We start from the raw sequence: 57,671 nt of genomic DNA, 5'->3' as shown, positions 1-57,671 counted from the left end.
TCAGAATATCCGAAAAACGTGCCTCCATGCTCTCATCGTATTTTTCCGGTGAGTTAAGATTCTCCTCAAAGGCGTAGCAAACCGTACTTCCAAGCATCCACCGCCCGTCTTGTTCCTTGAGTTTACCTTCCAGTCTTTCCACCGGAAAACAAATCCCCAATTCAACCTGCTTCCTATCATCCTTGCTCATACGCTCATAAATTCCGGTCAGCCAGCCTTCCCTATTGCTGTAGGGAAGCTCCAGACTTTCTGCAATAGCCGGAAGCATAATATTACATAGCCATAATATCCTCATCTTTATATTCATGCTCCTTTCCCGCATACCGCCATCGATGGCACAAAATTTCTTTTCACACTTATCCTCATGTCTGCGGCGGATTTCGCATAAAGCTTTATCATGCACCGGTTGTTCCTATCGCTTGTATACAAGCGCTTTTAACTTGTTATATATATGAGCCGTCACTTTATTTCGGGAAATCCACGTTCTAAGTGAAGCGAGAGATAGTATCATTAAGGTGCGGTATTTTAGTATCTGCCCATCCGACATATATTTTTTTACAATTTCCCTATGCTCTATCTCGGATCTCTTTCTATTTTCCTTCGTCTCGGAAAAGCCGCCGCCCTCATAATCAGCAATCAATATCGGCATATATACCGTATCGGCTTTCCCTTCAAAAAAGCACCAGAGGAAATGCTCATAATCCGCCCTTACAAGATATTTTAAATCAAATCCCTTTTGTCTCATAAGCTCCGCCGAATAGAAACAGGCTTGATGGCAGGGCACATTTCTATAACACCCGAAGGCGTTCATACAGGGGTTGGAACTTACCCTTTCTCCGGTTATCTTTTCCTTGATATCACCATAAAAAATGACATTTTTCCGTCCTTGATATTCTTCTATTTGCTCTGCAACTTTTCGAAGCACATCCTCGCTGTAAAAAGAGTCTCCGCAATTTAAAAAATAAACATAATCTCCCTTTACTTCCTCTATTGCCTGGTTCATCGCATCGTATATCCCCGTATCCCTCCGGCGATACACCCTTATCCTCTCATCCGCAGGAAGCGCCTCTACCGAACCGTCATTAGAAAGTCCGTCCTTTATGATTATTTCATAGCCGCCGTATGTTTGCTGCTGAATATTTTCAATTGCCGCTTTCAGCCTTTCGCCTTCGTTCAGGCAGACCACTACGATGCTGAACTTTATCTGTCCCATAAACTCTCCTTTAATTCATATCCGATAGAATCGGCACCATATCGTGAAACATAAACGTCTGGTACGGCAGCACCCGGATGCCGTCATTCCCCGCCCTCATCAAATAAATCGCAAAGTATCCCACCGCTGCCAACACAATCGCCGCAGTAAAAAATTGCTTCTGCCTCTTATCCGGTATCCTGCTCACAATGGCAGGAAGGAAGAGAATCTGTGTTATGTTCAGATAATATCCGATTCTCGTTATAATAGGCAGGAAGGAGCAACACACATACAATACCAAAGCTCCCAGATTACAATAGAAATAAAAACGGTTCCGTTTGCTGTCTTTTACCGCATCCTTATAATACAGCAAAGCTAAGACGAGCACTCCTGTACATCGGAGTATATTAAACCAGCTTACACCGCCCTCCAAATATTCCGTATCCTCATAAGAAGGATAGAGAAATACCACCGCCTTTAAATAAAAATCCTGCAGGAAGAAAAAGGTGCTGCAAAACACCGCCATTAACGCAAGCTGCCACTTTTTCCAAGGAAGTGTGGCAAGAAAATATAAAGGTATGATTACCAGTAAAGATTTATGGAAGGTTGCTCCTAAAAGAACAAGCAGAATAAACTTTCCCCATTCCTTTTTCAGTACATACTTTATGGAATACAAGGCCAGAGCAAGCGCAAAATAATAGCGCACCGTATTAAACGTATGAAAATAAAAGCCGAATGCCATGAATAAAAAAAAGCTGAAGCCGAAGCTGTCGCTTTGCTCGTACATGGCCTTCAGAAAGAAAAGAATCGTAAAAAATGCGAATACGGCAAATACCAATAGGAAATTCTCATAACCTGAAACAGCGTACAGCACCGTTACCAATGCGTTAAATCCCGCCTCCGTAGGTACATAATCATATGCCCCTACTGCAATCAGATGCATGAACTCCACATACTTAGCGTAATCGTTGCCTACATTCAACCTGCATGCGGACACTCCAAATAAGATGATAAAAATAGAAAACAGGCACAGCCCGTTCAAAGCCTGCTGCCTGCTCCATTTTTTGTTCGAGAGATTATAAGGTGAATTTCCCAAACAATGATTTATGCCATTTGGCATGATCCGCACCGCTCCTGCAAGCAGTATGGTAACCGCCGTAATCACTATATATAAAATCATAATCCGCGAACCCCTTCCCGCATCCACTTATACGCCTGCTTCCAGCCAATTTCCTTACACATTTCCTTTTTATGCGCCAGAAGAAACCGCAGTGAAAAAGGAATTGCCACCCTCCCGTATAAATAGCGGTATAATACGCCTCTATCCTTAAAAAACTTCTCGTTATAGCCATAAAACCACGTGGACTTTCTCTCTATCTCTTCTCCTATCACTACAGGAGAGGCATAGATGCGAAGTCCGGCCTTTAAGCAATCCCTTAGAAAAAGGCTGTCTTCTCCGTTACTGTATATGGCTCCCCCTCCGAAGAGAAGAGAAAAGCTCACATTCGCACTATGGAGCGCAGAGCGCCTCGCTGCAATGCTGTATGCCGGATATCTTCCATAATTATACCAGCGGATCCTTTTCTCCTTTTCATTCCAATAGGTTCTCCTCGCCGGAGCCACCTTTACATTGAACAAAATAAGATCTGCGTCCTTCCTCTCCTGGAATTCTTTTTCTACTTTTTTCGCATATCCTGTATCGTATACAATATCTTCATCTGCAAAAATGCAAATATCTCCGTCAGCACGCATAAGAGCCGTGTTTCTGCTTAGCCCTACCCCTCTTTCCTTCAAGCTGTAGCAGCGCACCCGATGCCCCTTATGCCGGTATTCGTCATAGGAGAAGCTTTCGCACTGATTGATGACGACAGCCTCCGTTTCTATATTCATTTTCTCTGCCAGTGTCAGGACTTCCTGATTCACTGCGGAAACCAACATCTGCAATTCCATCTCCGGCTCCAGTCTATTTCCTATTTTTGCTCCCATTTGCCCGCTTTAGCGGGCGTACAAATCAAGGAGGGTGAAAGTGCATTTCTTTTAACCTTATACCTCTTGCACATATAATACCTTTTCAAAAAACGAACGTCTGCTTCTACAATCAATATACCAATAACCCTGCAATCCTGTTTTTCCAGATTATTCAATGCCCGTTCTACTAACTTCCCGTTTCCTCTGCCATAGCGTACCGTCAGAAGAACTCCGTCTGTATTTCTGATTTCCTCATACACCTTAGGCGATTCCTCTGCAAGCTCTACCGGAATAATCTCGTAGCTCTCCTCCAGCTTCTCCGTGCTAAAGAGCTTCTCCATGGTAAACGCCGCATTCCTGGCATCCTCGCCGTTGTCCGCGCTCATAAGGGATACCTTCTTTAATTTCCTGCACAAATAACTGAAGTTAGACAAAAATTCGCTTCCATAGCTTTGAAAGGTACCGGATTCGCCGGATGTAAAGATGCCGACTGCGGGTATTCCAAACCGCTTCTTTGCATCCGCCTCCACATAAACGGAATCATCCAATATATAATATAAGGCCATGGACAGCAAAACAACGATGAGCATAAGTACGGCTCCCATCACCGCCGCATTTACCGTGCGATCGTCCCATACGATCTGCTCGGGCTCTCCTGTGCTGTAAATCTCTATGCGTTGAAACAGCTCGTCCGTTTCTCCAAGATGCACAAGCGCAATCTGCATAGCCTCCATAATCTGAGCCGCAAGCTCCGGCTGCTTTGCGGTCACCGTTACCGTAAGCAGGCGGATATCCGAAAGAATCTCCGCTTTGGTCGCAGCCGTCACTTCCTCTCTGCTTATCTGTGCCGGCAGTTCGGCCATCGCATAGTCTAAGATGGGATCCGTATCCAGTAAGTCGTTCCAAGTATAGCCGTTATAGGAAAGCTCATTAAAGTCCTCGGGCTCACAGTTGAAATGCAAGTATATCTTAGACACTGACTGATATTCCTTCTCCGACGCAAATATAAGGTGCGCAGCGAGATAAATTCCTACTCCCAGGACAGCTCCCAAAACGACTGCCGCCACAGCCAGCCACAACTTATTCATAAACAGCAGAAACACTCTTTTCAAGTCCATTTCTGCCCGCATATACCTTTCATTTTCCATCCTGCCAATCATATTCCCTTCTCAATTTCACCGTTCTATTTCTTATTTATCCTCTTCCTGCCTAAGCGCTGTTATCTGCTTACTGTCCACCCCTTCTGTGCTTTCTGCACGGAACAGGATCTTCAGGGTCAGCAGCATCAGTTTCATATCCAACCATACGGTATAATTTTCAATATAAGCCAAATCCAGCTTCAGTTTATCGTAGGGAGTCGTGTTGTATTTGCCATAAACCTGCGCATAGCCCGCCAGTCCTGCTTTGACCTTCATCCGGTAAAGAAATTCCGGCATTTCCTCTACATACTGAGCGATAATTTCAGGACGTTCCGGCCTCGGGCCTATAAAGGACATCTCACCCTTTAATATATTGAACAGTTGTGGAAGCTCGTCAATACGTACTGCCCTGATAAATTTTCCTATCGGCGTAATCCTCGAATCGTTCTTTGCCGCCAATCTGGCCACGCCGTCCTTTTCCGCATCCACCCGCATACTTCTGAACTTCATGATATAAAACTCCTCCTGATCTCTCGTACAGCGGACTTGCTTGTACAAAACGGGACCGTTGTCATACAGTTTTATGATGAGTGCAGCGACAAGCATAATCGGAGAAGTAATTATAATCAAAAGCAAGGAGCATACAATATCTATCAATCTCTTTACCGCCCTCTGCTCCACCGTCAGGGAATATTCCTTTGTAAGGAAAATGGGAGTATCGAAAAAATGAAGCTGTTCCGAGCCTTGAATCAGCACATCCGTAATCTTAGGCATCATATATACGCGGATGGATCTGCCGTAGAAAAATTTAAGAAGCTTGTTTCTTTCCTGGGTGGAAATATCCCAAAGAACAACTGCATCATAGCGCTTCACCGCTTCTTCTTCGATTGCTGTTACACCTTCACTGATGTTCATACACTTCACGATATTGAATTTATCTTTTCTAGTGGCGAACTTGCTCATAATATCGTCGATAGACCGCTCTCCATATACTAACAGCATTTCCCGCGGCGGAAATACGCTACGGTAAAAAGTATTGCAAAAATACGTCCACACTCCGGATATTACGAACTGTATGGCCGTTACCTGCAGCATAGGCCCTATCGGAGCCAACCAGTTTCTCATAAGGGAAATTTGAAAATAAGATATTACGTTTACAGCCAAAAAAGAAAATATCTGCGAGAAAAAGACTTCGGAATGCTTCAAATATCCAATCTTCAGTCCCCCGTAGGTATTTGTGAAAAAGAACAAAAGAACAAAGTAAATACCAATAATTAGAATATGTCCATTAATATAAAATTTCAGCTTCAACAATACGAGAGGATAATAGCTTTCAAACCAAAAATAAGCATAAACAGCCGTTTGCAGGCAAAGACCCAGCAGCGAAAGCTGTAATATGATAATTCTTTTCATAGATTCCAAACGTTTCACAAATGCACCTCGTCCCTTATGTTTATATCCGCCTCAATACCGCTCCAAATGCCCATAAGACGAAATTGTATATGCTATAGGGTAAAGACAGCTTCTCTTCCCTTCTGTACAGGTTCCAGATTCTCTTTATTGCCGCAAGCTTGTTGGAAGAAAGGGATTTTCCCGGTCTTCTGTAGATTACGAGCACCTCGTTAAGCCCATAAGCAGTATGTCCATTTCTTAGGATTTTCCACCAAGTCGCCATATCCTCGCTCTTCACATCGGGCATTTCTATCAGCAGTCTATCGATTTTTTCCGTATCGAACAACACCGTGGAAGTAAAGATTACAGTCCTCGAAAGAGCCTCCTTATAGGTAAGAGCCTCCGGCACCGTCACTATCTTGCCGGTTCCCTTCGCCTGCTCATCTCCGAATTCATAGCCGGTAAAAACAAAAGCCGCCTCTTTCTCCTCCATAAACCGAAGTTCCTTTTCCAATTTCGCAGGAAGCCACACATCATCGGCGTCCAAAAAGGCGATAAAGCGTCCTTTTGCACTGGAAATCCCTGTATTGCGCGCCTTTGCCGCCCCTTCATTTTTCTCCTTCGCAATCAGGTGAATTCTCTCATCCCTGCGGCAAAAGGCCTCTATTTTCTTCCTGCCATCGTCCGCAGAGCAGTCATCCACCAGCAAAAGCTCCCAATGCCCATAGGTCTGACGGCATACCATTTCAATCGTATCTTCTATATATGCTCCGGCGTTATATACCGGCACAATAATGCTGACCAGCTTGTCCATCAGACTTCCCTCTAAAAATAATTGCTATAACATGTTGCCTATATTTCTTCCTTAACAAGATAAATCGGCCTTTTTTTTACTTCCATGTACGTCTTAGACAAATACTGTCCGACGATTCCGAGGCAAAAAAGCTGTACGCCGCTCACCAGGGATATGATACATACCAGAGAAGGCCAGCCTGAGGTAGGATCACCGAATATCATCTTACGCACAATGATTACAATGATAAATAAAAAAGCGAAGCCACAGAACAACACTCCCATAATCGACGCGATGGCAAGAGGCACCGTGGAAAAGGCGGTAACTCCGTCGAGGGAATATATAAACAGCTTCCAGAATGACCACTTCGTCTCACCCTTTTTGCGCTCGATATTTTCATATTCCAACCACTTCGTCTCATAGCCTACCCAGCCGAAGATACCTTTCGTAAAGCGGTTATACTCCGTCATGGAAAGAATGGCGTCCACCACATTCCTTTTCATTAACCGATAATCTCTCGCTCCATCCACGATTTCCGTACGGGAAATGCGGTTCATTATTTTATAAAACAATCTGGCAAACCAAGAGCGGATGACGGGCTCGCCTTTTCTTGTCACCCTTCGCGTTGCCACCGAGTCATAGCCTTCGTCGATATATTGAAACATCTCCGGTAAAAGCGAAGGCGGATCCTGCAAATCCGCATCCATCATCACCGCATAGTCTCCCCGCGCTTTCTTAAGTCCGGCATAAATAGCCGCTTCTTTTCCGAAATTTCTGGAAAAAGACAAAAGATGCGCCCGCGGGTCTTTGGTGTTCAATTCCTTTACCTTGTCCGCCGTTTTATCCTTAGAGCCGTCGTCGATATAAAGAATCTCTATATCCAGACCCCTATTCTCCAAAAACTGCTCGTTCTTCATCAATTCATTGTAAAAATCAAAAATATTTTCCTCTTCGTTATAGCAGGGAACAATTACGCTAAGCAACTCCATTTCATACCTCTTTTTGTCCGCGTTTTTCATGCCGTTACTGTTCACTCCGTTCTCAGCAACGCATGATTTCTACATGTAAATTCGCTCCGCGAAGCAGAAATCATCTCTCGAATCACGTTCTTACATAGCTTAACAGCAAGTGTTAAGCTACTGTGTGAACAGTAACTTCATGCCGCTTATATACGGTACCATTCTATCATATATTTCCAAAAATCACAAGAAAGTGTAAAAGGAGTTACTAAAAGGATGACCGAAGCCATCCTTTTGCTTTTTGTTTTATAGTTCACCATTTTCCATATCCAGATTTATTTTATCTGCAATCTGAGCGATATATTCGCTGTTGGTAGGCCTGGTCTGGCCCGTCAATATCGAATAACCGAATAATTCCTCAAAGGTTTCGGGATTTCCTCGCATCCAAGATACCTCGATGGCATTACGAATAGCTCGCTCCACCTTCTGGTCCGTCGTCTTGAACTGCTTTGCAATCTCCGGATATAAAAGCTTCGTCACACTTCCTACCACTTCCATATCCTTTTTCGCTATAATAATTGCCGCACGCAGGTAATGGTATCCCTTTAAATGTGCAGGCACTCCCATATCGAGCATTATTTTGGTTACGTGTTTTATCAATTCTGCATCTCTTAATCCGTCAATATCCACGATAAAATTCCCCACATATTATATATACAATTTCTTATATTGTTACCGAAGCCCGCTTATTCCGGCAATTTCCTGCAAAATTCATCATACCATATGCCGGTTTTTCTGTAAACCTTAAAGCGTCGCGTGGCTCCCCAAACGCTATACTTACAAGTATTCCGTCTTGCCCTGCTCTTCCAGAATCTCCACTATTTTCTTCACATCCTGCGCTTTATTTTTGTCGCAGACCAACAACGCATCCTCTGTCTCCACAATAATGATATTGTCCAATCCGATAGTGGCAATCAGCTTATTCCTTCCATAGGCAATGCAATTTTTGGAACCGATATGGATCTGTTCCCCGTAGACTACATTATTATTTTCGTCCGCATCATACAGTGTATCCAGAGCGTCCCAGCTTCCAACGTCACTCCAGCCGAAGTCCCCCTCCAGCATAATTACATTATCCGCCCTCTCCATAATTCCATAATCCACAGAAATCTTCGGAATGGTCGGGTATACTCTGTCGATAGTTTCCTTCTCCTTATCCGTGCCGATAGCTTCTTCAATTTCTAAAAGACATTCGTATACGTCGGGCAGAAGTTCTTCGAAATATTTTAGTATAACAGAGGTTTTCCATACGAACATTCCGCTGTTCCAAAGATAACAGCCCTGCTCCAAGTAGGACTTTGCCGTAGAAAGGCTGGGCTTTTCCACGAAATCGGCTACCGGATACGCCGTTATGCGCTTGCCGCTCTCTTTGCTTATCGCATGGCCAACTTCCTTCATCTTTTTGTTGTACTTAATATAGCCGTAGCCAGTAGCCGGATTCGTAGGCTTGATTCCTATTGTCACCAGCCTGTCCGTCTTTTCCGCCAGCTCCATTGCATAATCCATAACCTCTGCATATGCGGTGCCGTTTTTGATGTAATGGTCCGATGCCAGCACACACATCACTCCATCTCCGTACTTTTTACGGATTTCCACCGCAGCATAGCCGATGCACGCCGCCGTATTTCTGGCCGTAGGCTCAGACAGAATATGCTTTGCCTCAAGCCTTCCCTCCGTCACCTTCTCCATTAAATCTGCCTGCACTGCGTTCGTAACGATGTAGATGTTCTCCCCCCGGACGCTTTTTTTAATCCTGTCGATAGTTTCATTTACCATCGTATCCTTACCCGTGAGATTTAACAATTGCTTCGGTACTTCCCTGCGGCTTAAGGGCCAGAATCTGGTTCCGCCTCCGCCCGCCATAATTATGCCGTATCTTTCCATGTCGTCGTTTCCTTCCGTTATTTATCTTCCATCCATTCTTGCGCTGTCTATGTTTTCCTTAAACCACTCGTACGCCAGCCTTACGCCTTCCTCTAAATCCACCTTGTGATTCCAGCCCATAGCATGGAGTTTATCCACATTAGTGAGCTTTCTGGGCGTGCCGTCCGGCATGTCCTTGTTCCATACGATTTCCCCTTCGAATCCTACCGCACGGCAAACAGTCTCTGCCAGCTCCCTGATGCTGACTTCCTTTCCTGTTCCTATATTCACATGCTGCTCGCCGCTGTAGTTTTCCAATAAAAATACACAGGCATCCGCCATATCATCCACATATAAGAACTCCCTTAACGGACTTCCCGTTCCCCACAGCTCCACGGAAGAAATGCCGTTTACCTTAGCCTCATGAAACTTGCGGATCATGGCAGGCAATACGTGAGAATCTTTCAAATCGTAATTATCGTGAGGGCCGTACAGGTTCGTCGGCATGCAGCTGATAAAATCATCTCCATACTGAATCTTAAAATACTTGCACATTTCCAGACCTGCTATCTTCGCAATCGCATAAGCTTCATTCGTCTCTTCGAGAGGTCCTGTCAAAAGTGCGTCCTCCGGTATAGGCTGGGGCGCCATTCGGGGATAAATGCAGGTACTTCCCAAAAATAACAGCTTCTTTACTTTATAGTCATGACAACACTTGATAACGTTACACTGTACCTGCATATTCTCATATGCAAATTCTGCAGGCTTCGTATTGTTGGCATTGATTCCCCCTACCTTAGCCGCCGCAAGCACGACCACATCCGGTCTTTCCTCTTCAAAAAAAGCGATAACATCCGCCTGAATCGTCAAATCCAACTCCTTATGCGTTCTTCCTACGATATTCGTATAGCCCTTGGATTGCAGGTTCCTTACGATTGCACTGCCTACCAGTCCTCTGTGTCCTGCCACATAAATTTTATCCGTCTTATTCATTATCTTCTCCATTTCTTTCTTATATTAATTATTATTAATCGCTTATCTTTTTATAACGAAAGCCTTCTCTTATATTCGTTCCCCGTAATGCCATCTCCGCCTTCGCAGGAGAAGAAGGGAACACAGCATAACCTGCCCGATCACCCTCCGAAGGATAGAAAAAGATCAATCCGTCTATTTCATAAGCGGTCATTTCAAAATTCTCATAGTCTTTCTGACTGATCATATAATTACCATCATAAGCCAAGGCAACTTCTTGTCCAAAGGCGTATACTTTATAGCAAGCGGCAAGTCCCAGAACTATATAAACTGCTCTCCAAATATTTTTCCTCTTTATTACATACAGCATCAGCCCTCCAAAGGTCAGCGCTGAGGCAAGCCATACATAGACACATCCATAGCGGATGAGAGGCGCAGAGAAAAGCCAGAATAAAAAGGACAGATTCACCGTCGCCGCCACAAGCAGGAAGTCATACATTTCTTTTTTTCTTTTTATCCATATGACAAGCGTTGCTGCCGCTAAAGCAGGAACCGACAGAACAGCCCCGAAAACAGAGAGCTTATCCACTGCTCCGAGTCCTCTTATCCACTCCGGAAACCATAAGCTTATAGACTCTCCATATTTTGCCGCATCATAAATTCCACGCCCCCATGCCTGTATTTCCTTGGCGTCATAATCAGCAATTCCCTTCGGTATCTTCCAATCCACGGAGAATACATCCAGCGCAGTAAAAGGATAGACCAGCCAGCCGGATATTATCACATTTCGAATGAAATAAGGTGTGATAATAATGACCCCCAGCCCTATAAAAGAAAAGATTCCCTGAAAATTTCTGCTTTTTATGAGCATAGCCGCCGGCTTTACCACCAACAGCAAAATGAGCGCTGCCGAAAGCTTCAGGCTCATGGCATAGACCGCCGTAAGGCTCAAAAGCCCATATGGAATCCATGATTCCACTTTTTCCTCCGATAAATCCAAAAAACGGATGACAATATAGAAAACAGTGAGTACCATAAAATAATCCGAGGCCGGAGATATCATTTCGTCGAAGATAATGAGCAGGTAATAAATACAAGTTATCCGCACAAAGTCAGAAAGAATCAGCCGCCTCCGCCGGAAGGCCTCTGCGATTTCTCCGCATATCTTTGCTAACATAAGTGCAAAAAATCCTGCCATGCAGTGGTAGGATTGTATTCCTAAAAAGGAAACGCTAAAAAGAGCCGATAAGCTGAACGCCGAACTGTTATAAGCCAGTCTGCAGTGCAAGTTTCCCAGTCCCTTAACTATGCCGTATTCCTCTATCCAGCGAATGCTTTGAGCATGGTAAAGTCCCGTATCATAATGGATAATGCCTCGCGAGGTCCCATAGGCGAACAGCAGGAACAAAAACAGACACCCCGCCGCCTTTTTCCATGTAACAGTCTGCTTAGCCTTAAGAAGCTCCTTAAAAAGCTCCTTTCGAAAAATTGCAGATGTAATAACGCATAAAAGGAGAAGAAAGAGGTTCGCCGCAAGACCAATTTTATAAAATAAGCTGAAGAACTGAGCGTACACCGTAAGCGCCACAAGTCCGGCCATACAATAGTCGGGTATTTTCAGCATGTGCCAAAATGCCTCCGATGCTTCCATTCCATTTCTGCCCGTACAAAACCGCCCGATACCCTTCAGTACCAAAAAACCCGTCAAATACGCCGTCAGAAATACATACAAGAAGATCAGACAAACCGAAAGCATATATCATACCTCACATTGTGTTATTTTGCTATTCCATTAGCGAGTATACTATTGTATAATGCAAGTGGCAACCTACAATATTGCGTCAAAATGGTAAAATATTGCTGCCGCTATATTGGGGTTTCATCCATGCCTTGAGAAACACTAAAAACCGAGAAAGGAAAGCGACTTATGGCCAAATCCACTTCTGACCGTATCATTTCGACACCCACCGCCTACGCCAAAGAGCATTATCTTCATGTGCAGGAGGTGGGCACACTGCAAAGTCTGGAGCCCCATATCAGCAAGCGGCAGAATCTTAACTCCTATCTGTTCTTTGTGGTACTGGACGGATGCGGAGAGGTTTCCTATGAAAATAAAAAATATCCTATTTCTGCCGGAAACTGCGTCTGGATCGACTGTACGCGCCCTTATTCACATGAAAGCAGCGCTAAGGACCCCTGGAGCCTGATGTGGGTTCATTTTAACGGTGCGGAGGCAAGAGCACATTACGATAATTTTATCCGTCATGGCAATTCCTTTCTGTTTCGCCCCAGAAACCTCGTAGACTTTACCGACGCTCTCACGTTGCTTTATCGGACACAGCAGACAAAGTCTGTGTTCATGGAAATCACTTCCAACAAATACCTTACTGATATTATCACCCTCTGCTTCACGGAAAGCAGGCAGGAACACGACGGAGAGTATTCCATTCCCGAAAAGCTCATGCAGGTACATTCCTATTTGGAACAGCATTATAACGAAAAGGTCACTTTGGAAAAACTATCCGAACATTTTTTCATCAGCAAGTTCCATCTCTCTAGAGAGTATAAAAAAATATACGGGATCACACTGTTCCATGACCTCACCGCCAAGCGCATCTCCCATGCGAAATCCATGCTGCGCTTCAGCGACGATTCCGTAGAATCCATTGCCGCAGCCACAGGCTTTCAAGACGCCGGATACTTTATAAAGGTATTTCGCCAATCGGAAAATATGACACCGCTGGAATACCGTAAAAAATGGTAATCTAACAAAGAATCCTTCGCCGATTACCATTATCTTTCCTTATAAATACATCAATACGGCAATTCCTACGCCAAGCAGTGCCCCCATTAATACCTGCAAAGGAGTATGTCCCACGAATTCTTTAAGCTTGTCTTCCACACTCATCTCCTTGCCCATATGTATGAACATCTCCATCATTTCGTTGAGAACCTTAGCCTGTATGCCGGTTTCTCTTCTGACGCCCATGGCATCGTACATGACAATGATGGCAAATATTGCTGCCATGGCAAACTGGAAGCTCCCTCCTCCATATTCAAAGCCTGCTGCCGTCACGAGGGCACACACCGTCGCAGAATGAGAACTGGGCATACCGCCGCTTCCTATCAGGCGTTCTGCCACGAACTTACGGTTAAACCACATATGTATGACCGTTTTCAGCACCTGCGCCACAAGCCAGCCGGTTACTGCGGCCATAAAAACGCGATTATAAAATAAATCTTCTAAAAATTCCATTTTTTGTAACCATAGTCCTTTCAAAGTCCAAAGACTTCGGGCTTATGCCCGAAGCTCTGACCGAAATTTTTTATTTAGAGACTTTGCATATACCTCTCAATTGCATCGTGCCAATCGGCAAACCGGAAATCGGAGGTAAGCCTGAACATATAATTCTCCAGAATAGAATATGACGGCCTCGGTGCAGAGGCAGGATTCGCCGTCTGATACTCCTGCGTCGAAATTTCCTCCACTGCGGTCTTCTTACCCGCAAGCCTGAATATTTCCTTGGCGAAATCGGCCCAATGGCAGTAGCCCTCGCAGGTGCCATGGAACAGACCGTAATTTTCACTGGGAACCAAATAACAAATCGCTTTTGCCAGTTCCTCCGCGCTTGTAGGAGTACCGAACTGATCGCCCACCACCGTAACCTTATCGGTCTTCTCCGATAATTGCAGCATGGTCTTCACAAAATTCTTCCCTTCCCCATATAACCATGCGGTACGGAGAATAAAGTAATCCTTCGCAAATTCCTTTACGAAATTCTCCCCCGCCAGTTTAGAAGCACCGTACACTCCCTGTGGTCCCGTAATGTCGAACTCAGTGTAAGGCTTGTCTGCTTTTCCCGAGAAAACATAATCCGTAGATACCTGAACGAGCTTCGCTCCTGCTTCTGTGGCCGCAACGCTCAAGTTGCGGGGACCGATGGCATTAATGCGATACGCGTTATCCACATCAGTCTCACAGGCATTTACGTTCGTATACGCCGCACAGTTGATAATCGCATAAGGCTTAACCTCTTTTACCAGTTTCATCACTTCATCTATATTCGTTATATCGAGCTGTGCAACGTCCGTATTAATAAGCTCGATTCCTGTATTTCCTTCGTATTGCTTATTGATGGCAATTCCCAATTGCCCGTTGCAGCCGGTCACTATTATTTTTTTCATATTCAGAACAATTCTCCTTTCTAATCCGGTGGCTTTGCGCTAATCCGGACATTATCATAATACAACCCGCAATTCAAATATGCAAGTAAAGTTTCTTGTTCGTTAATAGGAAAGTGCCCCCATTAACGAAAAGTAGACGCGCAGCTGCGCGCGGAACAAAAGCTGTGCTGCCGAAGTACAACAGTCCCTTTTAAACAGCGAAGTAAATATATGTTACATTTCTGTAATAAATTCTTAAGATTTTTGTATATATTTTTCACTTCTCCCTAGTGACTCCGTCAATATAATATGCTATAATTTGCCTTGTGGTGCTTCTGGTGGGATTTGTGCGCGTTATTTTCCGATTCTAAGCCCCATTTTATTTATGAAAGCGAGGATTATACATGAAACGATTACAAGTACTTCTTCTTGTCGCTTTATCCTCCACTCTCTTATTAACTGGTTGTGGTAAAAAAGAAGAAGTTGAAGAGCCTGTCGTTGCACAGGTCATTGAACCCCAACCTGAATTAGAGACGGATGAGACAGGTGCCAAGGAAGAAACAGCTACCGATGATGATGTGCCCCCTGAAGAAGGCATGGTCAGAAGTACACTTACCAACGAATGGATAGATGGAGATTTAGAGGATGCACGTCCCATTTCCATTATGGTTCCCAATGATTCATCAGCACTTCCGCATTATAATCTTTCCAAAGCGGACATCCTTTATGAATGTCCCGTAGAAGGAAGCATAACGAGAAGCATGGCTGTCATTAAGGATTGGGAAGGATTGGACCGTATCGGCAATGTTAGAAGCTGCCGCGACTATTTTGTATATTGGTCTTTTGAATGGGATTCCATTTACCTCCATTTCGGCGGTCCATTCTACATCAATGATATTGTAGAGAAGGCTGATACGGATCATATTACAGGATGCTCCTACGGCGACAAGAGAACCGATGCAATGTTCGAAGGCGCTTTTTACCGTGCTACCGACAAAAAGGCTCCTCAGAACGCATACGCCAGCGCAGATGGAATCAACAAGGGTATCAGTAAATTCGGATATTCCAAGACATACCGCGACGGTTACTACAATGCAGATCACTTTAAGTTCGCTTCTTCAAAAGCACCGAATACTTTGGAAACATATAGCGATGCAGTTACAGCAAAGGAAATCAATATGAAGCCTGCGTATCCGGTAACCAAGACTTCCTTTACTTACAATGAAGAAGATGGTTTGTACTACCGCTCCATGTACGGCAAGCCGGATGTAGATGCTGCTAACAATGAAGTACAGCTTTCCTTTAAGAATGTACTGGTTCAGTTCACATATCATGAGGTAAGGGACGAGAAAGGCTATCTGGCATTTCAGGTACACGATACCACCAGAGATGGCTACTACTTTACAAATGGAAAAGGTATCCATGTAACGTGGAAAAAGACTGCCGACTATGAACCTACCAAATATTATGACGATAAAGGAAACGAAATCCAGATTAATACCGGAAAAACAATGATTTGTATTGTAGAGGAAGGCGACTCGTTCGATGTTGACGGAGCTTCCCTTCAGTCTGACGCAAAATAAAATACTTATTCTATTCCATATAAAAAGGCTTGCAGATTTACGCAAGCCTTTTTTATATCTTATATCTTGATTTATGTTTCAAATCCCAAAACTTTTACTTATTTTTTTCCGCCTATTCCCAGGCGGTTTACCGCCGAGAAAATAGCCCTTACGGATGCCCTTGTAATATTGGAGCTTACACCGACGCCATAGGTAACCATTCCGGTATCGGAATCCAGCAGATGGATATAGGCTGCTGCCTGGGAATTGGACCCACTTTGCAGCGCATGCTCTTCATAATCCAATATCTTCATCTCTTCCCCAATAACCTCCTGGAGACCGCGTTTTACTGCATCGATGGGGCCATTTCCTACCGCTTCAAAGGACTTTTCCACCCCATGATCGGTATAGATGACCATAACTCTTGTATCGAATTCGGAAGTAGTTTCTCCGCTCAAGTCGTCCACCTTCAGTCTCCTGAAATGAATCGGCTCCTTCCTTTCCAGATATTCCTGTCTGAACTGCTCCATAATCTGGTCTGGAGATACCTCTCCCTGCTTCTCTGAAATTGCCTGAATGGTCTTGGCAAACTCCTTATGCATTCCCTTCGGCAGCTTGAAGCCAAAATACGTATCCATAACGAAGGCGACACCCCCCTTGCCTGACTGGGAATTAATTCTTACGATCGGCTCGTACTCTCTTCCGATATCGGCCGGATCGATGGGCAGATAAGGCACCTGCCATATCTCGCTGTTTCTTTCCTTCATCGCCTTTACACCTTTGTTGATGGCATCCTGATGTGAGCCGGAGAAGGCAGTAAATACAAGCTTTCCTGCATATGGGTGTCTTGGATGAACCGGAATCTTGCAGCATCTTTCATACAATTCTATCGTCTCACCTATTTTATCCACGTTCAGTTCAGGATCAATTCCCTGCGAAAACATATTATAAGCTATATTCAATACGTCCACATTACCAGTCCGCTCGCCATTTCCGAACAGAGTGCCTTCCACGCGCTCTGCGCCCGCTAATAGTGCCAACTCCGTGCTTGCCACTCCCGTTCCCCTGTCGTTGTGCGGATGAACGCTCAGAATAATGCTTTCTCTATTCTTAAAATGACTGTCCATCCACTCAATGCGATCAGCATATACATTGGGGGTAGTCATCTCCACAGTAGACGGCAGATTAATAATAATCGGCTCTTCCTTGGTCGCTCCCCACGTCTTCTGAACTGCCGTGCATATATCCAATGCGAAATCCAGCTCCGTACCGGTAAAGCTTTCCGGAGAATATTCCAGAATAATTTTTCCCGGGAAAGTCTTCGCCCTTTCTTTTACCCACTTCGTTCCCTGAACCGCAATCTCTATGATCTGCGCCCTTTCCATTCCAAATACCACATCCCTTTGCAGCGTGGAAGTGGAATTATAAATGTGTACGATTGCCTGTTTGCAGCCTGCAATCGCTTCGAAAGTCCTCTCGATCTGCTCCTCCCTGCACTGTGTGAGCACCTGTACCCTCACGTCGTCGGGTATCATCTTTCGATCTACGAGCTGACGCAAAAAATCATACTCTATCTGACTGGCCGCCGGAAACCCAATTTCAATATCACGAAACCCAAGCTTGATTAAATATTGGAACATCTCTATTTTTTCTTCCACTACCATCGGATCAATCAATGCCTGATTGCCGTCTCGCAAATCCACACTGCACCAGTGGGGCGCTCTTTGAATTTCTTTATTCGGCCACTTCCTTTCCGAATAATCCATGACTGGATTGCGCTGATATCTTTTATAATTTAACATAGCCATACCTCCCTCTATATTTATAACACACTTTGATTATCTTTTATGTAATAGGAACACTGCACAGCTTTTGTTCCGCGCGCGCAGCTGCGCATCGTTGGCCCGAAGGGCTTTTTATATCATAGGAAGCAATACTTTCAAACATTAAAGCAACAAGGTCTTTCCTATGATATAAAAAAACCGGCTCGAAGAGCCGGCTATTTTTCAGCTATGTAGATTTATTCCCCAAGACCGCTTTCAATAGCATGAACCAAAGACTTAAGTGCCACTTCCTCATCTTCGCCCTCGCAAACAAACTCTATCTCATCGCCACACTTTACACATGCTCCGAGTACGCTGAGTACGCTCTTCGCATTTGCCGTATTCTCTCTGAATGTGAATGTAATTAATGATTTAAACTGCATTGCCTCTTTGCATAGGATGCCTGCCGGTCTTAGATGTAGCCCTGTGGGGTTTTTAATAACTACCTTTTGGCTTACCATACCTTTTTTCCTCCAATTTCATATGCTATTTAACGAATGGCATACTTTCCACATACATACTATATCATCTTTCCCTGCACTTCTCAAGTATCTTCTTCGCTTTTGTGCTATGTTATGTTACTATCCGTTACTGTCCACTCCGCTCTCAGCAACGCATGAATTCTGCGTGTAAATTCGCTCTGCGAAGCAGAAACCATCTCTTAAATCACGTTCTTACGCAGCTTAACAGCAAGTGTTAAGCTACTGTGTGAACAGTACTACTATCATCCTTCCATCCCGCAGAGCCAAAATTACTCTCTATGCAATTTTGCGAGGGCTGCAAGCACCAAAATGCAGTTTTACAGCATGATATTCTGAATCAACTCTGCGAGCTTTTTCGCTTCCTTATCGATTTGCTCCTTGTTCTTTCCTTCAATCATAACACGAACCATAGGCTCCGTACCGGAAGGCCTGATAAGTACCCGTCCCTCGCCGGCAAACTTCTTATTCAGTTCATCGATGGCATCAGCTATCTCCGGATAATCCATATAATTTTCTTTTTTATGATTCGGCACCTTTGCGTTAATAAGCGCCTGAGGCATAACCTCCATTACTTTCGAAAGTTCAGACAGCGGCTTTCCCGTCTCCACCATAACTTCCAGCAGATGAAGCGCGCTCAATAGTCCGTCCCCCGTCGTATTTTCATCCAGGAAAATAATATGTCCCGACTGCTCTCCCCCGAGGCTGGCACCGATTTCCTTCATACGCTCTAACACATAACGATCGCCTACCTTTGTCTGTTCTATCTTGATCTTATTCTCCTCACCCATGAGGAAAAATCCTAAATTACTCATAATGGTAGCTACGATAATGTTTTTCTTCAGCTTACCTTTATTTTTCATATGGCTTCCGATAATTGCCATAATCTGGTCTCCGTCGATCATATTTCCCAGTTCATCCACGGCCATCAGTCTGTCCGCATCCCCGTCAAAAGCGAGGCCTACATTAGCTTTTTCATATACGACACGGGCTTGAAGTTCTTCCATATGAGTGGATCCGCAGTTGGCATTGATATTGGTTCCATCGGGATTGTTATGAATAGCTACGACCTCTCCACCCAATTCTTTAAGAGCTTCAATAGAGGTATAATAGGATGCACCCTCCGCGCAGTCCGCGACGATCTTAAGTCCACGAAAGTCCACACCTACGGCCTTCATGGAATGATTGATATATTCCTCCCTCGCATCCGTACGGTATTTGATCTTACCTACGCTACTGCCGGTAGGAAATTTCACATCTTTCATCCCCCCCCCTATCATCTCTTCGATTTCATCCTCCAGAGAATCCGGGAGCTTATAGCCATTGCCATCAAAAAATTTAATTCCGTTAAATTCCACAGGATTATGAGATGCGGATATTACTACACCTGCATCCACCTTGTATTTCCTCGTAAGATATGCTATCGCCGGCGTAGGGAGGATTCCTACGTACACGCAATTCGCCCCTACGGAGCAGGCTCCTGCCATTAGCGCATTCGCCAGCATATCTCCGGACATACGCGTATCACAGCCTACCATTATTGTCGGTTTATGCTCGTTTTCTTTTGTAAGGACATATGCGCCTGCCTGCCCGAGCTGCATCGCCAAAAGCGGTGTCAATTCCTCGTTAGCAACTCCTCTTACACCATCCGTACCAAATAATCTGCCCATGTAAAGCCTCCTGTCGAATACTTATTCTTTTTCTCTTATATTTAATCTTACCGTAACGTTTTCCCTCAGACCTACATTTTCAGGAAGATTAAAGGATAGAGGTACATCCCAGTAACCCTCTTCCACTTCCTCGATAATTCCTCTTTCCCGCAAATCGGCGATGTCTACAGTTCCTCTTATTTCGTCACCGTTTATGCTATTTACATCGGCGGAAAGCCCAATGACCTGAATGGGGAATTCATTTTCAAAGGTCGACACCTCACCCTCATAGCCCTCCGGCATGTTCAAAATCGAAATATAATCTTTAGAAACGATGAAGTTTCTGGCAATTACCGGTTCGATATAGACCGTTACCGCCACGTTTCCGTCAAATTTCTTATCGCCCAGCTCCACATTGCCCGGCAGATATTCTCCCACATTTATAGTCGTTACCAGATTTTCGGTAAGTCCCGCAATATCCAGAGAAGTATCAGGAATATCCAGCGAAGAAATATTTTTCAGCATACTGCCTTTTCCTGCCAAAACGACGGATGCAGGCGTGCTGCTCACTACACCGGTCGCCCGGTATCCGTCAGCCGGTGTTCCCATTACGGAGAAGTTCAACGGAACTTCCTTGGTTGCCAGTATCTCCACATTAACACGCACTGTACTTATATTAAGAGTAAGATTCGTCTTAGGTATTTCCACGTCATTGGCATCATACAGCTTGATTTCCTCCACCGTACCGATATCGCTTGTAAAACCGGTTACCGCCACGCTTACCTCAGCCTTATTGATTCTGGATACGATAGACTCCGCTCCCGATACCCTCACAAGGTTCTGCTCCGTCGTAACGTCACCAACCATATATCCGTCTCCCACGCTTCCAGTATAAGTCGCTCTCAGCGCCAGACTAATGCTTTGCTTATCTTCGATGTTCAATTTTACACTATCGATATTTCCTGTTATGCTGTCTAATCTGTCATTATATTTATTGGTTGACAACCTGATGCTTATCGTATTAAGGCTCGTCAAGTCATTCATATCAGCCACCGCAACAACATTTTCCTTGCTGATCGTATCAATAATTGATCTGGGAGCCACTACGGTCACCGAATCTATGATGTCGGTCTCGTCCAATATTTCGTATACCTTTCCCTGACTGGTAATCGCATCTGCATTCTGGATAACTACGGGAATATTGGAGAACTTTGACGACGTTGCCGGATCGTTTATGTTGGTTACAAGGAGCCACAGAATAGCTGCGAAAAGGACCGAGCCGATTTTCAGGACAAGATTGCCCGTCAACTTATTTTTCATTCTTTGCCCTTCCCTTCCAAAGCTTTCGCTTCTTTTCGTCTAATGGCTTATTCTGGACAATGTGCAGTTTTTCCTTCAATGAGTCTCCATCCAGACTGCGGTATAGACTGCCCTCATATGCCACACTGATTTTTCCGGTTTCCTCCGAAACGATAACCGTCATGGAATCCGTAGCCTCCGAAATTCCTATTGCCGCCCTATGCCTCGTTCCCAGCTCCTTGCTAAGTTCCATATTATCGGATAATGGAAGGTAGCATGTAGCCGAAACCACTCGATTTCCGCGTACAATAACTGCACCGTCATGAAGCGGTGTATTATGCTCGAATATATTCACTAATAATTGGCTCGAAACGATGCCGTCCACTGCTATGCCGGTTCTCTCATATTCCGCAAGGGACTGTGTCTGTTCCATTACAATGAGCGCTCCTGTCTTCACCTTCGCCATCTCTACACACGCCTTGACAATCTCATTGACCGTACGGTCAGAGAACAATCCCTCCTCCGGCTTGCTTGGTTCAAAAGGAAAAATAGAAGAAATAATGTTCTTTCGCCCTAATTCCTCCAGCGCCTTCCGAAGCTCGGGCTGCAATATGACGATAATTGCCGTTGCCGCTATTCCCACCACATTTTGTGCAATCCACAAAATCGTATTCATATTGAACACTGCGGCTAAAAATAAAAATACAGCAATTACCACAACGCCCTTTAAAAGAGACCAAGCTTTCGTGTTTTTTATCCATACCAAAATATGGTACACCAAAAAGGAGATAATAATTATCTCCACGACATCAGTCCACCTGATACTGGGCATGCGCTTGAAATAGGTATCTACGATCTGTGTAATCTGCTGCATCTTAATCATTCCAGTCTTTTATAATATCCACAATCCACATCTTCCATTCACTATCTTTTGGCAGAACTTCTTCCCTCCACCATTCTAGCTCCCTGTGACGGCCTCGTTCTCTTCTGCGAATTGATTTGTTTCACCTTACGCTCAGGCGTTGCTACGGTGACCTTAGGCACCGCTTTTACATAATAATAATATTCGTCGTCCTCGAACTGCACTTTCTCCGTCCGGCTATAATCCACGTTGAATTCGAAGAACTGGATTACCACCGCGATAAGAGCCGAGACAATCGTTCCCACAATGATTCCGCCAATCGATACATTAGTCTCGAACATCAAATCGCCTACTAATAGAATCATTACATTCACCAAAGCACCGGCAATGATAGCGATCGTCCACGAATGGTCCATGGAAAGCCTTCGAATCAAATATACGAGAATAATTGTTGCCGTAAAGGCTGCAAGGGTTACGATCATCCCTTTATTGTTTAAAATTCCGTCGATTAAATACCGAAACTTTGCTGTAATCTCTTCCGTCTCCATAGATGCCAGTGCGGTATCGCTTTGTCTTATGTATGCAATTAAATAATATACAATCACACCGCATGCCGCCGACACTGCGGAAGCCGGTGTGCTAAGCAGTCCCATGGCGATAGGAATCACATAAGGTATTTTCAGTGAAAAGCAGATGGGAGTAAGAACTACCACCAGCATATCCTTAGGCGAGAACCTGAAATACAACAAAAACATAAGCAGAAAAAGCGCCAGAGCCACTACTGCACACTCCAGGGAAAGTGCATATAAATGTCCGATTACCAACGCTGCCGCCGCTATAATGACGAAATTAGCTGGCATGAAAGAACACATAAGTGCCAATACCAATACTATTGCTATATTATCAATTTTATTCATGTATCCAAGATTGGCGTTTACTAACAAAAAACAAACAAAAGAAATCAAAAACTTAAACAGTGGTATCAGGTATACTTCATATCTTCCATAAATTCTTTTTAAATATTGCTTTGCTACAAGTAATGATGTCATAATAATTTCCTTTCAAGGCCGCATAAGCCCCGTACTACGTCTTATCATACATACCGGTCAGCCTGTTAAGGTTGCTCATATACAGCTTCATTTTCTTTTGGGCTTTTGCGTACCGATAGGAATATACCGCGTATGAAATAATGGCGTATATTCCTATTACAAACAGATATTTAACCAAAATCGATTTCCCGAACTGGAACAAATCCATCTTGTAAATATCCGTCATAAAAATTTCAAAATCATAAAAAATATACATCCCGAACATGATTCCAAAAGCTATCGTTCCATAGATTGTGGACTTCAGTACTTGAAACCAAACATAGTCTCCACGAAAATAGTTCATGACGGAAGCATTCTTCTTCCCTTCATGCTCTTCGTAGGATGCCATCTTCGTCATCAGGATGACCCTTTCTTTATTCAGCATAATTTTCTCCTAGCGATCCAAATATCGCATTCCGGCCTTTTCTTCCTTTTCCTTCTTCTCCGGCTTTAGTTCAGGTTCTTTCTTATATGCGGTCTGCAAATGATTTACCATTCCAGCCTTGCACTTCTCACAAAAACGTCCGCTGCGTATTATCGTACCGCAGTTCTCGCATTCCAGGCCTGTTGGGGAATCCGACGAAAATTCCAGCCTCTCATCCCTAAGCCATTGCTTAATCTGCTGGGGCGTCACGTCACACTCTTCCGAAACCTCTGCGATTCCGCATCCTTTGTGCTCAGATATATATTTTTTCACTTCCTGAAACTTCACTTCCAGTGCTTCTCTGCACTGCGGACAGATAATCGGCCCCATGGCATAGTTAAAAAGCCTCCCGCATCTTCTGCAATTGCGTACATCCATTTATTCTTCCTCCCAATCATAACCCCTTACCGATAGCTAATGACGCATAGTAAATATTTGCAATCCCTTTTTTTTGCAATTCATATGCGACTGCATCGATTGTACTCCCGGTTGTATAAATATCATCAATAATTACAATCGTATTTAATTTTACATCATTTCTACAGATTTTAAAAGCCTTTTTCAAATTATTTTGCCGTTCACCATCGCTCAGATTCTTTTGCGGAGCCGTTTTTTTGCACCTCTTTATCAAATCTGACCTCGTAGGAATACCGGTTTCCCTGCTAAGCCGCTTTGCCAGCACCTCTGCCTGATTATATCCCCGCGCCCGCATTCTCGAAGAATGAATCGGCACCGGAACAAAGGCTTCCGGCTTCCATATGCGAAGATTGTCTTCCAAATGCTCTGCCAGCCTCTTAGCAAAAAAATCCGCATATCCCTGCCGTCCTTTGTATTTGAAACGGTAAATGGCAGCAGACATGCTCTTATACTCAAACAGTGCCGTGCCGCTCTTATAATAATGCTGTTTTCGCGCACAGTCATAGCAATACTCTTCTTCCTCCGCCAAGGGCTTGCCGCACTTGGCACAGACGTCCCCTCCGATATACCTGACCTTCCCGCAGCAGCTTTCACAAATAAGCTCATGGGAATATCCGGTTAAGCCGTCACAGACCGGACAATGTCTCGGATAAATAACATCCATCAGTCTGTCCATAAAATAATTCATCTTTGCAGAATCGTTCTTGTGAGCAAAGTTATCCTTGTTTCCACTCATATATACTCCCTTCGCATTCTCCGGGCAAGGGATCATTTTGGCATTTACAGCGAGGATAATTCCTCAAGCCTCTCACATAGGCTGGTATATCTTTTGTTCTGATTCTCATTTGCGATCATTTCATTTACCGTCTGTCTGCTTCCCAGGATTGTCACACAGTTCTTGGCGCGGGTAACTCCGGTATACAGCAGATTCCGATTAAAGAGCATCTTAGGACCTGTAAGTAAGGGCATAATTATGGCTGGATATTCGCTTCCCTGGGATTTATGTATCGTTACGGCATAAGCCAGTTCGATTTCATCCAACTGATGAAAAGGGTATATCACCCTTTTATGCTCATCGTATTCCACTACCATCTCCTGCGCATAATCGTTTATTTCTTTTATGATGCCTATATCCCCGTTAAACACTCCCATACCTTTATCGATGGGAATTTGGTATTTGCTTAAAATCTCCCATTCAAGCTGGTAGTTGTTTTTAATTTGCATCACCTTGTCCCCTACCCGATATACTCCTTCGCCAGCCTCATATTCCTCCTTTGATTTGTCCGGGGGATTTAGATATTCCTGAAGAATGTCGTTTAAGACTTCTACTCCGAGACTGCCTTTTCTCATTGGTGTGAGCACTTGTATGTCATAAGCGCTGGCGCCTACATATGGCGGCAGCTTTTCGCATATAAGCTGAACCATGTGTTTATAAATTACATTTATATCGTTTCTTTCGAGAAAGAAAAAGTCCTTGCTCTTGTTATTTAGCTCTATCCGTTCTCCCTTGTTGATAGCATGGGCATTGACCACAATATCACTCTCCTCTGCCTGCCTGAATATCTTCTGCAGCATGACTACCGGTATGCAGTGACTATCGATTAAGTCTTTCAATATCTGTCCAGGCCCTACCGATGGAAGCTGATTGATATCCCCCGCCATAATCAGCCGGGTGCCCGGCATAATCGCCTTAAGCAACGACTGGAATAAATGAATATCCACCATCGACATCTCATCCACAATAATAACATCGGCCTCCAGAGGATTTTCTTCATTTTTCTCGAATTTAGCCCTTTTATTCTCTTCTAAAACCGCTCCGCTAAGTTCCAGCAACCGGTGTATGGTCCTCGCTTCATATCCTGTAGTTTCCGTCATACGCTTTGCTGCTCTACCTGTAGGAGCCGCAAGGAAAATATCCATATTTTCTCCGGCATAATATCTTATGATTGTATTGATTGTTGTGGTTTTTCCCGTTCCGGGACCTCCGGTCAGAATGAGCAAGCCGTTTTTCACACTCTCCATCACTGCCTTTCTTTGCAGTTCATCCAGTTCGATTCCTTGTGCCTTCTCTATTTCCTTAATGCGGCGATTGATATTGGCTTCCTCCGCAGGAAGAAGCCCCTCTTCCGGCAAGACGGATGAATTCAAATCATGAAGCATCTTAGCACAATTCAGTTCTTCATAGTAATAAGAAGCAGCATATATTTTCTTCCCCTCCTCCTTCGCCTCAGGCAGCGGCATCTTTATCACGACCTTTTTATCCATCGCCAGATTGGCTATCTGAGGTTCTATGGCAGACTCCTCAACCTCCAAAAGCTCGCCGGCCCGCCTTAAGAGGATATTCTCCGGCAAATATACATGCCCTTCCATCGACGCCTGAAGCAGCACATAGAGGACAGCACTCCTTATACGGTAATCGGAATCTGTGTGTATACCTATCTTATTCGCGATTTCATCTGCAATTTTAAATCCTACTCCCGAGATATCCTCCGCCAGCTTATAAGGATTTTCCCGAAGTACTCCGTAAACGCCCATTCCGTACGTATTATATATCTTCATAGCAAGGGCTCCCGAAATACCGTATTTCTGCAAAAAAACCATAGCCTCCCGCATATCCTTTTTTTCTTCCATCTGGACTGCGATTTCCCGCGCTTTTCTATCGCTTATGCCCTTAATCTCTGCCAGACGCTCGGGTTCCTCTTCAATAATGCGAAAAGTATCCTCACCGAACCTTTTTATAATTCGCGCTGCCAACGCTTCTCCGATTCCTTTAATCGCACCTGAGCTGAGATATCTCTCCATGCTGATGACATCATCAGGTGCTGTAATCTGATAACTTTCTACCTTGAGCTGTCTGCCGTAGACGGGATGCTCCACATAGTTTCCATCTATTTGAAGCGTCTCCCCTTGATCTATGGTTCTGAACATGCCCACACAGATGATCTCCTCCTGCCCGCTCACCATATTCATAACCGTGTAGCCGTTCTCGTTGTTCCGGTATATGATATGTTCCACATACCCCTTTACGTTTTCCATATATCCAACCTCTCCTTTTTAACCAAAAGTGTGTTTCGCTCAATTATCCGTATACAGTATAAAAATACGCAAAAAGGCTGCTTAAATAAGCAGCCTCATCATTCAATAATCATATACATTACAAGCCGTAATTCCGTTTCATCTGCTCGAAGAGCGTCTGTGCAAGACCGAGCCCTTCTTTTTCCGTAGATGTGCTCGCCAATTCCTGCAAAGTACTGTCTTTGAAATAGCCTACCAACGAGTCGTTAGGCGTTGAATCCTCATCCTTAAATACATCTACCGTCTTCTGCATTTCTTTAAAAATCTGCTCCAGAAAGTAAGATTCGAATTCTTTACATGCCGACAAGAGTTCTTCATCGGAAGACTGGGAATAATCCTTCGTCTTGATATGAGTGTCCAGCTTACTGGACGCCTGAGAAGACAAATAACTCGTATATGCAGAAGAAACACCGCTTCCTATATCCATTATGTACCCCTTTCACCTTATTAACGCTTCAGATTGTTCGCCTGCTGGAGCATCTCATCCGAGGTAGTAATCGCTTTGGAATTCATCTCGTAAGCTCTCTGTGCAACGATAAGGTTTACCATCTCGTCCGCCACCTTAACATTGGAACCTTCCAAGTAGCCCTGAACGACCTTGCTCTTAGTCACATCTTCGTTCGTTGATTCATTAATCGCCGCTCCGCTGGCAGCAGTAGCCGCCCAAAGGGAGTCGCCTTGTCGCTCTAAGCCTCCGGGATTACGGAACTGATAAATTCCTATTGTATGATCTAAAGCTACAAGATTATTGTTTTCATCAGGATACATAAGCGTTCCGTCCGAAGATATAGTTATTTTATTTGCAACATAGGTACCATTCAGTAAAATGCTGTTCCCTTTATTATCTAATACTACATTTCCATCCGTAGTTGTCAGCATGGGCGCTTTTCCCGGTGATATACCCCAGATAAAATCACCATTTCTCGTATAGTTAATCTCACCATTCCCATTTTTGACCGCAAAAAAACCGTCACCTTCAATAGCAAATGAGGTACCGCTTTCAGAAGCAATCAGGCTTCCCTGCGTAAATATCTGATTGATTGAAGAATTTCGCACACCCAAACCTACCTGAGAGGTAACCGGCTTCGCAGCCCCCTCTGCCGTAGTAGTCTTTGTCTGCAATGTCTGATATAATAAACTTTTAAATTGAGACACTTGCGATTTGTATCCTACTGTATTTACATTGGCAAGATTATTTGCAATCGTGTCTACATTTGTCTGTTGTGCATTCATTCCGGTGGCCGCTGACCATAAACTTCTAATCATTCTTTATCCTCCTACAGCTTTCCAAGCTGATTTACAGCTATTTCCAAGCTGCTGTCGTAAGTCTGAATCACCTTTTGATTCGTTTCATAAGCTCTCGATACGTTTATCATATTCGTCATCTCTGTTACCACCGAAATATTGGAGGTTTCCAGATAACCCTGATTCACCTTCGCCGTAGCGTCCTGAAATCGGGAGCCGTCTACCGGCTGGAAATAATTCTCACCAAACTTCTCCAAATAATCATAGTCCACAAAATCACGTATTCTTAAAGTTGCCACAGAAGAATTATCATCCCCCTGCATGATGTTGCCCGAAGTATCTACCCTGAAATCAAGAAGGGGATCAAGCTTAATCCGCCCACCCGTCATACCCAAAACATAATCTCCGTCATGAGTAACCAGAAAACCTTGAGAATTCATGGTAAAACTTCCATCACGGGTATATTTTACTGAGGTGTCACCCTCACTATCGGTATGCTGCACTGTAAAAAAGCCTTCACCCGACAATGCTAAGTCGAATGGATTTTCTGTTCCCTTCACCGGTCCCTGGGAATAATCCGTATAGCCCTCGCCTATCTTAACTCCCAGATTATTTATGCCCAACCCTCTTGCTGTTCCGCGCCCTTCGGACATATCTTTAATTTTGTAAGCGAGCACATCGTCAAAAGCCTGACTGGTGGCTCCTTCCTTCTTATATCCGTTGGTATTCGCATTCGCCAGGTTATTGGTAAGGACATCCATCCTATGTTGCTCATTTACCATTCCTGTATAAGCAGTATATAAACCCTTAACCATATAACTACTCCTTTTCCCCTCAGTATATTATTTATTCCCTTTTATCAATCTATCTAGTGATAGGTTTCTATCGTCAAACAAATTTCCATATAACGACAGACTGCCATCATGCAATGGGTTAGTCCTCTTTGTATCCCGCCAAAAATTCCACGTATTTACCGGTTCCGATTGCAACGGCTGTCATGGGATCCTCCGCTGTCATCGTGTTGATTCCCGTCTTAGAAGCTATCAAATCCTCCAAGCCGCGAAGCAAGCTTCCGCCTCCGGTAAGAACAATGCCTCTATCCGCAATATCCGCTGCCAGTTCCGGCGGCGTCTTCTCCAGCACGCTGTGTATCGTCTCCACGATCTGTGCCGTCGTCTCGCGAAGCGCTTCCTCCGTCTCCTCCGAAGAAACTTTTACCGTTCTCGGTAATCCGGTTACGAGATTACGACCTCTGACATCCATATAATCCACCTCGGTGCGCCTGTAAGCAGAACCGATCTTTATTTTTAAATCCTCCGCTGTCCGTTCACCGATTAGCAGATTATGTTTCTTTCGCATATACCGAACGATAGCTTCATCGAAATCGTCTCCGGCTATCTTAATGGACGCGCTTACTACAGTACCTCCCAAGGAAATAACGGCAATGTCTGAGGTTCCTCCGCCGATATCGACAATCATGTTTCCGCAAGGTTTGGAAATGTCGATTCCCGCTCCAATCGCTGCAGCAATCGGCTCTTCAATAATGGAAACCTCTCTGGCTCCTGCCTGATAGGTCGCATCCTCTACCGCCTTCTTCTCCACCTCGGTCACCCCGCTCGGTACGCACACCGCAATACGGGGCTTACGGAACGTTTTTTTACCCAGCGCCTTCTGGATGAAATATTTCATCATCTTCTCAGTCACTCTGTAATCCGAGATAACACCTTGTCTAAGCGGTCTTACCGCCACAATATTTCCGGGGGTTCTGCCAAGCATCAGCCTTGCATCTTCACCAATCGCTCTTATTTTGTCGGTATCTCTATCGAATGCTACCACGGAAGGTTCCTTAAGTACTACGCCCTTTCCTCTGATATATACTAAAATACTCGCTGTTCCCAAATCAATTCCTATATCTGTGTATTGCATATGTTAAACCCCTTTCTCAGTGTCCTATCTCATGCAAAATCTATCTTCATATTTTCCAAAATATCTTTAAGCCAAACGCACACAGCTATTATACCTTAAAGATTCGATTTTTCAAAGGGGTTTCACAAAATTTTATAAAAAAATCAGACACAGCAAATGAAAGCGGTTCCTTCCGCCTCACTTGCCGCCTCCATGCTTTTCTTTATATTCAATATTATCGGCTTATTTTGCCGATTACTTAAGACATTTTTTATTTTTTCCGCTTATTTTTATTTATATCGTTCCAACATTTTATTGACGTAAAATCCGGTATATGACTTGGGATTTCCTGCCACTTCCTCCGGTGTCCCCTCTGCGATGACAGTTCCTCCCTTGTCTCCGCCCTCCGGACCGATATCGATAATATAATCCGCCGTCTTTATAACGTCCAGATTGTGTTCTATGACAACCACCGTATTTCCGCCATCAGCCAATTTGTGCAATATCTCCGTCAGCTTGTGAACATCCGCGAAGTGAAGGCCGGTAGTAGGCTCATCCAATATATAGATTGTCTTTCCCGTACTCCTCTTGCTAAGCTCCGTAGCGAGCTTAATTCTCTGCGCCTCACCTCCCGAAAGGGTTGTGGATGGCTGCCCTAGCTTCACATAGGATAAGCCTACGTCATTTAACGTTTCTATCTTTCTTCTGATAGAAGGCACGTTTTCAAAAAATCCTACGGCTTCTTCCACCGTCATGTCCAGTACATCGTAAATACTCTTTCCCTTGTACTTAACATCTAAAGTTTCCCGGTTATAGCGTTTTCCGCCGCACACCTCGCAGGGAACATAGATATCCGGCAAAAAGTGCATCTCTATCTTAATAATTCCGTCTCCGCTGCAGGCTTCACATCTTCCGCCTTTAACATTGAAACTGAAACGCCCCTTTTTATACCCCTTCGTTTTCGCGTCGGCTGTCGTCGAGAACAAGTCGCGGATCTGGTCGAATACTCCCGTATAAGTGGCCGGATTAGAACGGGGCGTCCTTCCGATTGGAGACTGGTCTATATCGATAACCTTATCTAGCTGCTCGATTCCGTCGATACCCGCATGCTTTCCCGGAATAGTCCGCGCACGGTTCAAATCCCTCGCCAAGTGCTTATACAGGATTTCATTAACGAGAGAACTTTTCCCCGATCCGGACACTCCCGTCACGCAAGTCATAACTCCGAGAGGAAACGTCACATCAATCCCCTTTAAATTATTTTCCTGTGCCTTACGTACAATTAGCTCTCCAGTGGATACACGGCGCTTTTCAGGTATCGGTATCTGCAACTTACCGCTCAGATACTGTCCGGTTATAGAATCCGGAGTATTCATAATATCCTCTGCCGTCCCCTGTGCAATTACCTCTCCGCCATGGGAACCGGCCCCCGGTCCTATATCCACAATATAATCCGCCGCCAGCATCGTATCTTCATCGTGCTCTACCACCAGCAAAGTATTTCCCATATCCTTCAGATTGCGCAGCGTATTCAAAAGCTTATCGTTATCCCGCTGATGCAGTCCGATACTCGGCTCATCCAATATATAACAAACACCAACCAGCCCTGATCCAATCTGGGTCGCAAGACGGATTCTCTGTGCCTCACCGCCGGAAAGAGTTCCCGTAGCCCTGGACAGAGACAAATAATCAAGCCCCACATCGATCAAAAAGCCGACCCTGGCGTTAATCTCTTTCAAAACTTGCTTGCCAATCAATTGCTGCTGCTTGGTAAGCTCCATCTCACTTAGAAATTTATAAAGCTTTCTAATAGAAAAAGAGGTAATCTCATATATGTTCTTATCGCTGACGGTAACAGCCAAAGCCTCCTCCTTCAACCGCATCCCTTTACATTTTTTACACGGGATGATATTCATGAAGGTCTCGTACTCCTGCTTAGAGCTCTCGGAGCCCGTCTCGCGGTAACGTCTCTCCACATTTCTAACCAGTCCTTCGAAGGCTACCGGATATACGCCCTGCCCTCTCTGTCCTTTATAATGTACTTTCACCTCTTTGCCGCCAGTGCCATGAATTAAGATTTGTTTCACCCTATCAGAATATTCTTCAAAAGGAGTGTCCAAGTCAAAATCATATTCCCTGCAAAGCGCCTGAAGAATCGCATTGCTAAAACTGCCCGGGTCGTTGCAGGACTGCCAGCCCATTACCGCAATCGCGCCTTGATTGATGCTCAGCCGCTTATCCGGAATCATCAGATCTATATCGAATTCCATCTTATATCCCAGTCCGAAGCATTCCGGACAAGCACCGAAGGGATTGTTAAACGAAAAGCTCCTGGGCTCTATCTCGCTGACGCTCACTCCACAGTCAGGACAGGAAAAGCTCTGGCTGAAAGTCATCATTTCCCTTTCCAGCACATCTACAAAGAGCAGTCCCTCCGCCAACTCCAATACGTTTTCGATGGAATCCGTCAGTCGCCTTTCGACTCCGGGTTTTACTACCAGTCTATCCACAACCACTTCGATATTATGCTTTATATTTTTATCCAGCTTGATTTCTTCCGACAGCTCGTACATATTACCGTCTACGCGAACTCGAACATAGCCGCTCCTTTTTGCCCGCTCGAATACCTTGGTATGCTCGCCCTTACGCCCTCTTACTACCGGAGCCAGCAATTGAATTCTCGTTCCTTCCGGCAGTCCCATAATCTGATCCGTCATCTGGTCTACTGACTGCTTCTTGATTTCCTTTCCACAGGAAGGACAGTGGGGAATACCGATTCTTGCATACAAAAGACGGAAATAGTCATAAATCTCCGTTACCGTTCCAACGGTGGAACGGGGATTACGGTTAGTGGATTTCTGATCGATGGAAATTGCAGGCGATAAGCCTTCTATCTTCTCCACATTTGGCTTCTCCATCTGTCCTAGAAACTGTCTGGCATAGGAGGATAAAGATTCCATATAACGCCTCTGCCCCTCAGCATAAATCGTGTCGAACGCCAAAGAAGACTTTCCCGATCCGGACAACCCGGTCAATACCACCAGTTCATTCCTCGGAATATCCACGTCGATATTTTTCAGATTATGTTCGTTCGCTCCCCGTATTTTAATATACTCTCTCCTGGGGAGCATTCTTTTACTTTCTTTCTCGATACCGCTTTCCATAATAGCCTCCATATCATGTTACTGTTCACTCCGTTCTCAGTAACCATATCCTTTCATTCGTTTTCCATGACTTCTCAAATGTCATTCTTCAATCGATGCGAGCTGCTTTTTTAGCTCCACCATTTTGTCACGCAGCTCCGCCGCCGCCTCGAAATTCAAGTCTGCCGCCGCCTGCTTCATTTTCTTCTGAACATCTCCTATCAGCTTCTCCAATTCCTGACGATCCATAGATTCCGGATCCTTCTCGAAACGCAGTTCTTCCTTGGCTATTACCTTGGATATGCTGATTAAATCCCTTACCGCTTTCTTAATCGTCTGGGGAGTTATCCCATGCTCATCATTATATTCCTTCTGTATCTCACGCCGGCGCTCTGTCTCTGAAAGCGCTGCGCGCATAGAGTCGGTGATCTTATCCGCATACATGATTACATGACCTTCGACATTTCGCGCCGCACGTCCTATCGTCTGTATCAGAGATGTCTCCGAACGAAGGAAACCCTCCTTATCCGCATCCAAGATGGCCACAAGCGAAATCTCGGGGATATCTAAACCTTCTCTCAGCAAGTTGATACCCACCAGCACATCGAAAACATCCAAACGCATATCCCGGATAATCTCCGCCCGTTCCAGAGTATCGATGTCGGAATGGAGATATTTCACGCGGATGCCCACTTCCTTCATATAATCTGTCAAGTCCTCCGCCATACGCTTGGTGAGCGTAGTGACTAACACCTTGTTCTTCTTTTCCACCTCTTTGTTCACTTCCGAGACAAGATCGTCGATCTGCCCCTCCACCGGACGTACGTCCACCTCCGGGTCAAGCAGGCCCGTAGGCCGGATAATCTGCTCCGCGCGCAGTAGTTCATGCTCACCTTCGTAATTAGAGGGCGTTGCCGAAACGAATAGAAGCTGATCAACATGGCCCTCAAATTCCTCAAAATTAAGCGGACGGTTGTCCAAAGCGGAAGGCAGACGGAATCCGTAATCCACCAACGTGTTCTTTCTGGAACGGTCGCCGGCGAACATTCCCCGTATCTGCGGAACCGTCATATGAGATTCATCTATAATAATCAGATAATCGTCTTTAAAATAATCCATAAGGGTAAGAGGAGTCGCTCCCGGCTCCATTCCATTCAAATGCCTGGAGTAGTTCTCGATGCCGGAGCAAAAGCCGGTCTCTCTGAGCATCTCGATATCGAAATTGGTGCGTTCTGAAACCCGCTGGGCCTCTAACAGCTTGTCCTCGCTCTTCAAAAACCGAACCCTTTCCTCCAGCTCCTCTTCTATATTCTTGCAGGCTGCGCCTATCTTCTCCTGAGACACCACATAATGGGATGCGGGGAAAATAGCCACGTGATCCAAAGCTGCATGTACCTGACCGGTAAGAGGATCTGTCTCCACGATACGCTCGATTTCATCACCAAAAAACTCCACCCGGACCAAGTAATCGCCGCCCTGTGCCGGATAAATCTCAACGCTGTCACCCCGCACGCGAAAGCACCCTCTATCCACGTCCATATCGTTCCTATCGTACTGTATGTCAATCAGTTCTCTAATGACCTTGTCTCTGTCCTTAATCATCCCAGGCCTAAGTGATACGATCATCTCCTTATAATCATCAGGGCTTCCCAAACCATAAATACAGGAAACGCTGGCCACCACCACTACGTCCCTTCGCTCCGTCAAAGAAGCCGTCGCGGAAAGGCGCAGCTTATCGATCTCATCGTTGATAGAGGAATCCTTAGCTATATACGTATCGGAAGAGGGGACATAAGCCTCCGGCTGATAATAATCGTAATAAGAGACGAAGTATTCCACCGCATTATCCGGAAAGAACTCTTTGAACTCCCCATACAACTGTCCCGCAAGCGTCTTGTTATGTGCGATAATCAGCGTAGGCTTGTTTAAAGCCTCTATAATATTCGCCATTGTAAATGTCTTGCCCGACCCGGTAACTCCAAGCAAAGTCTGAAATTGATTTCCGTTCTTAAAACCTTCTACGAGTTCAGCAATTGCCTGAGGCTGATCTCCGGTAGGAGCATATTCTGATACTAAGTGAAAGTGATCCATAGAATTCTCCTTATATTATATTTATTATAATTTTTATGCTGCAATGAGCGTTTCCGTATTATACGAAATCTATTCTACCACAAAGCATAATAAAAGTACAGAACAAATTAGAACGTTTGTTCTGTACCTTTCATGTTACTGTTCACGCAGTAGCTTAACACTTGCTGTTAAGCTGCGTAAGAACGTGATGCAAGAGATAGTTTCTGCTTCGCGAAGTGAATTTAAATGCAGAAATCATGCGTTACTGAGAACGGAGTGAACAGTAACCTTTTCATGTTATAATTTCTTTGCAATTTAATTTGTCACAGAAGCGATTTTCTCCGCGATAATCTCCTTCGCGCGCTCTAACTGATTATCATAACCGTTATTGTAATACTGGTCGCCGTCGAACTCGCAAACCTCATCCGGTTCGATACCTATGCCATGAATATTATTTCCCTTCGGTGTAAAATAGCTGCTTACTGTGAGCTTAAGGGCGGTTCCATCCGATAAAGAAAGTACTCTCTGTACGATTCCCTTTCCAAATGTCGTAGTTCCCACCAACTCACCTATGCCGTAATCTTTAATAGCTCCTGCCAATATTTCCGATGCGCTGGCAGAATATCCGTTAACAAGAACGACTAACGGTAAATTAAACGCCTTCGTTCCATCACTGGTATATTCTGTCCGGTTTCCTTCTCTATCCTCCGTATATACAATCAAGCCCTTGGGGAGCATCTGTCTGGCAATTTCCGTAACCGTACTTAAATTGCCGCCCGGATTCGAACGCAAATCAAGCACTAAGCCCTGCATCCCCTGCCCCCGAAGAACCACCATGGCCTCCGTGAACTGGTCTAAGGTAATGTCATCGAATTCCGTAATCTGAAGATAACCGATGTTATTGTCGAACATTTCATATTTAACTGTAGGGCTTTCTATTTTTCTTCGCTCTATATCGAACTGCAGATAATCATTTTCACCCTCTCTATATAAGGTAAGATGTACCGTTGTTCCTTCAAGTCCTTTGATTTTGCTCACTACCTCCGAAAGCTCCAGCCCCTGCACATCCACATCATCTACCTTATAAATGATATCTCCGTCCCGAAGTCCTGCTTCCTGTGCCGGCGTGCCGTCTATCACTCCGCTGATCTGCGCCAATCCGGTATCCTCTTTTATGCTCACATATGCGCCTATGCCGTAATAGATGCCCTCCGTCTCCTCCATCAGCCGCTGAACGTCTTCCTGCGTATAGTAAGTGGAATACGGATCACCCAGAGATGTCACCACGCCTTCGTACATCCCGTCGATCATCTTCTGCACATCCACATCCTCTTTGTAATAATAGGTGCCGATGGCATCCTCGATGGCACGCAGCTTAGAAATCGTAAGATCGCTTACAATTTCCGCAGGCGCTGCTGTGTCCGTACTCGCAACCTCACTGGCCTCCTTCGATTGATGCGTCGTGTAAATCTGTCTTACCGTGAATATACAGCTCGCAACTAAAAGACTGAGAAGCACTCCGGTAAAGATTCCGCTGAAAAACCCGCCCTTACCACTTTTATCCTGTAAATTATCTTTGTTTTTCTTATCGTTCTCCGGGCTATTTTTATATTCCTCAGAATCATTGTTTAACTTATATTTCATGTTCTATCATCTCCAATTATTTACTCAAGTAGTTCCAGGGTGAAACATAACTTCCGTTTAAACGTACGCTGAAATGGAGATGGTTACCGGTAGAACGGCCTGTCGAACCCACCGCAGCAATATTTTGTCCCTTCGTTACAAAATCGCCTTTTGAAACGTAAAGCGCGGATGCGTGCATATAAATTGTATACAACCCGTCGCCATGATCAATCATAATATAATTACCCATTGAGCCGCTGTAATCCGAAGCCACCACATTTCCATCGTATGCAGCCAGAATCGGCGAGCCTCCCGGTGCTGCCATATCCACACCGTTATGAAACTGCTCCACTCCGAGAATCGGATGGATACGGGTACCGTAATCATCACTGATTCTCGTATAGGAAGGCGCCGGCCAGCTAAAAATACCCCCGTCGTATCTTAGGTTGTTTTCTTCGGCAAGCTTCGCCTTTTCTTCGGCAACCGCCTTCTCCAACGCGGCTATCGTCTCGTTCTGCTCCGCAATATCGGCCTCGTATTCCGCAATCGCAGCCTCTTTATTCGTTATATCGGTGGAAACCTCAGTAATCGTCCTTTCCTTTTCGTCTATCAGCTCGCCTAAGGAGGCTTCTTCCTGCTCTACTCCCGCCTTAGCTTCCTCAAGATAATCTCTATCTTCTTCAAGCTGCTCCTTATATAACTCAATCAGCTTTCGCGTTGCTACATATTCATCCAGCATCTTTCTGTCATAGGAAGAGAGCATCTCTATATACCCCGCCTTGTTCAGCATTTCACCGAAGCTGGAAGAAGAAAAAAGCAGTTCCATGTATAGGTTATCTCCCTTTTCATACATGAACTTAATCCTCTTTTTCATCGCATCGTATTGGTTTTCCTGATCTGCGACAGCTGCTTCCAGCTCTTGCTCCGTTGCTGAAATTTCTTCTTCCTTTTCTGTCATCTTATCCTTCAGATCAGCAATTTTTTCCTGAATGGTCGTAAGCTGCCCGTCAAGCAGGGTCACATAAGCGGTCAAATCATTTTTTGAAGCTTCCAGTTCCTCTTTTATCTTCTTAACATCCGTAAGACCCGACTGCAGTTTGTTTTTCAATTCCCGCGCGGTTTCTATTTCTTCTTCCTTCTGCTTGATACTGTCATTCGTAAGCCCGGAAGCCCGGGCTTCCATCGAAGCCGGAATGAAGAAAAAAGTTGCTTGAACGATGACCGGAATGCAAAGTACAGCGCACAGAATCTTCCTCCATTGTTTCATATTCAATATTCCCTATACTCTTAAGTGCTTTCTAACGGTTACGATACTTCCGAGGAAGCCGATTCCAACGCCCATAGCGATGGATACGGGGGCTAATGTGTTGAAAATCGTCTCTACAGGTAAAAAGCTCAAAAGCTGTGCCAACATGGAAAACCTCTCCGATACATAAAGAATAACATTATTGTATATGAAATAAATCAACCCTAACGGAACCAATGAGCCTATTATTCCTATCAGCATTCCTTCTATAACGAACGGAGACCTGACGAAAAAGTCCGTCGCCCCTATATATTTCATAATGTTAATCTCTTCCTTACGCACCGAAATTCCTATCGTTACCGTATTGCTTATAAGAAATATGGATACCGAGAAAAGAATGCCGATAATGCCAATGGAAACATAGGCGATCAAGGCGTTCACCCCGCTTAAGGTAGTTGCCGTGATTTCCGACTTATTAATTCTTCTTATATCGTCGATAGATTCCAGATAAGTGACAAGAGCCGGCTGCAGGGATACATCATTTAAATAAATCTCATAGTGCGCGGAATCCGCCAGAGGGTTTTCTGTAAAACCGTCCGCATATTCCCCTAAGTAGTCCTCTTTAAAGCTTTCCCAAGCCTCCTGCGCTGAAACGAATTTTACGTCTGAAACCTCTACTCTCTTCGCGATTATATCCCCGATTTCGGCAATTCTCGTATCGTTCACCCCTTCGTCGAAAAATACGGTAACCGACACACCTTCTTCCGCTGTCTTCACAATATGCTGGAAATTCGTAATAATCGCATAGAACAAACCAAATAGAAACAAGCATGCGCCGATTGTGGCGATAGAAGCGAGGGAAAACCACTTATTTCTTATAATATTGCGGAATCCCTGTCCGATAGTATAAAAAAATGTACTAATTCTCATCGATATAACCACCTTTTTCCTCATCGCTTACAACGATCCCACGTTTCATTGTAACGACTCTTTTCTGCATGGAATTCACAATTTCTCTATTGTGTGTTACCACCAGAACCGTTGTGCCATTTTCATTAATCTGTTCCAAAAGCTTCATGATTTCCCATGAATTCTTCGGATCCAGATTACCGGTAGGCTCATCGGCAAGCAATATGGTGGGTCTGTTGACCAACGCTCTGGCAAGGGCAACCCTTTGCTGTTCGCCACCGGAAAGCTGCCTCGGCTTCGCCTTATACTTTCCCGCAAGTCCTACCATAGACAGAACGCTCGGTACATTTCGTTTTATTTCTTTATTGGATACTTGGATGATGCGCTGGGCGAAGGCCACATTCTCATACACATTCCTATCTTTCAAAAGCCGGAAATCCTGAAACACGATTCCCAGATTTCTTCTGAATTTCGGAATCTTACGATGTCTGATTTTCACCAAATCATATCCCATAACGCTGATGTTCCCTGATGTCGGCGTCAGTTCCCGGAGAAGGAGCTTGATTAAGGTCGATTTGCCAGAACCGCTGTCGCCTACGATAAATACAAACTCTCCTTTATTAATATGTAAGCTGACGCCGTTTAATGCCGGCGCTCCCGTAGCATATGCCTTGCTGATATTTTCGAGGGTAATGATTTCATTCCCCAGATCAGCCTGCTTTTTCCCTCTTCGTCTCTTTCTTTCTTTTTCAGCCAAAGTTATTCACCCCTAATTGTTTTATCCTTTTTGTCTCTTTCTGATAATAGCTTAGCCGTTTTTATCAATATTCAAAAGTTTCCATATACTTCATATACTTTACGACCATAAGCGCAATCTTAAAAGTAATTGCATCTTCGAACACTCTAAGATCCAGACCGGTGCTCTTTTGCAGCTTATCCAGTCTGTATACAAGAGTATTTCTATGAATGAAAAGCTGTCTCGACGTCTCCGATACATTTAAGCTGTTTTCGAAAAATTTGTTGATTGTCGTAAGAGTCTCCTCGTCAAAATCATCCGGACTCTTGCCTCCGAAGATTTCCTTTATAAACATCTTGCACAGCGGAATGGGAAGCTGATAAATCAAACGGCCGATTCCCAGCTCACTGTAAGCAACGATATCTCTTTCACCGAAGAATATCTTTCCAACGTCCAGCGCCATCTTCGCTTCCTTATAAGAACGGCTTACCTCTTTAATCTCATTAACCGTGGTTCCAAAAGAAATACGAATATTTTTCATTCCTTCTTTCAAAAGATAGGCCTCTGCGCTCCGGGCAGTCTTATCGATCTCCTTGCCGCTGTCACCTTCCGACAGATCCTTTACTACTATAACATTATTTTCATCCACTGCGGTAATGAAATCTTTGCTATTATTTCCATAATATGTCCGCATGAGTTCTAAAACGTTACTGTCTTTTCCATTTTCGGTCTCTATAATCATGACGACCCGTTTTCCGTCCGTCTGTATATGCAGTTTTTTCGCGCGGCTGTAAATATCTACCAAAAGCAGATTATCCAGCAGCAGATTTTTGATAAAATTATCCTTATCGAAGCGTTCCTTGTACGCGATCAGAAGGCCCTGAATCTGAAAAGCAACCATCTTTCCGACCATGTACACATCTTCGCCTGCTCCGCCGGCAATCAGGATATACTCCAGCTGCAGCTCGTCAAATATCTTGAAATACTGATATCCTTGTATCTCTTGAGAATCCGCTGCGGAACTCACGAATTCTACGGCCGCTGCAGAACAGTTCTCCATACCCGCTGCAGTAGATGCTACCTCTTTGCCGTCTACATCCATTACACATAATTCTACTCTGGCGATTGCCTTAAGACCCTCAATTGTATTTTGTAATATTTGATTTGAAATCATTTCCCCGCTCCTTTTCCTTCTCTTTTTCTAACTTTATATGCAATTTATACAATGCATAATTTGAAAAAAAATCTGTTTTTACTACACCCAATTTCCATTTTAATTCAAAACCACAAAAAAATCTATACTAATTCTTGAAAGTTTTGTGTATTTTTAATGTATCCTAAGAAACCGTACAGAATTTATCCAATGTACAACTTCCACAACACTTTTCTATAGCAACTTTCATACCGACTGCAATACTAAAAAGGCAGATTTGAAACTTATTCTCATTTCAAATCTGCTTACTGATTCTTTTCGTTTTCTCCATTATATCTGTTCATCCGATCGTGGAACATCTTCTTATAGATTCGGCTCATTGCCTTCTTCTGAAAAGATTCATGGCGCTCACCTAGCTTCATATCCTTGGAAATTCCCAACCATACCTCCGCGTTGATATAAGGCTTCGCTTCCAGCATCCATTGTTCCTGCCTGCTTCCTGCCATTCGCGAAATAATTACGGAAGGAGCGATATCATTAATATCGTTCACGACCTCCTCTACATTTCCCGCGTCATCTTTAATGATTTGATAGCCGCTTACTGCGATGCCCCGCTGAAAATCTTTCAGCTCATCTCTCAGCTTCTGCGCATCCTCTTCTGAATCGGATAACAAATATACCGTTTTCCCTCCGCGCACGATTCTTCTCAAAAATTCTTTTAAAAAAACGAGATTCTCCACTTCATACGAACGGCTCTTGGATTCTATCTTCGCCACCCGTAAAATATCGGACTCCCCGCACAGGGTCATATCCATGGACTCGATTCTCTCTTTTTCATTTTCATCTTTTCCCGCCAATATAAGCATCGGTGTCGTAACGTATAAAATCGTATTAAGAGCGCCGTTTTCTAAAAAACCGTCCAGCAAAAGCAGCGACTCCTTGAGAGAATAATCGGTAAGCGTAACCCCTAAAATATCCATTTTTTGCATACTTTCACCATCATTTCCCCATATAGTCGAACGAAACATTCCCCTAAACAATCTTTAAAGTTACTATTCTCAGCTTTGCTGTTCATCGCAACAATATGCACGCCGGCCACCCTCGGGATTTTGTACAAAAGCTGTACAAAACACCTCGCAGAATAGCGATTGTAAATATTAACTCTTTAAAACCTTCCCCGACTTGTCAAGTATATCAAAAATATGGTATACTTGCAATATAATGATTTGAATTATAGAATCTTAATGTTGCATTTTAACCATAAATTGTTGCTATAAGGCCAAAAGCCGCATGGTAACATTTCAATTTCAAGGGAGGTAATAAGTATGGATATTCCTGCATTATCAATGACTCTTGCCCAGACACAGACGATATCGGACGTGGGCGTTGCCATGCTCTCGAAATCATTGGACAGCATGAAGACCAGCGGCGATGCGATGATGGATATGATGAAATCCTCTATGGAGCTGTCTGTAAATCCTGCCATCGGCGCTAACCTTGACTTATATGCATAGCAGCCCGAAATATAAAATGTAAGCATCATATATCCTGAATGCAACGGAAGAAATTCTTCCGTAAAAAACGCACATCTTCATAGATGTGCGTTTTTATTAACATAAAAGCAGCTTATGCGCCTATATCTTTCGGATTTTTCAAATCCATAAAAAATGGGATTCAATAAAGAATAAAATCGAGAGCCATATAAGAAAATGCTAATACCACCGCTATTAAAAGCGGGACGGTCACCATGGGGGTACCGGTCTTGTTTTTTCTCGTTCTCCAGATATTTCGAAGATTCTCTTCCCGCTGTTCATTTTTGGCAATCCATGCCAGTACACACGCCGCTAAGGTAGTAGTAATCGCAGCAATAATCAAATAGCCGCTGATGGCAGCCAGCATCATATCCGTAGTAATCTGCGACTGAGCCTCATCCAGATTGCCCATTCCCAAAGAATCATATAGATACATGATGCATACTTGCTGGGAATTGAATATTACATGAAATAAAACCGAACTCCACAAACTCCCTGTAGCTTCCACCAAAACTACGAGAATCATGCCGATCACAACCGCATATGCCGCCTGATTAAAATTCATGTGCATAAGGGCAAACAGACAGGAGGACAACAGAAGTGCCTGTAATGCAGTTCCCGATTTCTTGTAGCCCTGATACACAATCCCTCTGAATACCAATTCCTCGCTGAATGGCCCTATAACTCCTATAATGAGAAGCATAACAAAAAAGGGGATCTCTAAGATATCCCCACTAATTGCCACCACCGTGTTATCCACGAACAGCATGGAAACTGCGTTAATTACGGTAGTTAAAGGCATAGCCAGAAAAGTAAAAAGAATGATCATAAACACCGAGGATATTTTAATCCTTCGAAAGCCCACGAGCTTTATCAGGTTCTCCTTAGAAATCAAGAGCCCGATAAGAGCTGGCACCAGTACGATCAACTGACTGATTATGAAATTAGGTACAATTGCCAGTGTATAAAACGGACTTAAAGCTCCCAGCAGAACCACTGCTGCGATATGAAGCAGGATAACTGCCAGAAAAATCCGGTTTACCTTTTTACTATTCATTCGCTATCCTAGTTCTCCATCATAAAGTTAACTAACTTCGTAATATCTTCCGGCTCATAAGCAATCAGCTCAAGCTCTGCAATCGTTCCGTCGGAAAAAATATTCGCCATGGATACGTACTGGGAAAGCTTGGACTTGAGGTTCAGCCTGTCTCCTTCACCCGTTACCAATTCTACCTTGCCCGCACAGCTGTCAATTACTTAAAAAAACTTATCGATATCTCTGATATTCTGTACTTTCATTTCATTCTCCTTTCCAAATCGAAGCCTTGGCTTCCATTATAAATCGCATTTTTATTTACACCATGATTATACTGATTTCAGTATGAATATGCAAGCCAATTATCAATGAATAAAGAACATTCATGAATAAAGAACATTTATGAATTAAAAACCTTCAATGAATAGAAAACATTCATTTCTCAGCTTTTCTTATACTGCTGCCGTCTATGACTACTTTTCCTTCCTTCAGCAAACGGCCTACCGCCCGCTTGAATTCATTCTTGCTCATCTGCATTTCCTGTCTGATTGTCTCCGGATCTGCCTTATCGTTAAATGGAAGCACTCCTCCATAGCTTTCTATGATTCCCATTATTTTATCCGCATCAGTGCCAATTTGAAGATATGCCTTCTCCCTCAGGCTCAGGTCCAGCTTTCCATCTTCCTTGACTCCTGCCACCCGGGCCTGAACGATATCCCCTTCCCTGACATCTCCATACATCTCCTTTTTTGAAATCAGACCGGAATATTTGTCGTCTACCGCCACAAAGGCCCCGAACTCTCTGCTGATTTCATAAACGCGGCCGGTCACCCTGTCGTCCTTTTTATAAGGGCTGTCCATGTCTAAATAAGGATATACTTTCATCGTGGCACATAATCTGTTGCTCTTATCCGTATAAAGAGCTGCCAGACACTCCTCCCCCTCTTTCACCGGCCATGTCTGTTCCTTAAAAGGAAGCAGCAACTGCTTTTCCAGTCCCCAGTCCAAAAACGCGCCAATTTTCGCAACCTGCGCAACTTTAAGAAGAGCGGTTCGGCCAAGAGTGAGTGCCACCTCTTTCGTAGTAGCTATCAAACGGTCGCTGGAATCCCTATATATGAATACCCGCACCGTATCTCCTACCTGAGTTCCTTCCGGAACCTGCTTTTCAGGAAGGAGCACCTTTGCATCTGTACTTCCGGTATCCTCAGCCAGATACACGCCGAATTCCACTTTTTTTGCAACAATCAAATTCTGCACTTCTCCTAATTTTATCATACAATACCCATATTCCTTTCAAACTCTGCAACGCAGTAAGCCTGTCCCTCTTCGTTATTAAGCGAAATTAAGCAAATATTATCCGCGGGCCTATAAATCTCGGGCACAATAATATCCCCTAAAAGCGCCTGCTTCTTATATTCTGCCCGCATCTGCCTTATCGCGAAGCCTTCCGGCAAATATTCCATGGCGATGCGGATATACTGCCCGTTATTTACATGATGGTTGGTATCCAGGTGATGCTGCCTGACCTCTACCTTCTCCCGCCTCTCCCCCTCCGTCTCGGGGAGTGCAATCTTACGCGGCGCATAATCCATCTCAAGCTTCTCTTCCAATACATATGCCGCATGTAACTCGTCGGGAACCCTCGCCGGGTGCATGTTCTCCATATCCATTAAAGTCCAGACAGTGTTGGCACAGGAAAGACGTTCCCCGTTCTCCGTCTCCATCAGGAAATTACGCCACCCGATAAATCCTTTGAAATCATACGGAGCCGTTTCGATCAACACCCTTTCTCCAAGAACAGGGTACCTCTCGACGATTATCTGCCAGGCCGACATTACCCAAGCCAGATGCCTTTCCTGAAGAAACTTAAGCCCTACACCGATATCCTCTGAATGAAAGGTCGAACAATCCTGAAAATAATCCAGCAGCGATTCCAAGGATAATTTCCCCTCTCTGTCCAGCTCACTGTATCGTATGCGCCCTGCGAATTTATACATTTATAGTTATGCTCCTTCCAAAGTCCAAAGACCCTTCTCTCCATATATCAATGCTCCAATTATATCACAGCCTATCTCGTAATTGCAAACAATTCGCCATGAAGAGAAACCCCTTATTTTTTCATATTAAGAGCTTTAAAGCATAGAATGTAATAAGCCGCTTATGATCAATATGACAACTTCCGGCGTTTGATAGCATCACTCTTTGCAAGGAGATTTTTATGGAAAAAATTCTGGATGAAGATTATTACGACCTAATGATAGATAATGTACTCCTTCCTAATTATGATACGGGCAATAACATTACCAATATAAATGAAAGACACTCCCTGCTGCATGTTCTTACAAGGCAGGTGAATATCTGCGACCTCGGAACAAATCCTTATCATCGCTTTCCTTCCATTTTTACTTTGACGGCTTCTATCAGCTCACAAGTATCCGGCGTTCAGCAGATACAGCGCAATCCGTCTCTCGCACTCTATGGAACCGGTGTAATCGTCGGAATTATAGATACAGGCATCGATTATCAGCATCCTGCCTTCAGACACAACGACGGCAGTACGAGAATCGTTTCCATGTGGGATCAGACGGTGCAGACCGGTACTCCTCCCGAGACATTTTCTTATGGCTCCGAATACAGCCGGGAATTAATTAATCTAGCCCTCATCTCCGCAGAGCCTTTGTCCGTTGTTCCTTCCGAGGACACGAACGGACACGGAACAGCAATCGCAAGCATCATCGCAGGTAAAACGGACAATGTTCAGAACTTCAGCGGCGTCGCTACCGAAGCAGAGTATGTGGTAGTAAAACTAAAAGAAGCCAAAATGAACCTGCGTCAAATATCCTTCGTTCCTGAAGACGCTATTTGTTATCAGGAATCAGACGTCATGTTGGGCGCCCGCTACTTATTTTCCGTAGCCCGTAAGCTCAACCGCCCGCTCGCTATCTGCGTAGCCCTCGGTACCAGCCAGGGCGGCCATGACGAGCATGGCGCTACTACCGGCTATTTAGATTATCTCACCCACCGCCCTCAAATCTGTGTCACCGTCTCTGGCGGAAACGAGGGAAACAGCGGCAGACATTATTACGGCAACATCGCTGTCCCTACCAGCGACACTCTGTTCGAACTGAAGGTAGGCAGTGAAGATAAGTTATTCGCCATGGAAATCTGGCCCTACGCACCCAGCCGCCTTACCATCGAGGTTACTTCGCCCAGCGGAGAATCCACGCCGTTGGTTTACCCGGGCATCAACACCTGCGAGAGATTTAATTTCGTATACAACCAGGGCTCGCTATGGATAAATAATATTACCTTTGAAGAGGAGACAGGAGAACAGCTCATACTGCTGCGCTTCCAAAACCCTTTTACCGGCATATGGAGCTTTAAGCTTCATAACTTGGAAAACGAACAATTTTCTTTTCATTCATGGCTTCCCTCAGGAGATTTGATTTCCAGAGAGACTTATTTCCTGCAGTCAAATCCAAGCACTACCATCACTTCTCCCGGCAATGCGATCCGCCCTCTGACAGTAACCGCATACAACCAGTCGAATGATAGTATATGGATAGATTCCGGAAGAGGATATACGCGTACCAATCAAGTAAAGCCTGATGTAGTTGCACCCGGCTATGAACTTCCCTGTGCCGTTCCCGGAGGGCGGTATGCCACGTTAACCGGTACCGGAGCCGCCGCCGCCTATGCCTGCGGAATCACCTCCATGCTATTGGAATGGGCGGTAATACGCGGGAACTATACCTCGATTACGGGTACCGATATCAGCCGCCTTCTGACCCGCAGCGCATATAGAGATCCTAACACCACTTATCCCAACAATATATGGGGCTATGGGCAAATCGATATCAATGGAGTCTTCGAGCGGCTCGCCAACTTATAAGCTCAAAACAGTAAGAAAACAATATGAGCCTGCGGCAAAGAGATTGCAGGGTACAAGAAAGGCATAGCAATGGAAAAAATTCTCGATGAGAGTTATTATGATTTGATTATAGACAATATAATGGTTCCTTATTATGACATCGGCAATAATATCACATATTTAAACGATCGGCATTCCTTGCTGCACGTTTTAACGGGTGAGATAGATGCTTGTGATCTGGGAGCAAATCCGTATCATCGTTTTCCTTCTATATACATATTGACTTCGGAAATCAGCCTTGAAAAATCAGGCGTCACCGAGGTTCAGCGCAATCCTGCGCTGTCGCTATATGGAACCGGAGCTATTATCGGAATCATAGACACCGGCATCGACTACCGACATTCAGCCTTCAAGTATAATGACGGCACTACAAGAATACTTTCCATATGGGATCAGACCATTCAGTCGGGAACGCCGCCCGAAGATATGGTCTATGGTTCGGAATACCCGAAGGAATTAATCAATCTCGCCCTACATTCTGCAGATCCCTTGTCCATCGTCCCTACTGTGGATGAAAATGGGCACGGTACCGCCATAGCAAGCATAGCAGCCGGAAAGCCGGACCCTGCTCAAAACTTCAGCGGCGTGGCACCAGAGGCAGAATTAGTCGTCGTAAAGCTTAAGCCGGCTAAATATAATTTACGCAATGTTTCTTTTGTTCCCGATAATATTTTATGCTATCAGGAATCTGATATCATGCTGGCGACCCGCTACCTATTATCTGTCGCAAAAAGGCTGAGCCGCCCCGTTGCTATATGCGTCGCACTGGGCAGCAACGGCGGAAGCCACGACGGACAGGGAGCGGCAAGCAGCTATTTTGATTATATCACCCGGCTTTCAAAGATTTGCGTCGCCATCTCGGCAGGAAACGAAGGCAACAGCAATAGGCATTATTACGGCAATACGCCGCAGGCGCCCTACCATTCGGAATTTGAACTGAGGGTAGGCAATCCGGACCGGCTGTTTTCGATGGAAATCTGGCCATATGCCCCCAGCCGCCTTTCCATAGAAATAACTTCTCCCAGCGGGGAATCCACTTCCCTCGTTTACCCGAGAATCAACACTTGTGAAAGGTTCAGCTTCGTATTCAATCAGGGAATCATATGGATAAATAACATCACTTTCGAAGAAGAGACGGGGGAACAATTGATATTGCTGCGCTTTGAAAATCCAATTTCAGGTATCTGGAGATTTCAGGTATATAATTTGGAAAACGAACCCTTTTCGTTTCACTCATGGCTGCCCGCCGGAAATGTGATTTCCTCGGAGACATACTTTCTCCAATCGAATCCCGACACCACCATACTCTCACCCGGCAATTCCATACACTCGCTGACAGTTACCGCCTACAATCAGGATAACGACAGCATATTAATCGATTCTAGCAGAGGATACAGCCGCACCGGACACCTCAAGCCTGATCTGGCCGCTCCCGGCTATAATTTGACTTGTGCTCTTCCCGATAACAGATATGGTACCCTGACCGGCACCGGAGCAGCCACCGCTCACACGACAGGCATCATCGCCCTCCTTTTCGAGTGGGCTGTGTCCAGAGGAAATTATACATCCATTACAGGAGTGGATATCAACCAGCTCCTGATCCGGGGTGCATTACGCAGCCCCACCACCGTTTACCCCAACAATATTTGGGGTTATGGACAGATAAATATCAATGGGGTTTTTGAACGGCTTGCCATTTTTTAGGTAAAGACTCACGGCATGACTGGGAAGAATATTTATAAGCCTCTATCCGCTCAACCTGCTTTGTATGTCTTGCGTGAAACGCAGGACATACGCTATTTAGAGCTATTATATCAGTCACTCTGCCTTATTCTAACATTTGAATTCTTTTCAACGCCATTTAAGCGTTATTCTAATTTTCTCAGATAAGCAATATCTTTTCAACTTCTTGACAGGAATCATTTCCATCATGACACCTCCTTAACTCGTTCTCTGCTATGGTTATAAATATAAAAATGTGAATTACGCGAGGGAAGAGCCGCAACGAGGTGATATTATGGGTTAGACAGGTTTTATTTAACGGTAGGGCCGCGCTTATCTCTATAGAATAGGGGCTGCTTAGAGATTTATGTATTTAGAACAAGCGAAATAACAGGGAGACAAGATGATGGAAATTATTTCTATATTGGCAGGCATAATTGGTTTTGCCTTACTTATTTATTTATTTTACGTTTTATTTCGAGGAGATACGCTATGAATTATATTATGTTACAAGACACCTTTTATATTGCTGCTTTAATCGGATTATCAATTCCGTTGGGTATTTACATTTACAAAGTTATGAACGGGCAAAAAGTATTTTTAACCCATGCATTAGCTCCTATTGAAAAAAAGATATATAAGCTGATGGGGACAACTATCGATGAAGAAATGAACGCAACGCAATACGCGCGTTCCGCCCTTTTATTCAACACAGTAGGATTTGTTTTCCTTTTCTTCTTACTAGTTTTGCAAGGCATAATGCCTTTCAATCCGGAAGGGATGAAGGGAACGAGCTGGCATTTGGCTTTTAACACGGCTGCAAGTTTTATTTCCAATACAAATTGGCAGGCATATGCAGGTGAATCTACGTTGTCTTATTTGGTCCAGTTTTCAGGTCTTACTGTTCAGAATTTTGTATCGGCTGCTACTGGTATTGCCGTCCTTTTTGCGCTGATCAGGGGCTTTGTCTTAAAACAGAAAAAAACACTCGGAAGCTTTTGGGTAGACCTGACAAGGGCTACTCTTTATATTTTGATTCCTCTTTCCTTTATAGTCGCATTGCTTCTTGTATCTCAAGGTGTTGTGCAGACTTTTAGCCCATATAAAGAAGTAACTACATTGGAAGGAGGGGCAACACAGATAATTCCTTTAGGCCCGGCGGCAAGCCAAATTGCGATCAAGCAGCTTGGAACGAACGGCGGCGGTTTCTTCGGAATGAACTCTGCCTTTCCCTTAGAAAATCCCACATCTTTATCTAATCTGATTCAGGCGTTATCAATTCTGCTTATTCCTGCAGCACTATGCGTAAGTTTCGGGAAAGCAGTAAAAGACAGCAGGCAGGGGAGGGTTATTTACATTACAATGATGATTTTCTTTATTGCCGCATTGACTATCGCAACGTTAAGCGAACAATATACTGCTCCTATATTTGATGGTGTAACCTTTTCCGGCAGTATGGAAGGAAAAGAAGTTATTCACGGTGTCGGAGCTTCCGCTTTGTGGGCAACGGTAACTACGGCTGCATCAAATGGCTCAGTAAACGCAATGCATGACAGTCTTACTCCGTTGGCCGGGATGGTCACTATGTTTCTCATGCAACTTGGGGAAATCGTATTCGGCGGCGTAGGGAGCGGACTTTATGGAATGCTTGCATTCGTATTGCTCACAGTATTCATCTCAGGGCTGATGGTGGGACGTACGCCTGAGTACTTAGGAAAAAAGGTGGAACCTTTTGATATGAAAATGGTATGCCTGATTGTACTTGCTCCTCCCCTTCTAACTCTTTTGGGAACGGCAGCCGCCGTAGTTATGCCTGACTCAACTTCATGGATTACAAATTCGGGTGCTCATGGATTTTCAGAAATACTTTATGCCTTTTCATCCATGGGAAATAACAATGGCAGCGCATTCGGGGGATTTTATGCTAATACTGCATTTACCAATATTGCGGGCGGAATCATTATGCTGCTGGTACGCTTTATTCCTATGACTGCCACAATATTCCTTGCCGGCAACATGGCGCAAAAGAAAAATGTTGCTGCCGGCGAAGGTACCTTATCTACCAGTAACATGCTTTTTGTCGGGCTTCTTATCGGAGTCATCCTGATTATAGGTGCGCTGAGCTTTTTGCCGGCCTTGGCACTTGGCCCGATTGCTGATTTCTATGGAACACGATAACAGAAAATGATAAGGGTGAAAGAAAAAACCTTTCAACTATTGATTCCCCGTCCGGTAAAGCGGACATGAGGTATAAAAATGAAAAAGAAAAGTATCGACAAAAGCATCTTGGCAGATGCCTTAAAGCAATCTTTTATAAAATTATCGCCCTGCATACAGGTGAGGAATCCCGTCATGTTGGTCGTATATATCGGAGCAATACTATCTACTATATTGTATTTGCTCTCCTTCGCTGGAATAAAGGACGAAAATACGGGCTATACGCTTGCTATTGCTATCATTCTTTGGTTTACCGTGCTGTTCGCCGATTTTGCAGAAGCCATAGCGGAAGGCCGCGGACGGGCACAAGCTGCCAGCCTGCGCAGCACAAGAAAGGATGTTAAAACAAAAAAGCTGAAATCAGCATCCAATATAGCGGATTATACTGAAATCCTTTCTAATGCTCTAAAAAAAGGCGATATTGTTTACGTCAAGGCAAATGAACAAATTCCCATGGATGGAGAAGTTATCGCCGGAGCCGCCTCCGTTGATGAAAGCGCCATTACAGGTGAATCAGCACCGGTAATCCGGGAATCCGGAGGAGATCGGAGCGCGGTCACCGGCGGAACAACCCTGGTATCTGACTGGCTGATTATCGAAGTAACGGCAGAAGCAGGAGAAAGCTTCCTCGATAAGATGATTTCAATGGTGGAAGGTGCCGCAAGAAAAAAAACACCCAATGAAATAGCATTACAAATTTTACTGATTACTCTTACCATTATTTTTCTTGTAGTTACAGCCACTTTATTACCTTTTACTGACTTTGCCAGCAAGCAGGCAGGTTCAGGCACCGCTATCTCCGTTACCAATGTGATCGCTCTTTTGGTCTGCCTCGCTCCTACCACAATTGGCGCTCTTCTTTCTTCCATCGGCATCGCCGGTATGAGCCGCCTCAATCAAGCTAATGTTTTGGCAATGAGTGGCCGTGCCATTGAGGCTGCCGGAGACGTGGATGTGCTACTGCTGGATAAAACCGGAACCATTACTTTGGGCAACCGTCAAGCCAGTGAGTTTCTTCCGGTTGTTGGTGTGACAGAACAGGAACTTGCAGATGCAGCACAGCTTTCCTCTCTTGCAGATGAAACGGCCGAAGGAAGAAGTATTGTAGTGCTGGCAAAGGAACGATTTGGAATACGAGGCAGAGAGCTTTTCAAGCTCGATGCAACCTTTGTGGAATTCACGGCAAAAACCAGAATGAGCGGCATTGACTTTCAAGGAAATGAAATCCGCAAGGGAGCTGCGGATACCATAAAAGAATTCGTACTTCAAAAGGGAGGGAAATATCCGGATGAATGTGAACAGATTGTAAAACACGTTGCCGGAGCCGGCGGCACCCCTCTTGTAGTTGTAAAAAACAAGCAAGTATTAGGGGTCATCTATTTAAAGGATATTGTGAAGAACGGTGTAAAAGAACGTTTTGAAGATATGCGCAAAATGGGAATTAAGACTATTATGATTACAGGTGATAACCCTATGACGGCAGCGGCCATTGCCGCAGAAGCAGGTGTGGATGATTTTCTGGCGGAGGCTACTCCGGAAGCAAAGCTGGAACTTATCCGGGATTATCAAGCCAAAGGGCATCTGGTCGCTATGACGGGCGACGGCACGAACGATGCTCCGGCATTGGCACAGGCTGATGTTGCCGTTGCCATGAATACAGGGACTCAAGCGGCAAAAGAAGCCGGAAACATGGTGGATTTGGATTCTAACCCCACCAAACTGATCGACATCGTCCGAATTGGCAAACAGTTGTTAATGACCAGAGGTTCCTTAACTACTTTTAGTGTGGCAAATGATGTGGCAAAGTATTTCGCAATCATTCCGGTATTGTTTTTTGGCATCTATCCACAGCTTTCGGCCTTGAATTTTATGGGGCTGACCAGTGCTGCAAGTGCCATGCTTTCCGCAATCATTTATAACGCTCTGATTATTATTGCATTAATTCCCCTGGCACTTAAAGGTGTCAAATACCGCGAACTGCCAGCCGGCAAACTATTGAAAAAAAATCTGCTCATTTACGGATTGGGCGGAATTGCTGCTCCCTTTCTTGCAATTAAACTTATTGATATGCTGCTGACCGTTTTCGGTCTGGTTTAAGGAGGTTTATAACTATGAAAAATAATAATTTATTAAAATCTGCAATTATATGCTTTGGCATCATGACTTTTTTGTGCGGAATTATTTATACGGCTGCAATTACGGGTATTTCTCAGCTCTTTTTTTCAAAACAGGCAAATGGCAGCGCGATAATCATCACACTAAAAGACGGAACACAAAAAGAATATGGTTCCGGGCTAATTGCACAAGATTTTAAGTTGCCTGAATACCTGATAGGAAGGCCGGCCGGAACATCAAATCTTTCTCCTTCCAGCCAAGAGCAGCAAACGCTTATTCAAGAACGTATCGACTGGTGGCACTCCTTTGATCCCGACAATACGGCGGATATTCCAATGGATTTAGTTACAGCCTCGGGCAGTGGTATTGACCCTAATATTACTCCGGAAGCAGCAGAATATCAGATTGAAAGAATTGCACAAACCAGAAATATGACAGAGGATGAAATACGGCATATCATTGAAGATTATACAAGCAAGCGCTTCTTAGGATTTATCGGCGAACCGGCCGTTAATGTATTAAAAGTCAATTTAGCGTTGGATGGGTTGCTTTAATTTTAAAAAGTGATATTATTTTTGGATATAAGGTGGTGAATTTCGGATGGAATCATTTGATCAAAGACCTGACCCCGAAAAAATTTTAGAGCAGATTCATGCGCATCAAAAGCAATCGATGGGCAAGTTAAAAATATTTTTCGGATATGCAGCCGGTGTCGGAAAAACTTATGCCATGTTAGATGACGCCCAAGACCGTTATCGAGGTGGAATGGATGTTGTGGTTGGTTATATTGAACCCCATACTCGTCCTGAGACCATGCAGAAATTGCATGGTCTTCCGGTTATCCTGCCTAAAACTGTATCATACCGAGACATAGAATTAAAGGAATTTGACTTGGATGAAGCGCTGAAACGTAAACCGGAATTGATTCTTGTCGATGAACTGGCCCACACCAATGCGGAAGGTGAAAGAAACAAAAAAAGGTATCAAGACATCGAAGAACTTCTGGCTGCGGGAATTGACGTTTATACCACCGTCAATGTCCAGCATATGGAGAGCCTCAATGATGTAGTGGAGAACATTACCAAAATCAAGATTCAAGAAACAGTTCCGGATTATATTTTTGACCGTGCCGAAGAAATTAAGCTGGTCGATATTGAGCCGGAAGAACTTCTGCGCCGTTTTGAAGGCGGAAAGATATATCGTCCCGACCGGGCGGAAAATGCACTGCAAAACTTCTTCACACGAGAAAATATGCGGCTTTTGCGAGAAATTTCCCTGCGATGTACTGCGGATAAAATCAGTTACGAAAATCAAAATGAGCGAAGCTTATCCGATAAAATGGCTAATACCAAGATGCTTGTTTGTTTCGGCTCTTCTCCTTCCTCTGCAAAATGCATCCGCTGGACAGCAAGAGCCGCTGAAGCATTCCACGCCAGTTGGGTGGCGCTATATGTTGAAAATACGGAAAGTGAACATCTTACGCCGGAACAGCAAAAAACCATTAGGGCCAATATAGACTTAGCAGAAAAGCTTGGCGCGGAAATCGTTAACCTGACGGGGCATGATATAGCCGTAGTCATATCGGAATATGCGAAGCTTTCCGGCATCACAAATATTGTAATCGGTAAAAGCAGGAACAAAAAAACGCTGAAGAATCTGTTCGACATAGATTTTGAGGATAAACTGATTTCACTCTTGCCTAGCATAGAAATTCATATCATTCCCGGAACAGCTGTTAAACGCAACTATAAAAAGCCTTACAAAAAGTCCAGAAATAAAGTTTTTCACTTTTCTTTGGTAGATTGTGTTAAATCATTTTCAATTTTGGTATTTGCTACTCTGTTGTCCTTTGGACTTCGCCGATTCGATATTATGAACCAGAATATTATTATGGTTTATATTTTTTCTGTACTCCTTATTTCACGGGTTACCGAAGGGTATGTATACGGAATTATTTCTTCAGTGATTAGCGTCCTGACTTTTAATTTCTTTTTTACAGAACCCTACTTTACATTGGATGCGATACAGTCCAGCTACTCCCTCACGTTCATCGTAATGTTATTGGTCGCCTTAATCACAAGTACTTTAACCGTACGGATCAAGTCAGAAGCAAGACTGGCTGTAAAAAGAGAGCATCGCACGGAAGTCTTATATGAAATTAACAAAAAGCTTCTTGCCACAAGAGATCTTGATAAAATTGTTTCTCTTATGAACGACTATGTAGTCAGGCTGTTTGAGCGTTCCATCGTATTTTTTACTGTTGACCCCGAACAAGGCGAAAATGGAGTCGTGATGCAAGCTGCAAATGATATTAATGCTTCCGTTTTAAATTCGCCCGATGAAAAAGCAGTTGCTCATTGGGTATTCCTTAATCAGAAACGTGCTGGTGCAGGAACAGATACTCTAATGGGAGCAGCCGCATTTTACATGCCTATCATCTCTCAGGGAAGAGTTCTCGCTGTTTGGGGTATTTCGTGTGCAAAAGAAGAGCTTGATCATAATGCGCGTTTGTTTTTGCGCATGATAGCATCACAAGTGGCTATGGCCTTGGAAAGACAGCGCCTTTCCGATGAACAGCGCAATATTATGGTAGAGTCGGAAAAGGAAAAAATGCGCAGTACGCTCTTAAGGGCAATATCACATGATTTGCGGACTCCTCTTGCAGGCATTTTAGGTGCCAGCTCCGTAATACGTGAAAATAAAAGGGGCCTTGACGAAGCCACAAGAGATAGCCTGATAGCCAATATACAGGAAGAATCCCAATGGCTCATCCGCATGGTAGAAAACCTGCTATCCGTGACACGTATCAATGAGAATGCATCCAATCTTGTAATGAGTCCGGAGGCGGCTGAAGAAGTTGTAGGTGAAGCCGTCAGCAGAATTAAGCTCAGATTTCCCCGGCGGGAAATTATTGTGCATGTCCCTGACGAATTTTTAGAAGTTCCAATGGATGGTACTTTAATCGTACAAGTAATAATGAATCTTCTGGAAAATGCCATAAAATATTCTCCTGATAATTCTTCTGTTGAAATCAATTTGGAAAAAGAAGGGAAATGTGCTAAATTCGAAGTGCTGGATCGGGGGAAGGGTATTTCTAACGAGGATTTCCCTTATTTATTCACAAGCAATAAGCCAAGCGATAATAAAATCGCTGATGCTTCAAGAGGGATGGGAATCGGCCTGTCTATTTGCAAAACAATTATAAACGCACATAGGGGCAAATTAGAAGTGGAGAACAGAAACGGCGGCGGAGCAGTATTTTGCTTTACCTTACCATTGAAAGGAAGTGAATGAAATTGGACATAAAACCACTGATCTTAATTATCGAGGATGAGGAGGCGATTTGCAGCTTTATTTCTGCCGTATTAACCTCAAATGATTACCATGTCGTAAAAGCTAAAACAGGGAAGGAAGGGCTGTCCCTTTTTACATCTCACATCCCCGACATTGTTCTTTTAGATTTGGGGTTGCCCGATATGGATGGAATGGAGATACTAAAGAAAATACGAAACTGGTCAAAAATACCCATTATTGTTGTATCGGCTCGTGGACATGAGCGAGAAAAAGTAGCAGCTCTTGATTTAGGCGCCGATGACTATATTGTAAAACCTTTCGGAACATCTGAACTGCTTGCCCGTATACGAACAGCTATACGTCATAGCACTCAGGTTATCGCTATGAACGGCTTAGAAGCAGAAAACTTTTCTGTCGGAAATCTGGAAATAGATTATAATAAAAGAATCGTATGCAGAGCCGGAGAAAACATACATCTGACCCCTATCGAATATAAAATTTTGGTTTTACTTTCTAAAAATGCCGGAAAGGTATTAACACATGATTTTATTATACGGGAAATTTGGGGTATCTACACGGATGAAAGTCATACTCTGCGTGTAAATATGGCA

The 57,671-nt window shown here is 44.2% G+C and carries 51 protein-coding genes (2 of these 51 cut by a window edge); 11 read left to right on the top strand and 40 right to left on the bottom strand.

Annotation, left to right across the window (positions count from 1 at the left end; genetic code table 11):
- The 12 genes from CC90_RS0118970 to CC90_RS0118915 form a co-directional block, all read right to left on the bottom strand.
- A protein-coding gene (locus tag CC90_RS0118970; protein ID WP_031392290.1) for a glycosyltransferase family 4 protein crosses the window boundary here: on the bottom strand, nt 1-295 show its start. 989 nt of this gene lie to the left of the window's left edge; only the first 295 of its 1,284 coding nucleotides appear in the window; the start codon lies at nt 293-295; its stop codon lies beyond the left edge, outside the window.
- Nucleotides 296-412: 117 nt separating this feature from the next.
- Nucleotides 413-1,213 carry a glycosyltransferase gene (locus CC90_RS0118965; RefSeq protein WP_031392289.1) on the bottom strand — a complete coding sequence of 267 codons (801 nt, stop codon included), beginning with the start codon at nt 1,211-1,213 and terminating at the stop codon, nt 413-415.
- A gap of 10 nt (nt 1,214-1,223) precedes the next feature.
- Nucleotides 1,224-2,372 carry an EpsG family protein gene (locus CC90_RS0118960; RefSeq protein ID WP_081906056.1) on the bottom strand — a complete coding sequence of 383 codons (1,149 nt, stop codon included), beginning with the start codon at nt 2,370-2,372 and terminating at the stop codon, nt 1,224-1,226.
- A complete protein-coding gene (locus CC90_RS0118955; RefSeq protein WP_242843339.1) occupies nt 2,369-3,178 on the bottom strand; it encodes a glycosyltransferase in 810 nt (269 codons plus the stop codon). Before CC90_RS0118955 ends, CC90_RS0118960 begins: the two co-directional genes overlap by 4 nt.
- The gene (locus CC90_RS0118950; protein WP_031392286.1) at nt 3,163-4,320 is read right to left on the bottom strand and encodes a YveK family protein; all 1,158 of its coding nucleotides are present in this window, start codon (nt 4,318-4,320) and stop codon (nt 3,163-3,165) included. Before CC90_RS0118950 ends, CC90_RS0118955 begins: the two co-directional genes overlap by 16 nt.
- A 30-nt stretch (nt 4,321-4,350) precedes the next feature.
- Nucleotides 4,351-5,730, bottom strand: a complete 1,380-nt coding sequence (locus CC90_RS0118945) for an exopolysaccharide biosynthesis polyprenyl glycosylphosphotransferase (protein ID WP_031392285.1) — start codon at nt 5,728-5,730, stop codon at nt 4,351-4,353.
- Between the two features lie 22 nt (nt 5,731-5,752).
- Complete coding sequence (locus CC90_RS0118940) at nt 5,753-6,505, bottom strand: glycosyltransferase family 2 protein (RefSeq protein ID WP_031392284.1); 753 nt, start codon at nt 6,503-6,505, stop codon at nt 5,753-5,755.
- 38 nt (nt 6,506-6,543) lie between these two features.
- Nucleotides 6,544-7,473: a glycosyltransferase family 2 protein gene (locus tag CC90_RS0118935; RefSeq protein WP_031392283.1), complete on the bottom strand. Its 930-nt coding sequence runs from the start codon at nt 7,471-7,473 to the stop codon at nt 6,544-6,546.
- Nucleotides 7,474-7,749: 276 nt separating this feature from the next.
- Nucleotides 7,750-8,133 carry a sporulation initiation factor Spo0A C-terminal domain-containing protein gene (locus CC90_RS0118930; protein WP_242843338.1) on the bottom strand — a complete coding sequence of 128 codons (384 nt, stop codon included), beginning with the start codon at nt 8,131-8,133 and terminating at the stop codon, nt 7,750-7,752.
- A gap of 147 nt (nt 8,134-8,280) precedes the next feature.
- The gene (locus CC90_RS0118925) at nt 8,281-9,387 is read right to left on the bottom strand and encodes a mannose-1-phosphate guanylyltransferase (RefSeq protein WP_031392281.1); all 1,107 of its coding nucleotides are present in this window, start codon (nt 9,385-9,387) and stop codon (nt 8,281-8,283) included.
- A 21-nt stretch (nt 9,388-9,408) separates the two neighbouring features.
- Nucleotides 9,409-10,359 (bottom strand): GDP-L-fucose synthase family protein, encoded by a 951-nt coding sequence (locus tag CC90_RS0118920; RefSeq protein ID WP_031392280.1) that lies wholly within the window; start codon nt 10,357-10,359, stop codon nt 9,409-9,411.
- 34 nt (nt 10,360-10,393) lie between these two features.
- Complete coding sequence (locus CC90_RS0118915) at nt 10,394-12,094, bottom strand: LIC_10190 family membrane protein (RefSeq protein ID WP_031392279.1); 1,701 nt, start codon at nt 12,092-12,094, stop codon at nt 10,394-10,396.
- Nucleotides 12,095-12,265: 171 nt separating this feature from the next.
- Here CC90_RS0118915 and CC90_RS0118910 point away from each other — a divergent pair, with 171 nt between their 5' ends.
- Nucleotides 12,266-13,102, top strand: coding sequence for an AraC family transcriptional regulator (locus tag CC90_RS0118910; RefSeq protein ID WP_035315854.1), 837 nt, complete (start codon nt 12,266-12,268; stop codon nt 13,100-13,102).
- Nucleotides 13,103-13,141: 39 nt separating this feature from the next.
- Here the strand turns inward: CC90_RS0118910 and CC90_RS0118905 are convergent, their stop codons facing one another.
- Both CC90_RS0118905 and rfbD read right to left on the bottom strand, forming a co-directional pair.
- A complete protein-coding gene (locus CC90_RS0118905; RefSeq protein ID WP_031392277.1) occupies nt 13,142-13,594 on the bottom strand; it encodes a divergent PAP2 family protein in 453 nt (150 codons plus the stop codon).
- A 74-nt stretch (nt 13,595-13,668) separates the two neighbouring features.
- Nucleotides 13,669-14,523: a dTDP-4-dehydrorhamnose reductase gene (gene rfbD, locus CC90_RS0118900; RefSeq protein WP_031392276.1), complete on the bottom strand. Its 855-nt coding sequence runs from the start codon at nt 14,521-14,523 to the stop codon at nt 13,669-13,671.
- Nucleotides 14,524-14,906: 383 nt separating this feature from the next.
- Between rfbD and CC90_RS0118895 the strand changes: the two genes are divergently transcribed.
- Nucleotides 14,907-16,085 carry a DUF3048 domain-containing protein gene (locus CC90_RS0118895; RefSeq protein ID WP_035315851.1) on the top strand — a complete coding sequence of 393 codons (1,179 nt, stop codon included), beginning with the start codon at nt 14,907-14,909 and terminating at the stop codon, nt 16,083-16,085.
- Between the two features lie 98 nt (nt 16,086-16,183).
- Here the strand turns inward: CC90_RS0118895 and leuA are convergent, their stop codons facing one another.
- The 22 genes from leuA to CC90_RS0118785 all read right to left on the bottom strand — a co-directional run bounded on the left by leuA (nt 16,184) and on the right by CC90_RS0118785 (nt 42,199).
- Entirely contained in the window at nt 16,184-17,866 is a 1,683-nt protein-coding gene (gene leuA / locus CC90_RS0118890; RefSeq protein WP_031392274.1) for a 2-isopropylmalate synthase, read from the bottom strand.
- Between the two features lie 218 nt (nt 17,867-18,084).
- Entirely contained in the window at nt 18,085-18,348 is a 264-nt protein-coding gene (locus CC90_RS0118885; protein ID WP_031392273.1) for an HPr family phosphocarrier protein, read from the bottom strand.
- Between the two features lie 338 nt (nt 18,349-18,686).
- Entirely contained in the window at nt 18,687-20,036 is a 1,350-nt protein-coding gene (gene glmM, locus CC90_RS0118880; RefSeq protein ID WP_031392272.1) for a phosphoglucosamine mutase, read from the bottom strand.
- 21 nt (nt 20,037-20,057) lie between these two features.
- The gene (locus CC90_RS0118875; protein WP_031392271.1) at nt 20,058-21,335 is read right to left on the bottom strand and encodes a CdaR family protein; all 1,278 of its coding nucleotides are present in this window, start codon (nt 21,333-21,335) and stop codon (nt 20,058-20,060) included.
- Nucleotides 21,325-22,188 (bottom strand): diadenylate cyclase CdaA, encoded by an 864-nt coding sequence (gene cdaA, locus CC90_RS0118870; RefSeq protein WP_031392270.1) that lies wholly within the window; start codon nt 22,186-22,188, stop codon nt 21,325-21,327. Before cdaA ends, CC90_RS0118875 begins: the two co-directional genes overlap by 11 nt.
- Nucleotides 22,189-22,238: 50 nt before the next feature.
- Nucleotides 22,239-23,225 (bottom strand): hypothetical protein, encoded by a 987-nt coding sequence (locus CC90_RS0118865; RefSeq protein ID WP_031392269.1) that lies wholly within the window; start codon nt 23,223-23,225, stop codon nt 22,239-22,241.
- A gap of 34 nt (nt 23,226-23,259) precedes the next feature.
- On the bottom strand, nt 23,260-23,649 hold the full coding sequence (locus CC90_RS0118860; RefSeq protein WP_031392268.1) for a hypothetical protein: 390 nt from the start codon (nt 23,647-23,649) through the stop codon (nt 23,260-23,262).
- Between the two features lie 9 nt (nt 23,650-23,658).
- Nucleotides 23,659-24,066 carry a flagellar protein gene (locus CC90_RS0118855; RefSeq protein WP_031392267.1) on the bottom strand — a complete coding sequence of 136 codons (408 nt, stop codon included), beginning with the start codon at nt 24,064-24,066 and terminating at the stop codon, nt 23,659-23,661.
- A gap of 16 nt (nt 24,067-24,082) precedes the next feature.
- Nucleotides 24,083-24,841 carry a ComF family protein gene (locus tag CC90_RS0118850; protein WP_242843337.1) on the bottom strand — a complete coding sequence of 253 codons (759 nt, stop codon included), beginning with the start codon at nt 24,839-24,841 and terminating at the stop codon, nt 24,083-24,085.
- A 44-nt stretch (nt 24,842-24,885) separates the two neighbouring features.
- Entirely contained in the window at nt 24,886-27,141 is a 2,256-nt protein-coding gene (gene recD2, locus CC90_RS0118845) for an SF1B family DNA helicase RecD2 (RefSeq protein WP_031392265.1), read from the bottom strand.
- A 118-nt stretch (nt 27,142-27,259) separates the two neighbouring features.
- Entirely contained in the window at nt 27,260-27,607 is a 348-nt protein-coding gene (locus CC90_RS0118840; protein WP_051869779.1) for a rod-binding protein, read from the bottom strand.
- Between the two features lie 20 nt (nt 27,608-27,627).
- Nucleotides 27,628-28,446, bottom strand: a complete 819-nt coding sequence (locus CC90_RS0118835; RefSeq protein WP_031392263.1) for a flagellar hook-basal body protein — start codon at nt 28,444-28,446, stop codon at nt 27,628-27,630.
- A gap of 11 nt (nt 28,447-28,457) precedes the next feature.
- Nucleotides 28,458-29,240, bottom strand: coding sequence for a flagellar hook-basal body protein (locus tag CC90_RS0118830; RefSeq protein ID WP_031392262.1), 783 nt, complete (start codon nt 29,238-29,240; stop codon nt 28,458-28,460).
- Between the two features lie 118 nt (nt 29,241-29,358).
- Nucleotides 29,359-30,351: a rod shape-determining protein gene (gene mreB, locus CC90_RS0118825; protein ID WP_031392261.1), complete on the bottom strand. Its 993-nt coding sequence runs from the start codon at nt 30,349-30,351 to the stop codon at nt 29,359-29,361.
- A gap of 269 nt (nt 30,352-30,620) precedes the next feature.
- Nucleotides 30,621-33,494, bottom strand: coding sequence for an excinuclease ABC subunit UvrA (gene uvrA, locus CC90_RS0118820; protein ID WP_242843336.1), 2,874 nt, complete (start codon nt 33,492-33,494; stop codon nt 30,621-30,623).
- A gap of 81 nt (nt 33,495-33,575) precedes the next feature.
- Entirely contained in the window at nt 33,576-35,564 is a 1,989-nt protein-coding gene (gene uvrB / locus CC90_RS0118815; RefSeq protein WP_031392259.1) for an excinuclease ABC subunit UvrB, read from the bottom strand.
- 294 nt (nt 35,565-35,858) lie between these two features.
- Nucleotides 35,859-37,187, bottom strand: a complete 1,329-nt coding sequence (locus tag CC90_RS0118810) for a S41 family peptidase (protein ID WP_035315850.1) — start codon at nt 37,185-37,187, stop codon at nt 35,859-35,861.
- A gap of 16 nt (nt 37,188-37,203) precedes the next feature.
- Complete coding sequence (locus CC90_RS0118805; protein ID WP_031392257.1) at nt 37,204-38,433, bottom strand: murein hydrolase activator EnvC family protein; 1,230 nt, start codon at nt 38,431-38,433, stop codon at nt 37,204-37,206.
- A 12-nt stretch (nt 38,434-38,445) separates the two neighbouring features.
- Complete coding sequence (gene ftsX, locus CC90_RS0118800) at nt 38,446-39,342, bottom strand: permease-like cell division protein FtsX (protein WP_031392256.1); 897 nt, start codon at nt 39,340-39,342, stop codon at nt 38,446-38,448.
- On the bottom strand, nt 39,332-40,018 hold the full coding sequence (gene ftsE / locus CC90_RS0118795; RefSeq protein ID WP_031392255.1) for a cell division ATP-binding protein FtsE: 687 nt from the start codon (nt 40,016-40,018) through the stop codon (nt 39,332-39,334). Before ftsE ends, ftsX begins: the two co-directional genes overlap by 11 nt.
- A 124-nt stretch (nt 40,019-40,142) precedes the next feature.
- Nucleotides 40,143-41,231 carry a PucR family transcriptional regulator gene (locus tag CC90_RS0118790; RefSeq protein WP_031392254.1) on the bottom strand — a complete coding sequence of 363 codons (1,089 nt, stop codon included), beginning with the start codon at nt 41,229-41,231 and terminating at the stop codon, nt 40,143-40,145.
- 284 nt (nt 41,232-41,515) lie between these two features.
- Nucleotides 41,516-42,199, bottom strand: coding sequence for a WecB/TagA/CpsF family glycosyltransferase (locus CC90_RS0118785; RefSeq protein WP_157837566.1), 684 nt, complete (start codon nt 42,197-42,199; stop codon nt 41,516-41,518).
- 336 nt (nt 42,200-42,535) lie between these two features.
- On the opposite strand from CC90_RS0118785, the gene CC90_RS0118780 reads away from it, so the two are divergent.
- Complete coding sequence (locus CC90_RS0118780; protein WP_031392252.1) at nt 42,536-42,724, top strand: YjfB family protein; 189 nt, start codon at nt 42,536-42,538, stop codon at nt 42,722-42,724.
- Nucleotides 42,725-42,884: 160 nt separating this feature from the next.
- On the opposite strand, the gene CC90_RS0118775 is transcribed toward CC90_RS0118780, so the two are convergent.
- From CC90_RS0118775 to CC90_RS0118760, 4 genes are all read right to left on the bottom strand, one after another.
- Nucleotides 42,885-43,799, bottom strand: coding sequence for a CPBP family intramembrane glutamic endopeptidase (locus CC90_RS0118775; protein ID WP_031392251.1), 915 nt, complete (start codon nt 43,797-43,799; stop codon nt 42,885-42,887).
- Nucleotides 43,800-43,807: 8 nt separating this feature from the next.
- Nucleotides 43,808-43,996 (bottom strand): polya polymerase, encoded by a 189-nt coding sequence (locus tag CC90_RS22655; protein WP_242843356.1) that lies wholly within the window; start codon nt 43,994-43,996, stop codon nt 43,808-43,810.
- A gap of 217 nt (nt 43,997-44,213) precedes the next feature.
- A complete protein-coding gene (locus CC90_RS0118765) occupies nt 44,214-45,056 on the bottom strand; it encodes a CvfB family protein (RefSeq protein ID WP_031392250.1) in 843 nt (280 codons plus the stop codon).
- Nucleotides 45,053-45,778 carry an acyl-[acyl-carrier-protein] thioesterase gene (locus CC90_RS0118760; RefSeq protein ID WP_031392249.1) on the bottom strand — a complete coding sequence of 242 codons (726 nt, stop codon included), beginning with the start codon at nt 45,776-45,778 and terminating at the stop codon, nt 45,053-45,055. The genes CC90_RS0118765 and CC90_RS0118760 overlap by 4 nt, the downstream gene beginning before the upstream one ends.
- A 221-nt stretch (nt 45,779-45,999) precedes the next feature.
- Here CC90_RS0118760 and CC90_RS0118755 point away from each other — a divergent pair, with 221 nt between their 5' ends.
- The 8 genes from CC90_RS0118755 to CC90_RS0118715 form a co-directional block, all read left to right on the top strand.
- Nucleotides 46,000-47,673: a S8 family peptidase gene (locus tag CC90_RS0118755; RefSeq protein WP_031392248.1), complete on the top strand. Its 1,674-nt coding sequence runs from the start codon at nt 46,000-46,002 to the stop codon at nt 47,671-47,673.
- Between the two features lie 69 nt (nt 47,674-47,742).
- A complete protein-coding gene (locus tag CC90_RS0118750) occupies nt 47,743-49,416 on the top strand; it encodes a S8 family peptidase (RefSeq protein ID WP_031392247.1) in 1,674 nt (557 codons plus the stop codon).
- Nucleotides 49,417-49,837: 421 nt separating this feature from the next.
- Nucleotides 49,838-49,930 carry a K(+)-transporting ATPase subunit F gene (gene kdpF / locus CC90_RS25320; protein WP_081906055.1) on the top strand — a complete coding sequence of 31 codons (93 nt, stop codon included), beginning with the start codon at nt 49,838-49,840 and terminating at the stop codon, nt 49,928-49,930.
- A complete protein-coding gene (gene kdpA, locus CC90_RS0118735) occupies nt 49,927-51,612 on the top strand; it encodes a potassium-transporting ATPase subunit KdpA (RefSeq protein WP_031392246.1) in 1,686 nt (561 codons plus the stop codon). The genes kdpF and kdpA overlap by 4 nt, the downstream gene beginning before the upstream one ends.
- 78 nt (nt 51,613-51,690) lie before the next feature.
- Nucleotides 51,691-53,748, top strand: coding sequence for a potassium-transporting ATPase subunit KdpB (gene kdpB, locus CC90_RS0118730; RefSeq protein ID WP_031392245.1), 2,058 nt, complete (start codon nt 51,691-51,693; stop codon nt 53,746-53,748).
- A gap of 14 nt (nt 53,749-53,762) precedes the next feature.
- On the top strand, nt 53,763-54,320 hold the full coding sequence (kdpC, locus tag CC90_RS0118725; RefSeq protein ID WP_031392244.1) for a K(+)-transporting ATPase subunit C: 558 nt from the start codon (nt 53,763-53,765) through the stop codon (nt 54,318-54,320).
- A 46-nt stretch (nt 54,321-54,366) separates the two neighbouring features.
- Nucleotides 54,367-57,060, top strand: coding sequence for a sensor histidine kinase (locus CC90_RS0118720; protein ID WP_031392243.1), 2,694 nt, complete (start codon nt 54,367-54,369; stop codon nt 57,058-57,060).
- Between the two features lie 2 nt (nt 57,061-57,062).
- Nucleotides 57,063-57,671 carry the 5' portion of a response regulator transcription factor gene (locus CC90_RS0118715; protein ID WP_031392242.1) on the top strand. 99 nt of this gene lie beyond the right edge of the window, so the window shows 609 of its 708 coding nt (coding positions 1-609); its start codon is at nt 57,063-57,065; the stop codon falls past the right edge of the window.

Source organism: Kineothrix alysoides (assembly GCF_000732725.1).
GTDB lineage: Bacteria > Bacillota > Clostridia > Lachnospirales > Lachnospiraceae > Kineothrix > Kineothrix alysoides.
Note: the sequence above shows the minus strand (reverse complement) of the source record. Positions and strands in the feature narration are given on the sequence as shown.

Coding starts and splice junctions, on each gene's coding strand:
- CC90_RS0118950 (WP_031392286.1), bottom strand. CDS start 4,320: ATGATTGGCAGGATGGAAAATGAAAGGTATATGCGGGCAGAAATGGAC.
- ftsX (WP_031392256.1), bottom strand. CDS start 39,342: ATGAGAATTAGTACATTTTTTTATACTATCGGACAGGGATTCCGCAAT.
- CC90_RS0118855 (WP_031392267.1), bottom strand. CDS start 24,066: ATGGATGTACGCAATTGCAGAAGATGCGGGAGGCTTTTTAACTATGCC.
- CC90_RS0118860 (WP_031392268.1), bottom strand. CDS start 23,649: ATGCTGAATAAAGAAAGGGTCATCCTGATGACGAAGATGGCATCCTAC.
- CC90_RS0118850 (WP_242843337.1), bottom strand. CDS start 24,841: ATGAGTGGAAACAAGGATAACTTTGCTCACAAGAACGATTCTGCAAAG.
- CC90_RS0118840 (WP_051869779.1), bottom strand. CDS start 27,607: ATGGATATAGGAAGCGGTGTTTCTTCTGCATATACGAGTTATTTGTCT.
- leuA (WP_031392274.1), bottom strand. CDS start 17,866: ATGTTAAATTATAAAAGATATCAGCGCAATCCAGTCATGGATTATTCG.
- CC90_RS0118915 (WP_031392279.1), bottom strand. CDS start 12,094: ATGCTTTCGGTTTGTCTGATCTTCTTGTATGTATTTCTGACGGCGTAT.
- CC90_RS0118935 (WP_031392283.1), bottom strand. CDS start 7,473: ATGGAGTTGCTTAGCGTAATTGTTCCCTGCTATAACGAAGAGGAAAAT.
- CC90_RS0118965 (WP_031392289.1), bottom strand. CDS start 1,213: ATGGGACAGATAAAGTTCAGCATCGTAGTGGTCTGCCTGAACGAAGGC.
- CC90_RS0118810 (WP_035315850.1), bottom strand. CDS start 37,187: ATGAAATATAAGTTAAACAATGATTCTGAGGAATATAAAAATAGCCCG.
- CC90_RS0118875 (WP_031392271.1), bottom strand. CDS start 21,335: ATGAAAAATAAGTTGACGGGCAATCTTGTCCTGAAAATCGGCTCGGTC.
- CC90_RS0118955 (WP_242843339.1), bottom strand. CDS start 3,178: ATGGGAGCAAAAATAGGAAATAGACTGGAGCCGGAGATGGAATTGCAG.
- rfbD (WP_031392276.1), bottom strand. CDS start 14,523: ATGAAAAAAATAATAGTGACCGGCTGCAACGGGCAATTGGGAATTGCC.
- glmM (WP_031392272.1), bottom strand. CDS start 20,036: ATGGGCAGATTATTTGGTACGGATGGTGTAAGAGGAGTTGCTAACGAG.
- CC90_RS0118835 (WP_031392263.1), bottom strand. CDS start 28,446: ATGATTAGAAGTTTATGGTCAGCGGCCACCGGAATGAATGCACAACAG.
- CC90_RS0118960 (WP_081906056.1), bottom strand. CDS start 2,372: ATGATTTTATATATAGTGATTACGGCGGTTACCATACTGCTTGCAGGA.
- CC90_RS0118780 (WP_031392252.1), top strand. CDS start 42,536: ATGGATATTCCTGCATTATCAATGACTCTTGCCCAGACACAGACGATA.
- CC90_RS0118865 (WP_031392269.1), bottom strand. CDS start 23,225: ATGACATCATTACTTGTAGCAAAGCAATATTTAAAAAGAATTTATGGA.
- kdpC (WP_031392244.1), top strand. CDS start 53,763: ATGAAAAATAATAATTTATTAAAATCTGCAATTATATGCTTTGGCATC.
- CC90_RS0118830 (WP_031392262.1), bottom strand. CDS start 29,240: ATGGTTAAGGGTTTATATACTGCTTATACAGGAATGGTAAATGAGCAA.
- CC90_RS0118775 (WP_031392251.1), bottom strand. CDS start 43,799: ATGAATAGTAAAAAGGTAAACCGGATTTTTCTGGCAGTTATCCTGCTT.
- mreB (WP_031392261.1), bottom strand. CDS start 30,351: ATGCAATACACAGATATAGGAATTGATTTGGGAACAGCGAGTATTTTA.
- kdpB (WP_031392245.1), top strand. CDS start 51,691: ATGAAAAAGAAAAGTATCGACAAAAGCATCTTGGCAGATGCCTTAAAG.
- CC90_RS0118940 (WP_031392284.1), bottom strand. CDS start 6,505: ATGGACAAGCTGGTCAGCATTATTGTGCCGGTATATAACGCCGGAGCA.
- CC90_RS0118925 (WP_031392281.1), bottom strand. CDS start 9,387: ATGGAAAGATACGGCATAATTATGGCGGGCGGAGGCGGAACCAGATTC.
- CC90_RS0118720 (WP_031392243.1), top strand. CDS start 54,367: ATGGAATCATTTGATCAAAGACCTGACCCCGAAAAAATTTTAGAGCAG.
- kdpA (WP_031392246.1), top strand. CDS start 49,927: ATGAATTATATTATGTTACAAGACACCTTTTATATTGCTGCTTTAATC.
- CC90_RS0118750 (WP_031392247.1), top strand. CDS start 47,743: ATGGAAAAAATTCTCGATGAGAGTTATTATGATTTGATTATAGACAAT.
- cdaA (WP_031392270.1), bottom strand. CDS start 22,188: ATGCAGCAGATTACACAGATCGTAGATACCTATTTCAAGCGCATGCCC.
- CC90_RS0118765 (WP_031392250.1), bottom strand. CDS start 45,056: ATGATAAAATTAGGAGAAGTGCAGAATTTGATTGTTGCAAAAAAAGTG.
- CC90_RS0118920 (WP_031392280.1), bottom strand. CDS start 10,359: ATGAATAAGACGGATAAAATTTATGTGGCAGGACACAGAGGACTGGTA.
- CC90_RS0118895 (WP_035315851.1), top strand. CDS start 14,907: ATGAAACGATTACAAGTACTTCTTCTTGTCGCTTTATCCTCCACTCTC.
- CC90_RS0118885 (WP_031392273.1), bottom strand. CDS start 18,348: ATGGTAAGCCAAAAGGTAGTTATTAAAAACCCCACAGGGCTACATCTA.
- CC90_RS0118805 (WP_031392257.1), bottom strand. CDS start 38,433: ATGAAACAATGGAGGAAGATTCTGTGCGCTGTACTTTGCATTCCGGTC.
- uvrA (WP_242843336.1), bottom strand. CDS start 33,494: ATGGAAAGCGGTATCGAGAAAGAAAGTAAAAGAATGCTCCCCAGGAGA.
- recD2 (WP_031392265.1), bottom strand. CDS start 27,141: ATGGAAAACGTAAAGGGGTATGTGGAACATATCATATACCGGAACAAC.
- CC90_RS0118790 (WP_031392254.1), bottom strand. CDS start 41,231: ATGATTTCAAATCAAATATTACAAAATACAATTGAGGGTCTTAAGGCA.
- CC90_RS0118785 (WP_157837566.1), bottom strand. CDS start 42,199: ATGCAAAAAATGGATATTTTAGGGGTTACGCTTACCGATTATTCTCTC.
- CC90_RS0118760 (WP_031392249.1), bottom strand. CDS start 45,778: ATGTATAAATTCGCAGGGCGCATACGATACAGTGAGCTGGACAGAGAG.
- uvrB (WP_031392259.1), bottom strand. CDS start 35,564: ATGGATCACTTTCACTTAGTATCAGAATATGCTCCTACCGGAGATCAG.
- CC90_RS0118910 (WP_035315854.1), top strand. CDS start 12,266: ATGGCCAAATCCACTTCTGACCGTATCATTTCGACACCCACCGCCTAC.
- CC90_RS0118755 (WP_031392248.1), top strand. CDS start 46,000: ATGGAAAAAATTCTGGATGAAGATTATTACGACCTAATGATAGATAAT.
- kdpF (WP_081906055.1), top strand. CDS start 49,838: ATGATGGAAATTATTTCTATATTGGCAGGCATAATTGGTTTTGCCTTA.
- CC90_RS0118905 (WP_031392277.1), bottom strand. CDS start 13,594: ATGGAATTTTTAGAAGATTTATTTTATAATCGCGTTTTTATGGCCGCA.